This window comes from Helicobacter apodemus (assembly GCF_000765745.2).
In the GTDB taxonomy this organism is placed as follows: domain Bacteria; phylum Campylobacterota; class Campylobacteria; order Campylobacterales; family Helicobacteraceae; genus Helicobacter_D; species Helicobacter_D apodemus.
The window spans coordinates 1-57,671 of sequence record NZ_JRPC02000006.1 but is presented as its reverse complement, the minus strand read 5'-3'; the positions used below and the strand labels follow the sequence as shown (position 1 = coordinate 57,671).

Sequence of the window (57,671 nt, the reverse complement as noted above, 5' to 3'; positions counted from 1 at the left end):
CCTGTTGCTAAAAGTTTCTTACCTAAATTCTTATTTTCCTCAAAAAGATAAATAGGCAATCCTAATTCTAAAAGTAAAATGGCACAAAAAACCACTTACACCACCACCAACAATGATAATCTTAGGGATTATTGAAAACTCCCATAAGACATTATTTTTTTATAACGATTTTGTAAATAATCCTTATCATCTCGTATCTCTTGCAAAGAAGTCAAAAAATACTCTTTAATCTTCTTAGCCGCCATCTCCTTATCCCTATGTGCGCCAATTTTTGGTTCTTCTATAATCGCATCAATCAAGCCTGCTTCTTTAAGGCTTTCTGGAGTAATTTTCATAGATTGTGTCGCACTCTCAATTTTACTAGGATCATTCCACAAAATTGCCGCACAACCCTCAGGCGAAATAACACTAAAGACAGAATATTCCATCATAGCAAGTCTATCCGCAACAGCAATCGCTAACGCTCCACCGCTTCCACCTTCTCCAATAACAATAGAAATTGTTGGTATCTTTAAAACACTAAAATCTTGTAAATTTTTCGCTATAGCTTCACTCTGTCCCCTCTCTTCAGCACCAACACCAGGATAAGCACCTGGAGTATCAATCAACATTAATAGAGGAATATTAAATTTTTCTGCTATTTTTGCAACCCGCAAAGCTTTACGATAACCCTCTGGATTTGGCATACCAAAATTTCTTTGGATTTTATTTTTCGTCCCTCTCCCCTTCTCTTCCCCAATTACCATAACCTTTTGATTATCAATTTTCCCAAGATAACAAACAATAGCATTATCATCACTAAAATGCCTATCGCCGTGAATTTCCATCGAATCTTTTAAAAGCAAATTAATATAATCCATTGTGTAAGGACGATCAGGATGCCGTGCTAGTTGTAACTTCTGGTAATCAGAGAGATTAGAATACACCTTATGTATTTCTTTATCTAAATCCTTTTGTAAAATCTCAATTGCGTGAATATCATTTTTAAGCTGTGCAGTTGTGATACTCTCTTGAAGTGTTTTAATCTTTGTTTCAAATTCCAAATAAGTTGGCAAACTTACACCTTCTTAAAAATAACAACCCCATTAGTTCCGCCAAAACCAAAGGAATTGCTCATAATAGTATTAATATTAGCTTCCCTAGCTATATTAGGTATATAATCCAAATCACATTCTGGATCTTTTTGTAATTGATTAATTGTTGGCGGCAAAATACCCTTTTGCATAGCCATAATGGAAATAACGGCCTCTATACCACCTGCTGCCCCTAAGCAATGCCCTATTTGACCTTTTGTAGAACTTACAAGAGGAACATCACCATTGAAAGCTTTCTTAAGTGCTAAAGTCTCGTATAAGTCATTATATTTTGTGCTAGTTCCATGAGCATTAATATAATCTATCTTAGCATTTGCCATTTTTAGAGCATTACGCATAGCTCGGTAAGCACCCTCTCCCTCTGGAGCTGGAGCTGTGATATGATTAGCATCACCACTCTCACCAAAACCAATTAATTCTGCATAAATCTTAGCTCCTCTTGCCCTTGCCATCTCATATTCTTCTAAAACTAAGGCAGCCGCACCCTCTCCCATAACAAAACCACTTCTTTTAGCATCAAATGGACAAGAAGCAAATTGTGGCTCATCATTCCTATCACAAAGCGCTTTCATAGCAGCAAACCCACCAATGCCAACACCACAAATAGCAGATTCCGCTGCAACTACCAACATTCTATCGGCTTGATTTAGCATAATTGTTTTTGCCGCTTCAATAATGCCGTGTGTCCCGGCTGCACAAGCCGTAACACTTGCCAAGTTTGGACCTTTAAGTGAAAAATCAATAGAAATAAATCCACCCAACATATTTACTAATGCAGAAGGGATAAAAAAAGGGGAAATTCTTTTAGGTCCTTTATCAAAATTAATCACAGAATTTTTTTCAATATTTCCTAAACCACCAATACCCGAAGCAGAAGATATGCCAAAACGTTCTCTATCAATACTACTAGCTAAACCCCCTTGTGAATCAAAAAATTCACTATCTTCCATAGCTTCTTTAGCAGCCTTAATCCCAAGCTGAATAAACCTATCAGCCTTTTTTACTTCTTTAGCATCCATTACACTAACGGGATCAAAATTAGTAATTTCTGCAGCAATTTTCACAGGAAATTCAGAAATATCAAAAGAGGAGATTGTTTTAATTCCACATTTTCCCTCAACAATAGCTTCAAAAGAATCCTCTCTATTTAACCCTAAAGCATTAATCATTCCGATACCTGTAACTACAACGCGTCTCATACCTCTCCCTTAAAAACTTTAATAAAATACTTTTTATAGTATGCCAAAAGACATACTATTTAAATATAATTTAAGATTTTATCTTTTCAATATAAGCCACCACATCGCCTACTGTTGCAATATTCTCCGCATCTTCATCAGGAATTTCAATCTCAAACTTCTCTTCTAATGCCATTACCAATTCAACAACATCTAAAGAATCAGCTCCTAAATCATCAACAAATTTAGATTCTGATTTAACCTCACCTTCATTTACGTTTAATTGTTCTACTACCACAGCTTTTACATCATCAAATATTGCCATATAGCATTCTCCTTAATTTTTTCAATATTTAAAATAAAGAATGTATTGTAGCTAAGTTTTTCTTAAAAAACTTCAAATTTCTACATATACAACCCACCATTAACCTTTAAAACTTCTCCTGTAATATAATTTGCATAATCAGAAAGCAAAAATGCAACCGCTCCTGCTACTTCCTCTCCGCTTCCAAAACATCCCAAGGGAATATTAGCAATATAAGATTGTTGTATCTCTTCTTTAAGTTTATTTGTCATATCACTTTGAATAAATCCCGGAGTAACACAATTAAAGCGAATTTTTTTGCTACCACCTTCTTTGGCAAAAGATTTTGTCATAGCTATCATACCACCCTTACTTGCTGCATAATTACATTGCCCTATATTCCCAATCTCACCGATAATAGAAGCAATATTAACAACACTGCCATAGCCCTGCTTACGCATAATTTTAAGTGCCTCTTTACAACCAATAAAACAAGAGAGTAAATTAGCATCTAATACAGCATTAAATTCCTCTACTTTCATACGCATTGAAAGCTTATCATTAGTAATACCTGCATTATTAACTAAATAACCTAACTCCCCATCACTATTAGCAATAAGTGCTAAAGCCTCTATAAATTGTGCTTCATTAGTAGCATCAAAGCAAATAACAGCTGCTTTGCCACCTTGTTTTTCAATTGAATTTTTTAGACTATCTGCAACTTCGGGTTTAGAGCGATAATTAATCCATACTTTTAATCCCATTTGTGCAAGCAATCTTGCAATATCAGCCCCAATCCCTTTACTAGAACCCGTAATTAAAACATTTTTACCATAAAACTTCATAATAATCCTTAAAAATAAAGGTGTATTATACCTAAATTAAGGGGTTACTTCATAATAAATAAAGACTTTAGAAGTAGTTATATCCCTCTTTATATCAAGAATCTTCAATCCCTCAATTAGCAAATTTTCTAACTCACTTAGGGTTTTTACATTCTTATTTGCACATTCTTTTAACAAAATACCCCGATAATATTTCGCATAATGGCTGACCTTTTTTTGGTTTTTTATAAAAATAGGCTCATAGACTAAAAATTTAGGAGGTATTGGGAGGCATTGTTGATAAAATCCTGCCCTTAAATCTAAAATCTCTTTTTCTTTATCTAAAAATTGGAAATATTTTTCTTTATAACTAGCATAAAACTTTTTACTCTCAAATTCCAAAAATCCGATCCCTTGTTTTACATCATAATAAGGAATACAACAATTAGCCCTCAACAAACCAAAAAGATTAGAAAAGATTAAAACTTGCCTATCAATATATTCTTGAGAGTTTAAAGGCAAATTTTCATAATCAAGGGCTCTAAAAGCTACGCCATCATAACGCAAAATAGCCTTCAACAGCGGAGTTTTAAAGATATTTTGCAATAAAGCTATTTCATCTATATTAAGCTTCTTAACTCCTAAGAGTCTCTTTAATTCTTCATCGCTTGCACTTGTTAAAAAAGCATGATAAGAATCTAAAACTTCTTTTAAATTGGGGGTTAAAAAATCCTTATAAAACCCTTTTTTGCTTTGTATTTCTTGTGAATGGGAAGTTCTTTTCTTTTCACTAGGTGAGAATAAAATCCACATTTTGCACCCTTATGCTATAATTTTGGCAAATTCTATCATTAAAGGCTTAAGTTATGCAACATTTATTTAAACTCCGCCCCTACTTTTTAACCCTCTATTTATTGCTTATTGCTGTCTCTCTAGGAGCAGCTTTAGCAAGTGGAGCTTTTGCAACCTCTTCTATTTTTCGTGCTGCAGAAATTGTTAAAAATTTAGAAATCACAACATTTCAATCAGGAGTCCTAATGACTTCTATTTTCATAAAACTTAACGTTCTCTTGAATATTTTAGCCCTCTATATCCTCATTTATGAAATCTTTACTTTAAGTGTCTGTAGAAAAAAAGTTACCCCTTTATTGGGACTTATTAATGTTATTTTGATTTTTCTTTTTACCCTCTATTACACCCCCTTTATCGTAGAAGCACAAAGTTTAGGGGAAGAATCTTTTTATAGTGAAACTTTTGCCACTATGCATCATCAATCTGTTTTAGTCTTTAAAGTCCTTATGGCAAGTTTATTTATACTCTTTATTTATCGCCTTTTAAGAATTATTAATAGCGGTTGCAAAGATAAATAAACACACAATTTCTACAAACTTCCCTTTTGGAAGTAAGCTCAAAAGAAATGGCTTTTGCCTTAGATTTAATCTCTGCTAAATACTTGGATAAATATTCTTGCTTTTGCACTAATACTTCCTCATAAACAATTTGTGATTGGCAAATACTATAAAAAGCAGCTTCAATAGATTCTCCTAAACCAAACTCTTTGACCGCTAAAGCATAAATAGCAAGTTGAAAATCTTTAGATTTTTCATAATTTTTGAGGGTGTCGCATTGTATTTCTTTTTTATATTTATAATCTAAAATCAAAATTTCTTCACCCCTTTTATCAATCCTATCTATCTTCCCATAAAAAGGAATGCCACAAAATTTCATAGAAAACTCCCTCTCAAGGGCTAAAGGTATCCACCCTTCTTGCAATCTTTTTTCCTCTTTTTTGAAAAAGACTTCTAAATATTTTTTAGCTAATTGGCTTAAAAATTTTTCTTGTTGATTTAAAGAAATTTCTAAACTTTCATAAGTTTTTTGAATAACTTGCTGAAAATCCCTTTTTTCTAAAAACTCACTAAAGCCCTCCTGCAAAGCCTTATGAACTTTGCTTCCTATATTAAAAGTCTCTTTTCTCTCTTTGAATCCTTGTATGTAGCGATAATAATACTTCCTTTTACAAGTTAAGAAACACTCCAGACTAGTTGGACTAAATTCAAGCTCTAAAGGCTCTATAATCTCCACTTCTTGATAATTTAACGCCCTCCCACGCAAAAAATATTGCCCAAATGCTAAAACATTACCCTCTAAGACTTGTTTTTGCGAAAATACCCTCTCATCTAATAAAAACCTTGAGGGCTTATCCTCTTGGTTATCAAGAGTTAAAATCCATACCTCTTTAGATCTTTTAAAAAGCTGCGAATAATAATATTTTTGTAAATTCTCCCTATCTACCCTAGTAGGTAACCCAACTTTTTGCCGTATTGTAGTATTTAAAAAAATATCTTTATGGCTTAAAGCGGGAACATTTTCCTCTATAAATTCTGGAATTAAAACATAATTAAACCTTATTCCCCTTGTCTCTAAAATCCCCATTACACTAATTCTACCTCCCCCCACATCATCCAAACTTTCTTGCTCTAACATAAAAAGAAAAGCCACTATTTGATCTTTTGGGGATAAATGATGGAGATATTTTAGCCCACAATAAAATTTCTCTAAAACTTCGTAAAATCTTGTTTTAACTTTTTTATCTTCTTGGGTTTCTTCTTTAAATTCTGCCAAAAAAGTCTCTAAAGATTCTAAGTCTTTAAATTTTTCTAAAGATTCTAATAAAAGCTTAAACAGGGAAGTTTCTGTTATTTTTTTACCCATTGCAAAATTAAAATTCCTTGCTTTATCAAAAAGCTGAAGATATTTAATAAAATCCTCATTGGGTAAAATCACACAAATTTCCTCTGGTGTAATACCCTTAGCTAACCATTTATCAATTTGCATAAAACTAGCCCCAACTTGGGTAATTCTATCTGGGGTTTGTAAAATATGAATCGCCCCTGCTTTATCATCACTATTTTTTTTAAAAAAAACTTTTTCTATTTTTTGAGATTCTAATTTCACCATAACTTCACCAAAATCTAAAGAGAGATTAAAAAGATTTTCATAATACTTTTGATTAAAAACTTGAATATCAAGCTTAAAAAAAACAGGCTTATAAAAAGAAATCTCCTCAAAAACCAACATTTCAAATCGACTTAAAAACCCATCTAAAGCAATTTCAATTTGATGATAATTTTTTAAAAGATCAAAAGTAATTTTAAAATCCTCTAAAAAATATTTATCAAAAAATCCATTAGAATCTAACTTTTGCTTATAGGTTTTAAAAATAGCTTTTAATACTTTCAAGTGATCATCATAAAAGGCATAAATATCAAGTTTCTCTAGCTGTTCTAATACTATACACTCTGCACATAGCTCATCATAAAACTTCAAAAAAAAACTAGAATTTAAAAGAAATTGTGAAAAATTCTTTGCAAACTCTCCAAAACTCTTAGTTTGATTCTCTCTAATGGCTTCATAGAGATAAATAAGGCGTAAAAAATCTGGAATCTTAACTTTATTTTCAACCCTTAAAATAAATTCCAAAAACTCCCCAATACTCTGGGTGCTAGGCAAAAAACCTTGATGATTTTGATAGAAAAATTTAATAGCCCTTGAAGTAGAAAACAAATAAAGGGTTTGAAGACTCACTTATAAAATCCCTTTAATAATTTTTACAACATTTTCTACACTCAATCCAAAATACGCAAAAAGCTCCTCCCCTTTACCACTAGCCCCAAACCTATCTATGCCAATCATCTCATCGGCAAAAGCCCCCCATTCTAAACCTCGACTAGCTTCAAGCACAACCACTTTACCTTGCAATAAAAAATCTTGATAGCTTTTATCTTGCTCCAAAAACAAATCCAAACAAGGCACACTTACGACTTGAACTCCTATATTTTCTTCCTCTAATCTTAAAGCACATTCTAAGGCTAAGCTTACTTCACTACCACTTGCTAAAAGGGTAACTCTAAGAGGTTTTGTAGATTTTTGTTTTACATACGCACCCTTTTTAACCTCCTCTTTATGGACTTTTTCTAAAGTCCTAAGATTCTGTCGGCTTAGCACAAAAGCACAGGGACCCTCAATTTCAAAAGCACATTGCCAAGCTGCGATATTTTCATTAGCATCTGCAGGACGAAAAACCTTTAAATTTGGCATAGCCCTAAAATGGCTTAATTGCTCGATGGGTTGATGGGTTGCACCATCCTCTCCTACGCCTATGCTATCGTGTGTCCAAATATAAAATACTTTACTATTCATAAGAGCCGCTATCCGCACACTAGGGACTAAATAATCACTAAAAACAAAAAAGGTTGCACTAAAGGGTAAAAAAATCCCATAATTAGCTAAACCATTACAAATAGCCCCCATACAATGCTCCCTAATGCCAAAATGAAAATTACGTCCTTTAGGGAAATCACCCATACCCTTTAATTCTGTATTATTAGAAGGTGCTAAATCCGCACTCCCCCCAATAAACCCTTCTAATGACTTCGCAATAGCATTTAAAATCTCTCCATTGCTAGAACGCGTTGCAATACTTCCCCCTTCTTTAAATGTTGGGTAAATAATAGCGTTAAAATCTGGGTTTAATAGCCTCTGTAACAAATCTTTTTTAGGATGGTTAGCATAAATCTCCTGCCATTGTTTATTAGCTAATTCCCCTAATTCTTGAGTATTTCTAAAGCGAATAGCACAAGAAGGAGGGATAAAAAACTTCTCTTTAGGGTTAAATCCTAAGGCTTTTTTGGATTCTTCTATCTCTGCTTCACCTAAGGGTGCTCCGTGAGCTTTATGAGAGCCACAAAGATTAATGGAACCTTTGGCTATTTGTGTTTTAGCGATAATTAAAGAAGGCTTATCACTTAACTTTGCATTATTTAAGGCTAAATCAATGGCTAAAAAATTATGCCCATCAATTTCAAATACTTCCCAACCTTGAGCGGCAAAACGCATTTTAATATCCTCATTAAAAGCTATCTTGCAATCCCCTTCAATCGTAATATTATTACTATCATAAATAACAATCAAATTATTTAATTGATGCAATCCCGCTAAGGAGGCAGCCTCATACGAAATACCCTCTTGTAAATCCCCATCACCACATAAACAATAAACCTTATGAGAAATAAGCTTATCATCTAATAAAAAACTCGCTAATTTCCCCGCCATAGCAAAGCCCACTGCATTAGCAATACCCTGTCCTAGAGGACCTGTAGTAATGTCAATTCCTTGTGTATGTTTATATTCTGGATGACCGGGGGTTTTAGAGCCTATTTTTCTAAAACTCTTTAAATCCTCTAAACTTACATCAAACCCCCATAAGTGTAATAAACTATAAATTAAAGCACTTATATGCCCTCCACTAAAAACTACTCTATCACGATTAATCCATAAAGGATTCTTAGGGCTTAATCGCAGATGATAACCTAAAGTAACAGCAATATCTGCTAATCCCATAGGAGCACCCGGATGCCCACTATTGGCTTCTTGCACCATATCAGCACAAAGGAATCTTAAAGTATTTGCCATTAACTGATATTCATTAATCTCATTTTTATCTAACATTATCTCCCCTCATCTTGAACCTTTAGTAACAAGTTTTGAAATTTTGCTTTTAAAGTCTCATTTTCGCAAAAATCTTATATCTTTTAAAAACTTTGCAATAACCACCTTATTATTCATTAAAAAACAAGTTTTCTTATAATCTACTTTTATTAAGCACTAAATTTAATTCTCTACTTATGCCCTACTTTAAAGCTAATAAGTCCCTATTACAAAATTTGAAAAAATGGATTTTACAATAACAACACTTAATCTATAAAACCTAACTATCACTTAAAAATTTAAGAAAATTGCTGAATTATCTTCAAGAATTCTTTATAAACTTTGTTTAAATCATTGATTTCTTCTAATGTTTCTTGGCTTAATTGGGAATCTTTTTGTAATATTTCTAAACGTTTATAAATATAGCAAAAAAGCTGATAACTAATATCAGGTATTTTATTTAAATCATCACTATTCCCTTTAATCACTGCCTTAGCTGGAATCCCAACAGCCGTAGAGTTTGGAGCAACAGATCGGATAACGACAGAATTTGCACCAATTTTAGAATTAGCCCCAACAACAATATTCCCAAGCACTTTTGCACCTGCTCCAATAATCACAGAATCTTCAATAGTTGGGTGTCTCTTGACTTTCTCTAAACTCACACCACCCAAACTCACCCCTTGATAAATCGTTACTTCATTACCAATTTCAGCAGTCTCTCCAATCACTACCCCAATACCATGATCAATAAACACTCTATGCCCTATCTTACAAGCTGGATGAATATCAACATTAGTAAGCCATTGTGTAATTCCCATTATAACCCTTGCTAAGACTTTAAAACCTTTATTATAAAGACTATGCGCAAAACGATAATGGACTAAAGCTATTAATCCAGGATAATTAAAAAATAATTCTATTTTAGAATTAATAGCAGGATCTTTTTCTAATATTACTTTAAAGTCCTCTTTAATTGTCCCCCATAAAGTCGTAGCATAATTCATAATATAGCCCCCTCACCCTTAAAAACAGTCCGTAAATATCCATTCTCACTAAGCATTACATAAAGTTGCCCTAAAACTTCTTTTTTGGAATCATCAGGTATCTCTTCACTTTCTTCAAGCTTTTGCTTTAATCGTCTCTCAATTTCTTTGGTATCATAATCTAAATCATCTAATACATCTAAAATCGTTTGTGCTTCTAAGAGATTTTCAATGCTATATTCTCCTTTTTCATCAAAAACCACACTTAATTCTGTTGGGTGCGTAAAAAGATTATGTCGCATTCCAAGCACTTCTTGATAAGCCCCAACTAAGAAAAATCCTAAAAAATATTCCTCTTTATTCACATCAATATCGTGTAAGAACAAAGGAGTGTTTTTATTAAATGCAATCTCTCCATCACTATCACAGGTAATATCCCATAAACTTGCACTTCTTGTAGGTCGCTTATTAAGTTTATCAAGTGGAATAACAGGGAAGTTTTGTCCTAAGCCCCAATAATCTGGTAAGCTCTGAAAAAAACTACAATTTAACAAATACCTCTCTTGTACTTGTTCTTGAATCCTAATAATATCACGATGATTTTTATACTTTAAAATTTTAATCACCTTTTTAATAATTAAATGCACTAAAACCTCTGTATTACTCCTATCTTGCAAATCAATATAACCCAAATCAAAAAGTGTTAAAAGAGATTCCATATGCTCTAAACTATCGTGCAAATATTCAATGGCAGTTTTTTCTACAATACTATTGTATAAATCATAAAGCTCTTCAATTAAGGGAGGATTTTTCTCTTTTAAACGCAAAGCTTTTTCATCATATTCTTGTGAAAAAAGCTCTAAAACAGGACTAATAAGCACTGCGTGATTAGCACAAACATAGCGTCCAGATTCGATGAAAATATCCGGCTCGGGCTCTTTTTTGTTTTTAGCGATTTCTTTAAGTGTGAAAACAACATCACCGCTAAATTCTGCTAAAGTATAGTTGCGGTTTTGGTGATTTTCATATTGTGTATATTCTACAGCTAATCCTCCGCCAATATTCACATATCTTAGATTCTTAGCCCCCATTTTTCGCAATTCTGCATAAATATTCCCAGACTCCCTTAAAGCTTTCTTTAAAGGTGAAATATCGCTAATTTGGCTCCCAATATGGAAATGAATCATCATAAATTGTTCTAAAAGATGATTTTTTTTAAGCAAATCAATAGCTTCTACAAGTTCTGTTGCACTCAAACCAAATTTAGAATGGAATCCTCCGCTTTTCGCCCAAGCTCCAGCCCCTGTGCTATGAAGTCTTATTCTCAATCCAATCTTTGGGTAAGGCTTCCCCATAGTCTTTGCTACTTCAATAATGGTTTCAAGCTCATTTAATCCCTCAATGGTTAAGGTAATATCGTGTCCCATTTTTGCAGCAATAAAACCTAAAGAAATCATTTCTTTATCCTTAAATCCATTAACCGTAATAGGAGCATTAGCATTAGTATATGCCATAGCAATAATAAGCTCTGATTTACTTCCAGCTTCTAACCCATAGCAACGTTTTTGCGTTAATTCCATTAAGGGTAAAATAAAATTAGGATAATGATTAACTTTAATAGGGAATACAGCCTTAAACTCCCCTTTGTAATGATTTTCTTTAATAGAATCTTCAAAACTCTGAAAAATCTTTTCGATTTGTTTTTTTATCAAATGGGGAAAGCGGATAAGCAAAGGACCCCTATATCCATCCTCTCTAGCCTTCTTTACAATTTCAATAAGTGCAGGACTATTTTTATAATTCACTTTAACACGACCATCTTCAATAAAAAAATCATCATTTGCCCAATATTGAATACCATAATCAACCATAACTATACCTCAAATTCAAAATATGGAAATATTGTAACATAATTCCTAAAGGTTATTAATTTCATCTTTAAATATTGTTTAATTGTTGTTTAACTTTATTTTACTATCATCTAAAAACACATTTTTTTGAAACGCAAAAATGCCAAAATATTAATAAAAATTTCTCTCAAGGATACATAAATGAAAACTACTACTTACTTCATTTATTTTGATAGCTACTTTATCTAGCTTTTCTCTAGCACATCCACATAATCATTCCCATTCATCTGTGGAAATGTCCCATAATACACATAATATTGCAACAAATATTATAGCTTCTATGCATAAACCTATTGATGGAAAATGACCCTATAAAGAGCGGAAATGTCAATAAAGACTTTTTAGCTAATATGATACCTCATCATCAAGGTGCAGTTGTAGCCTCAGAGCAGATTTTAAAAATCACTAAAGATGTAGACATTATAAAAATTGCTAGGGATATTATTAAAGAACAAAATAGAGAAATAGCAAAAATGCAAAAACTTTTAAAAGGAATGGAATAAATTCCTATTCCTTATCTAAGCAGTAATATTAAACCCCTCTTGTGTATTAGAATTACGTTCATTATTTCCTACCCCATTTTGAGCATTTTGTGTATCCATTGAACGATTATTTGCATCGTCTCTAGCTTGTCGTGTATTTTCTGATTTCTGCGTATTTAAAGTATTACTATCTTGATTGGTTGAACTATAATCATTATAAGCACCATAAGAACCCACACTACTTACATTCATAATTACTTCCTTATTCTTAAAAATTTTAGAATCTATTTGTATCTCAAAACTCCTTAAAACAATATTATTTTATTAAAGACTATAAGGCATAAAGAATAGCAAGCTTCTAAGGATTAAATCATAAAATTTTAAGGCTTAATTTTTATTTTTTATCAAGCCTTTGCTATACTAAAAAAATTTTACAAATCTAAATACTATTTAAGGAATATTAATGCAAGAAACTATTGATTTAATCGCACAATATGGCTATATCCTCTTATTTTTATACTCCTTAGGGGGTGGTTTTGTTGCCTTAGTAGGTGCAAGCGTATTAAGTTATGCAGACAAGATGGATTTAACATTAACTTTAATCATAGCAAGTATAGCAAACTTTTTAGGAGATATTGCACTTTTTTATCTTGCACGTTATCAAAAACAAAGCATTATGCCCTATTTTGCAAAACACCGCAGAAAACTTGCTTTAGTGCATTTGTTAATGAAAAAATATGGCTCGTGGATTTTAATCATTAAAAAATATATTTATGGACTTAAAACCCTCGTTCCACTAGGAGTAGCTCTAACCAATTATCCTTTAGCGAAATTTATATTTTATAATGCCATAGGTTCCATAATTTGGAGTGTTAGTATCGGAGTTTGTGGATATTTCTTAGGAGAAATTCTCATTAAAACCTTTGATACTCTCTCTAATTATCCTTATATTGCACCTTTATTTATAATCCTCTTATTTGGGGGCTTATGGCTATGGCTTAGTAAAGTAAGTAAAAAATGGGGACAACAATGAATCTAAACGAATGTATGAAAAATCAAGTCCTTATTCTTGATGGAGCAATGGGGACAGAAATACAAAAAAAATCTATATCTACTTGGGGGGTAAATACCAAAGGAGAAAGCCTCAATGGATGCAGCGAAGCCTTAAACCTTTATGCTCCCTCTATTATTCAAGAAATCCATACAAGTTATTTGCAAGCAGGTGCAAATATCCTAAAGACAAACACTTTTGGAGTTATGCCTTGGGTTTTAGCAGAGTATGGACTAGAGGATAGGGCTAAAGAGATAGCAAAATTAGGAGTCCAACTAGCTAAAGAATGTATCTCTACCCATACAACATTACCTCATCAAAAAAATGCACTTTTTATAGCTGCTTCCTTGGGTCCTGGGACTAAACTCCCTAGCTTAGGGCATATTACTTATGATGAGATGTTTTTGGGTTATTGTGAATGTGTGCAAGGATTTAAAGAAGCAAAAGCTGATATTATTCTCCTAGAAACTGCACAAGATCCCCTTCAAATTAAAGCAGCTATCAATGCTTGTCAAAATATCGCAAAAGAGATTCCTATTATGGTTTCAGCCACTATTGAAACCAATGGTGCTATGTTAATAGGAACAGATATTGTAACACTCTTTTCTATTTTAGAACCCTTTGATATATTATCTTTAGGGATTAATTGCGGTTTGGGTCCTGATTTAGCTAAAAAACATTTATTAGCCCTTAGTCAGGTTTCTAAGTTTCCTATTTCTATCCACACCAATGCTGGTTTGCCCCAAAACAGAGGGGGAATTACTTATTATCCAATGGAGGCAGAGGAATTTAGTGAGATTCAAAAAGATTTTTTAAATATTAATGGAGTATCTTTACTAGGGGGATGTTGTGGAACTACTCCTAAACACATAAGACTTTTAGCGGAAAAGACTAGAGGCAAAACCCCTCTTCCACCTAAAGCCAATTACCAACCAAGCATTACCTCACTTTTTAATACCTACCCTCTTAAACAAACTCCATCTCCCCTGCTCATTGGAGAACGTTCCAATGCAACAGGCTCTAAGGCTTTTAGAGAAATTCTTTTAAAAGAGAGCTATGAGATGGCTTTAAGTGTAGGGACAGAGCAAGTAAGAAGTGGGGCTCATTGCCTTGATGTAAGCGTCGCTTTTGCTGGAAGAGATGAGAGTAAAGATATGCAAGAGCTTATTAGCCGATATTGCACCAAAATCCCTCTACCCCTAATGCCAGATTCCACACAGATTAAAGCTTTAGAAACCGCTTTAAAACTCATTGGTGGGAGATGTATTATTAATTCTGCTAACTTAGAAGATGGGATAGAAAAATTTGATACCATCGCACAATTAGCTAAGAAATTTGGCTCTGCATTAGTCTGCTTAACAATTGATGAAAAAGGAATGTGTAAAGATTCTAAAAGCAAGATTGAATGCGCTAAAAGGATGATGGATAGGGCTATTACTATCCACAACTTAAGGGAAGAAGATATTATTTTTGACCCCCTTACTTTCACCATAGGAAGTGGTGATGAGGAATATTTTGATGCGGGCATTCAAACACTCAATGCCATTTTAGAAATTAATAAGCTCTATCCTAAGGCAGGAACTATCCTTGGGCTTTCTAATATTTCTTTTGGTTTAAGTAAAGAGGGGAGAATCTGTTTAAACTCTGTTTTCTTACATCACGCATTAAAAAATGGTTTAAGTGCTGCTATCGTCAATGTTTCTCATCTCATAGCCTATAATCAATTAGAACAAAAAGATAAAGAAATATGTGAAAATTTAATTTTTAATACCCAAAAAACTTCCCAACCCCTTTATGACTTCATTAAACACTTTGAAAATAAGAATAATCTCAATGTAAGGGCAAAAAACAATGATTCCCACCTTAGCACACAAGAAAAAATAGCAAAATATCTTATTAGTGGGGATTTAAAAGCAATGCTAGAACTCTTACCCCAAGCTAAAGAAGAAATTAATCCAGAAATTATTGTCAATGAAATTCTTATTGATGCTATGAAAATTGTTGGGGAAAAGTTTGGTGCAGGAGAGATGCAACTTCCCTTTGTCTTGCAAAGTGCAGAAGTTATGAAAAAAAGCGTGGATTATCTCAATGAATTTTTACCTAAAAAAACAAGCTCTCACAAAACCACCATTGTTATAGGCACGGTTAAAGGTGATGTGCATGATGTAGGAAAGAATCTTGTAGATATTATTTTAAGTAATAATGGTTTTCATGTGATTAATATAGGTATTAAAGCAGAATTAGAAAAATTCTTAGAAGTGCTAAACACGCAAAAGGTAGATTGCATAGGAATGAGTGGGCTACTTGTAAAATCTACACTTGTTATGAAAGAAAACTTAGAGGAGCTTAAAAGACTAGGAATCAAAATCCCCATTATGCTAGGTGGAGCAGCTTTAAATCAAGCTTTTGTCGATGAATATTGTCGCCCTAATTATGAAGGTATTATTTTTTATTGTAAAGACGCCTTTGATAGTGTTGCGGCAATGCAAATTATCCAAAGCAGAAATTTTAGCGATTTAACTCTACCTAGCCAAAAAAATGCTAAAAAAGATTCCAAACTTCAAAAAAGACTCGCTAAAAAGCAAGAAAGTAAAGAAGTAGAAAGGGTTATAAAACCTCTAAAATGTGAATTAACTTTCCAATACCAAACATATTCTCCTCCCTTTTTTGGTGAAAAAAATCTCAAACTCAACCTTCAAGAAATTAATGAAGTCTTTGGATTTTTAAACAAAGATTTATTGTTTAAGCACCGATGGGGATACAACAAACTACCCAAAGAGGAATACCTACACCTTAAGCAAAAAGAATTAGAACCTATGTTACAATCCCTTAAAGAAGAGTTTTTAGAAAAAAAGATTTTTGAACCCATTGTACTTTATGGATATTTTTATACCCGCACCAAAGAGCCTTTACAAAAAGAAGATGGGCTTATTTTAGAATTAAGTCAAGAAAAAGATTTTTCTACTTTTCAATCCTTTCTTTTTCCCCGCTCTTGCAAAAAACCTTATTTATGCCTTGGGGATTATTTCAACCCTCAAGGAGATATTTGTGCCTTACATTTAGTCTCAAGTGGGCTAAATTTCGCTCCCTTTGAAGATCAGCTTTATAAAGATTCCAAATACCACAAATATTATCTCACCCACGCTTTAGGGATGGATTTAGCAGAGGCTTTAGCAGATTTTATTCACGCTAGGGTAAGGAGAGAATTAGGATTAGGCATAAAAGAGGGACAAAGATATTCTTTTGGCTATCCCGCTTGTCCCGATTTAGCTTTAAGTAAAGGGCTTTTTAATCTCTTAAAACCAGAAAAATTAGGCATAACACTTACCCAAACTTACCAAATGACTCCAGAGGCTACAACTTCAGCCCTAATAGTGCCTCACAAAGAGGCAAAATATTTTTCAATTTAAAAGGATAAAAAATGTTTAACAAACTCAATACAGAAGAACAAAGGGTTATTTTACATAAAGGCACAGAAGCACCTTTTAGCGGAAAATACGAAAACTTTTTTGAAAAGGGTATTTATGTCTGCAAACAATGTGGAAATGAGCTTTATTCTTCAGAAAGCAAATTCCATTCAGGCTGTGGCTGGCCTAGTTTTGATGACTGCATACAAAATGCTATCAAAGAACAATTAGATGCCGATGGCAGGAGGGTAGAGATAGTTTGCGCAAAATGTGGCGGACATTTAGGACATATTTTCAAAGGGGAAGGCTTTACGCCAAAAAACACGAGGCATTGTGTAAATTCAATTTCGTTAGATTTCAGAAAAAATTAGTTTTTGTAAGAGAAATTTTGCTAAAATCGGGAATAAGAATTCAGCTTTATTAAACTTTAAGGAAAATATGGAAGAGTTATTCATACAATGGCTACATGAATATGGCTATGTTATCTTATTTATTTGGAGCACATTAGAGGGCGAATTAGGTCTTATAATGGCAGGGATTATGTCTCATACAGGACATATGTCCCTACCTATTGCAATCTTTGTAGCAGGACTTGGCGGATTTGTAGGCGATCAAGTTTATTTCTACATTGGTCGCTATAATAAACCTCTAATCTACAATAAATTAAAAACCCAAAGACGAAAATTTGCACTTGCACACCTGCTTTTGCAACGTTATGGTTGGCCTATTATTTTTATTCAACGCTATTTATATGGTATGAGAACTGTTATTCCTATGAGTATTGGAATTACACGTTATAGTGCAAAAACTTTTGCCCTTATTAATTTTATTAGTGCTATTATTTGGGCAACTATTACGATTTTATTAGCTTATTTCTTTGGAGAGGAGCTATTACAACTGGTAGAATATGGAAAGGAGCATTATTATATTGCTATTCCTTTTGCCATTATGCTAGGTGGAGGAATTTACTATTATCTGCATAGAGTTACACAAAAAGCTGGAAAAAAATATTTAGGAGAAACCAAATGAAAATTTCAAATAGTCATCAAAAAGGCGAAGTAAAAATACTTTTTATTAAAGATAAGAAAATCTCCCAACTTACCAAAACGCAAAAGGATACCCTATCCCTTTTAGGATTTGAAGGAATTGGAAACATCTTTATTCCAGAGAATAAGACTTTTGTTATTGGTATTGACAAATCTCTACAAGACTTCCCAAATACCTTAAGAGATTCCTTAGCACAAGCTATAATGAGCCTTAAAAAACTCAAAATTAAATCCATAAGCTTAGAAGCACAAAGTTTGCAAGAAATCAAAGAAATTTGCGAGGGAATCTTGCTTGGCAATTATACTTTTGACACCTTTAAGAATGAAAAAAACAAAAGCAATCTAAAAGAGGTTTATATCCACGCACCAACATTAGATAAAAAAGCCGTTGATTCACTCATAGCACAAATACAAATCATTGCTAATAGTGTCAATACCACAAGGGAACTTATCAATACTCCACCTATGGAAGCTACCCCTGAATATATAGTCAATTTTGTAAAAAACCTATCTAAAGAAATCGGATTTGAATGCAAAGTGCATAATACACAGTTTTTAGAAAAGGAAAAAATGGGAGCTTTCTTAGCAGTCTCTAAGGCAAGTTGCCATAACCCTTATTTAGTGCATTTAACTTATAAACCCAAAACTTCAAAAAAATCTAATCTCAAGAAATTTGTATTTGTTGGGAAAGGCTTAACCTATGATTGTGGGGGATTAAGCTTAAAACCTAGCGATTATATGACAACAATGAAAGCAGATAAAAGTGGAGCTTGTGCGGTTATTGGCATTGTAGATTCCCTAGCAAGACTTGGGATAGAGGCTGAAATACACGGGATTTTAGGATTAACCGAAAATATGATTGGGGGGAATGCCTATAAACCCGATGATATTTTAATTGCACGAAACGGCAAAAGTATTGAAGTTAGGAATACTGATGCAGAGGGTCGTTTAGTATTAGCCGATTGTCTTAGCTATGCAAGTGATTTAAAGCCTGACTTTTTGATAGATTTAGCTACACTTACGGGAGCTTGCGTTGTAGCTTTGGGTGATTATACAATGGGGATTATGGGATATAACCCAAAACTCAAAGAGGATTTTTTAAAAATAGCCTCTAGTGCTGGAGAATTAGGAGGTATTCTTCCTTTTAATCCTTACTTAAAAAAGCTTTATAAATCTGAAGTAGCGGATCTTTGTAATATCCCATCAAGTCGTTATGGAAGTGCCATAACTGCAGGAATGTTCTTAGGAGAATTTGTCGCAGAATCTTTATTACAAAAATGGTTACACTTAGATATTGCTGGACCTGCTTATGTAGAAAAATCTTGGGGGGTCAATCCCTTTGGTGCAACCGGTGCTGGAGTGAGAGCTTGCATAGAATTTGTTAAACAAAAGGCATAATATGGGCTTATCTATTGGGATTGTGGGCTTACCTAATGTAGGAAAATCCACCACCTTTAACGCATTAACCAAAACCCAAAACGCACAAGCGGCTAATTATCCTTTTTGCACCATTGAACCTAACAAAGCAATTGTTCCTGTTCCCGATGAGAGATTAGCAGAATTAGCAAAGATTGTTAATCCCCAAAAGATTCAACACTCTGTTATTGAATTTGTAGATATTGCTGGGCTTGTTAAAGGTGCAAGCAAAGGGGAGGGATTAGGCAATCAATTTCTTGGCAATATTAAAGAAACTGAAGTCATCTTGCATATTGTGCGTTGCTTTGTAGATTCTAATGTTACACATATTGAAGGCAATATCAACCCTTTACGCGATATAGAAGTTATTGAAACAGAATTACTCTTAGCGGATATGCAAACGCTTGAAAAAAGAATCGAAAAATTAATAAGAAACGCTAAAAGCGGGAATGATAAAAAAGCAAAACTAGATTTACAAATTGCTCAATCTTTACTCAAACATATTCAAGAGGGAAATGCTGTAAGGGATTTTCAAGAAAAGTCTAATGAATCCTTTATAAATTTAGATAAAGAGCTTAGATTCTTAACCAATAAAACCATTATTTATGGAGCAAATGTCGATGAAGAGGGATTAAGAGAAGATAATGAGTTTTTTAATAGCCTTAGAGACTACGCTAAAAAAACAAATTCTGAAGTTATCAAAATCTGCTCTAAAATAGAAGAAGAACTCGTAGGATTAACACAAGAGGAGCAAAAAGAATTTTTGCAAGAATTAGGCATTAAAGAAAGCGGGCTTGATAGCATTATTCGCCTAGGCTTTGAAAAACTAGGTTTAATTAGCTATTTTACCGCAGGGGTAAAAGAAGTGCGTTCTTGGACTATCCATAAAGGCGATAAAGCCCCTATAGCAGCAGGTGTAATACATCAAGACTTTGAAAAGGGCTTTATCAAAGCAGAAGTGATTGCTTATGAGGATTTTATACAATATGGGGGAGAAGCTAAAGCAAAAGAAGCAGGAGCAATGCGGGCAGAGGGAAAAGATTATATTGTAAAAGATGGCGATATTATACATTTTAGGTTTAATGTTTCAAAATAAGCTTCTATAAACAAAACTTATTAAAATCTACTTAGCATAAATTTTCAATACCCAAAAAAGAAATTTTTCACTCTTTTTGTTTATATCTTATAAAGATCATTCCTTAAATCTTTTATTAATTGGATGATTTGCAAGTTTGGTTTCAAGACACTTTCTTAATTTTTAATATTGATGCCTACAAGCTCAAACATTTAAACCCCTACAATTCCTCTTATATGACTTCTTATTCTTTAAAACCAAGTAAAGATTGAATATTTTGTTGGTGCATTTTTATGAATGCACTTTCTTTACAAAGATTTTCAAATTTTTCTTGAAAATCTTTTAAGAAATTATTAGGGATACAAAAATTTCTAATCTCCCTCTCCCCTATTCTCTCATTATTATCTTGATAAATCTCACTTAAAGATTTCCTTCCTTCTTTAGAGATGAAGTATAAATATAAAGCTTTGGCAATAGCATAATCTCTTAATCGTAAAACCAAAATCCCAGCATTAGCAATCACAATTTTATCCTTAATCTCCTCACCTATAATCGCTACCTTTGGATTCACTCCACGAATAGCTAATAAAATATCATAAGGGCATAAACGAATATCTTGTATCTTTTTAGAACTTGTTTTGAGGCTATATTCACCAAAAGTATTGGTAAAACCATAATCTTCAAAATCTTTTATTCCCATATCATAACATTCTATTAAATCTTTATTATCTTTTGTATCAATTCTTTGTCCCCTAAAGCAAGCCTTCAAATACTCTTTAAGTTTTACTCTGTTATCCATCAAAGTATCTTGCATATAAAAAGAGGGTTTTAAATAACTTTCATTGAGCAACTCATAGCTCACTAATTGGGAATAAGTTCCGTTTTGTTTAGAAAAATATAAATCTAAAATCTCCTCTTTATTAATAATTCTATTATACTTACCCTCTTTTAAACAAAAACTTTTAAAATCCATAAAAAGAACTTTTTTATTCTCTTTAGATAATACTAATAAACAAAATTCTCCCATTTGGTGAGGAAAAATATTTTTGGGTAACTCCATAACACACTCTAATAATCGACTGCTTATTAAATATTTACAAAATTTCTTACCTAAATCTTTATATAACAAGACAGAGCGAATAATAAAAATTGCTTTTGTTTTAAAATGTGCTAAAGAATGTGCTAAAAATGGTATTTCAGGAGCTATTTTGGAATAATTGTCTAAGAATATAAATCGTAAATCCTCTTTAAAATTAGGCAGATTTTGCCGAGTTAAAGGAGGGTGGCAAAAGATTTTATCAAAGGTTTTACTATCTTTTGAAAAAGAAATATCTAAAACATCGACAACTTGAAAATGAGATTCCCTAACCCCCGCTAAAGACGCAAGAATCTTTGCAATGCCAATAAGCTCCTCATTAATATCTTCACCATAAATAATACAATCCTTCCCCCACTCTTTTAAGGAAAATATCCAACTCCCCATACCACAACAAGGATTATAAATACTCTCTCCTTTTTTAATCTCTAAAAGTTCTAAAATAAGAGTGTTAATCTCAATAGGGGTAACATAATCATAAAATTTCAAAATAGTTTTTTGTAGAGCAATAGCTTGTATAAATTTCTCAATATTTTCTAAAGAAACTCGGAGATCCCCCAAACTTCGTAAGATTTTTTTCCAATTTAGTTTTTCATCAATTAAAATTGGTTCTATATTTAGAGATTGTAAATATCGATAAAAGGATTTTGGTATTTGCCTCTCTTTTACACTAAGCAGCTTATCTTTAAAACTTATATTTTGATGGACTAATAAAAATTGCAAAATGATTTTTAAAGATTCTAAATTATCTTTAGAATATCTTTGAATATATTGAAAATTTTGCAACAATTCTTTCATTAATCTCCCTCTTTTCATCTCTACTTTTAAGGAATATAAAGTAAAATTATAACAAATTTCTCCTAATGTAAGCAGAATAATGCTCCTTTAAAGATTCTAAAGTTTTTAGAAATTTTCCTTAAATTCAATTTGTATTTATAAAAATTTTTATACAATCTTACATATTCCATCTTAAAACACTAAGAGTTATTCTAACTATGACTAATACTTGCTTGATAGAAGATTTTATTAACAAATTAAAAAATAGCCAAAAATGCTTCACCTATGAATTTTCAACACCTTCTAGCTTCTCATTAGAGAGCTTTTATGATTTTAGCGACTCCTTACTCCAACAACTTGATGCCTTTGTTTGCACAGATTCCCCATTAGCCAAACTTAAACATAGTGCAACCTTAGCAAGTCTTAAATTGCAAAATACTTTCAAAATCCCAAGTATTACAACAATGTCTATGCGAGATAGGAATACGCTCTCTTTACAAAGTGAGCTTATTGGAATGAATAGCTTAGATTTACGCCTTGTTTTAGCCCTTACAGGAGATCCTTTAAGGCTTGGCAACCAAACACAGGCTAAAGGGGTTTTTGAAGGTAATAGCAACTTATTGCTTAAAATCATAAAACAACTCAACCAAGCAAAAGATATTAACAATCAAAACATTAGTGGAAAATGTAAAAGAATCTATCCCTTTAGTGTCTTAAATGCCTATCCCAACAAAAAAGAAACCTCCTATAAAAAAATGAAAGAAAAAATACAAAATGGAGCAGAAGCGATTTTCACACAACCCATTTATGATTTACAAATCGCTAAAGAACTTATAAGCTGGAATAAAGAAATCAACCAAGAGTGCAAAACACAATCTGTTTTAGTGCTTGGCTTTTTCCCTATCACTTCTTATAAAACCGCTTTATTTTTACACAATAAACTACCTGGTGTCTATGTCCCACAAGATTGGCTTGATGCCTTAGAAAAAGCCCATAATAATGAAGCAGCCATTGGGTTAGCAAAAAGTAAAAATTTTTTTGAAAAACTTCGGTGTTTTTACCAAAAAATTCATTTTATGAGTGCTAATAAACCTAAACTCATTGAAAATATTTTATGCTAAAATCCCAAAATAATTTATAAGTAGAATAGTATAAATGGTTGATCGTCCTTTATTTTTCTTTAGTGCAAGTTTAATCACTATTAGCATTTTATTTTCTTATTCGCTCTCTACCTTTGCTACTTTATATTATGAATATAATGAATTTCATTTTATGATTCGTCAATGTATTGCTGGAGTTTTAGGTATTTTGCTAATGTGGGGAATCTCTAAATGTAATCCTGGTTCTTTTATTTTAAAATTTGGATTTTTATTATTTTTTGGTGGAATTTTTTTAATGTTTATTATGCATTTCCTCCCCGAAAGTCTCGCAACAAGTGCTGGAGGAGCAAAAAGATGGATTAGGCTGCCTTTCTTTTCCTTAGCTCCTGTAGAATTTTTTAAAATTGGTTTTGTAGTTTTTTTAGCTTGGAGTTTCTCACGGAGATTTTCTTTAGAGGAGCAAAAAGATTTAAAAGAGGAATTTATTACTTTCTTACCCTACACCTTAGTCTTTTTAATCGCTGTTTATCTCATCGCCATTTTACAAAATGACTTAGGACAAATTGTCTTACTTGGCACAACTCTAGCCTTAATGATGATTTTTGCAGGATCTTCTTTTAAACTTTTCTTGTATCTACTAAGTTTTACTTTCACACTCTTTATCATTGTAATTGTTACAAGTGCTCACCGCATTATGAGAATAAAAGCTTGGTGGGCTGGAGCACAAGATTTAATCCTCTCATTTTTTCCTCCAAGCATTGCTAACTCTTTACGCATTGAAAACCTCCCTGAACCTTATCAAGTGCAACACTCCTTAAATGCCATTGCTAATGGGGGTATTTTAGGAGAAGGCTTAGGCAATGGACTTATTAAACTTGGTTTTTTAAGTGAAGTGCATACCGATGTTATTTTAGCAGGCATCACAGAAGAAATAGGATTTTTAGGATTATTTTGCATAAGTCTGCTTTTTTTAAGCCTTATTTTTAGGATTCTAAAAATCGCTAATCGCTGTGAAAACACTATTTATTACCTTTTTTGTTCAGGAGTTGCCATTATTTTGGGTTTTTCTTTTTTGATTAATGTTTTTGGTATTTCTGGGCTTATCCCCATAAAAGGCATTGCCGTCCCCTTTTTAAGCTATGGAGGAAGTGCTATCTTAAGCTCTAGCATTATGATTGGTATGGTTTTATCTATTAGCAAAAAGGCAAAAATATCCTAATTTTAGGAGAGTTTGATTATAATACCAAATCCCATACAACAAAGAGAGAGAATGAAAGATACGAAAGCCCTAAATATTCCTACATTAAGCGGAAATCTTTGCAACCAAAACCTACTCCAAGCAGCACAACAATTCCAAACCCCGCTTTTTGTTTATGATTTTAACCAAATAGCACAAAAATACGAACAACTAAAACTAGCCTTTGGGGGGAGAAAAATGCTTATTTGCTATGCTCTAAAGGCAAATTCTAACTTGAGCGTTATTAAAAAACTCGCTACTTTAGAAAGTGGTGCAGATTGTGTTTCTTTAGGAGAAATTAAACGTTCCATTATTGCTGGAATCCCTGCTTATAAGATTATTTATAGTGGCGTTGGAAAGCAAGATTATGAAATACAAGAAGCTTTAAAAATTGGCATTTTATTTATTAATATCGAAAGCAAAGAGGAACTTTTAAGGATTGAAAAAATCGCTAAAACTATGAATATAAATGCTAGAATTTCCATCCGTGTTAATCCAGATATTAACGCCCAAACACACCCCTATATCTCCACGGGCTTAAAAGAAAATAAATTTGGCGTTAGCATTGAGGAGGCAAAATCACTCTATTTATACGCACATAATTCTAAAGTCCTAGAACCCATTGGGATTCACTTCCATATAGGTAGTCAATTAACCAAACTTACCCCCATTGAAGAATCAGCACAAAAAATCGCCTCTTTAGCACATAGCTTATTAGCTTTAAAAATCAATCTAAAGTTTTTTGATATTGGAGGCGGTATTGGAATTACTTATAATGATGAAACCGCTATTAACCCTTATGATTACGCACAAGCTATTTTAGAAACCCTAAGAGGGCTTGATATGACTATTATTTGTGAGCCAGGCAGATTTATTGTAGGTAATAGTGGAGTATTTTTAACCAAAGTTTTATTAGAAAAAGAAAATCAAGACAAACGTTTTATTATCGTTGATGGAGCTATGAATGATTTAATTCGCCCAAGCCTTTATAATGCTTACCATCAAATTATCCCACTAAAAGATACAAAAGCTCATCAAAGTCTTGCAGATGTTGTAGGACCTATTTGCGAAAGCGGTGATTACTTAGGAAAAAACATTGCTCTACCCAAGCTAGAAAGAGGAGATATTTTAGCAATTCTTAGCGTGGGAGCTTATGGATTTAGTATGTCAAGTAATTATAATACACGTACAAAATGTGCAGAAGTTGCTATTGAAGATGGAAAATTACGACTTATCCGCAAAAGAGAAAGTTTTGAAGATTTAATTGCTTTAGAGAAGGATTATTTATAGGAGTTTTAATGAAATTAGAAGCTTTTAGAAAAGAAATTGATACCATTGATGATAATATTTTAGAGCTTTTAGAAAGACGCATGGAAATTGTAAAACATATTGGAAAGTTAAAAGCCCAAAGCAATACTCCTATTTATCGCCCAGAAAGGGAACAAAAAATTATCCAACGATTACTTGCAAAAAACCCCCATTATTTAAACAAAAATGCCATTGAATCCATTTATTTAGAAATTTTTGCGGTAAGTAGGAATCTTGAACTTCCAGAGAGAATAGCTTATCTTGGTCCCCTTGGAAGTTATACACACCAAGCTGCTGAAAGCCGCTTTGGAGGAGTGTGTGAGTATCTCCCTTATAACACCATACAAACAACCCTTAAAAGCGTTGAACAAGGTTGCGCAAACTATGCCGTAATCCCGATTGAAAATAACCAAAATGGCATAGTTGGGGAAACTCTTGATTTGCTAAAAAGCACTCCTTTAAAAATTGTCGCTGAAGTCTATATGCCAATCCATCATTGTTTTGCTACTTCTTCTCAAAACATTCAAGAGATTAAAAGAATCTACTCTAAAGATATTGCCTTTGGGCAATGCTCCCATTTCTTAAGCGAAAGAAGCTTAGATCACATCCAAAAAATACCTGTAGATTCTACAGCTAGAGCTGCTCAACTTACTGCAGAGGACTCTCAATCGGCTTGTATATGCTCACATATTGGGGCTAAACTCTATAAAGTGCCAATTTTATTTGAAAACATAGAAAATAATGCTAACAACCAAACCCGCTTTATTATCATTAGTAATTTTAAAAATCAATCCTGTGGTAGAGATAAAACTTCTATTTTTGCAAATCTAGTAAATACCAATAAACCCGGGGTATTATATCACTTACTACGAGATATTAAAAAGCTTAATATTAATATAACTTCCATACAATCGCGCCCTGCACATTCCAATGGCAATTTTAGCTATTGTTTTTTTATTGATGTTGATGGACATATTGATGATGATAATATTCACCAACTCTTTGAAATTTATCCCCAAGAATTAAAATGGCTTGGAAGTTATTTGAAAAACTAAATTTGCTTGAAAATTCTATTAAAAAAATACTATAATTGCTTCTTTAAACTCAAAAGGAGAACCTAAATGGCAGAAGAAGAAAAAGAATCTAAATTAGCAGCCTTAAAACAAAATAAAATGATTCTCTTTGCTATTATTGGTGTTGCAGTATTACTCTTAGTTATTTTAATTGTAGTAGCCATCTTAATCTTTAGCGGTGATGATGAGCCACAAGCCAATGAACCTATCCAACCAACACAACAAAGTGCAGCAAGTAAAGGAAGTATGGCAAACCCAAATAGCAGTCTTTTAAGTGTAGGTCCTATGTATCCCCTCAAGCAATTTATTATCAATTTAATGTCTACAGGAAGTGGCAAACGTTACTTAAAAACCTCTATTGTTTTAGAATTAAGTGTGGCTCCCTTACAACAAGAAGTTGATACAAAAAATGATGTTATACGTGATGTAATTATTACGATTTTAAGCTCTAAAACCCTCGAAGAAGTTCAAACGACAAGAGGCAAACAAAAACTTAAAGAAGAAATTATCGAAAGAATCAACGAATTTTTAGTGGATGGTAGAATCTCTAATTTATTCTTTACTGAATTTGTGGTGCAATAATATTTGGTAGAAATTGGCATTGATTTAATTGCTATTAAAAGGATTGAGTTATTCCTCCAAAGGTTTGGGGAGAGGGGCTTACTAAAATTCCTCACTCCAGAAGAAATAGCAATTGCCAAAACCACCCAAAGTATTGCAGGGTTTTGGGCAGCAAAAGAAGCGTGTTCAAAAGCTTTAAAATGTGGTATCTCAAAAGATTTAGCTTTTTATGATATTCTAATCTCAAAATCCCCCAAAGGAGCACCCCTTCTAACACTCACGCAAGATAAACTCCTTGCTTTTAATCTCTATTCTCTAAGCCTTTCTATAACCCACGATAATGGTTTAGCCATCGCAATTGTTGCTGCAAATTTTAAATAAAATAAGCTTTAACAAAAAAATGCTATAATGCCGACCTTATCTCATTTTGAAAGGAATTTTGTGATTCGATTATGCTCTTCTTCACTTAGTAGAAAACTAATCTTATCAGCCTATCAGATTCCTTTTATACAATGTGATAATAATTTTAATGAAGAAAGTCTGTCTTTAACGACACCTAAAAGCTTCGTCTATCAAGCCACACTTGGGAAACATAAGGCTGCACTCCAAACTTATGGGCTAGAAATTCCACTTTTAGTAGTCGATAGCGTAGTGGAATGCAAGAAGAAACTCCAACGAAAAGCTAAAACTCAAGAAGAGGCAAGAAGTTTTTTATCAGCACAAAGTAACGCTTCTATTAATATTTTAACTTGTATGATTTTACATTCCCAAGATCTCTATTTTCTAAATCTTAGTCAAACTTATTACGAATTTTTTAATTTCAATAAAGAAGATATGGAATCATATCTTATTAGTAAAGAATGGGAAAATAAAGCAGGAGCTGTTATGGTAGAGGGATTCCATCAAAAATATATTAAAAAACAAATTGGGGAAACTTCTAATGCTATGGGATTAAACTTTCAAGCACTACACCCTTTTTTAAAAGAAACACTATGAATACTGGGATGGTTGCTATAATGCTTGCTACTTCAATTATTATTGGGCTACTTGGTCTTATTTCTTTCATATGGGGGCTAAAGAATGGGCAATTTGATGATGAAAAAAAAATGATGCAAGGTGTCTTATTTGATAGTGAAGAAGACTTACGACATATGGCAAATAACCAATCAATAAAAAAGGAAAAAAAATGAATAAAATTTATAATATTGCAATTATTGGAGGAGGTCCAGGAGGTATTGCTTCTGCCGTTGAATCCGCTATTTTAGGAATTAAAGAAGTAATTTTATTTGAAAAGGGTGAGGGACACTCTACAACCATCCGTAAATTTTATAAAGACAAAAAACGTGTAGATAAAGACTATAAAGGACAAAAAGTAGAACTTAATGGGAATATCTATTTCTGTGATGGGACAAAAGAAAGCACCTTAGATTTATTTGATAAAATTATTAAAGAAAATGGCTTAGAAGTTCATTTTAACACAGAAGTAGAATCTATTAAAAAAGAAGGAGATTTATTTACCATTCAAACAACGAATAATGAAATTACAAAAGCTAAATTTATCGTAATTTCTATTGGAAAAATGGGGCAACCTAACAAGCCTACCTATCCGCTTCCATTCTCTCTTAAAAAAGTCATTAACTTTAATGCAAATACCACTACAGATGGAGAGAAAATCTTAGTGGTAGGGGGTGGAAATTCCGCTGTTGAATATGCTTGTGTGCTTAGCCAAACTAATCCTATCACGCTCAATTATAGACGCACAGAATTTTCAAGAATCAACGAAACTAACCAAGAAAGTCTAAATGCCTGCCTAACATCCCAAAAGGTCACCCCAAAATTTGGTATAGATATACAAAAAATAGAAGATGAAAATGGCAAACCCAAAGTTTATTTTACAGATGGTAGTGAGGAGGTCTTTGATAGAATCATTTATGCCATTGGTGGAATAGCACCTATTGATTTCTTAAAAAAATGTAATTTAGATCTTAATGAAGATGGCACCCCCATAGTGGATGATAAACATCAAAGCTCTGTAGATGGAATTTATATTGCTGGTGATATTCTTTTTAAAAATGGAGGTTCTATTGCAACAGCATTAAATCACGGCTTTCATTCTATTCAAAGTATCCAAGAAAAGCTTACAAGATTTTAAAGCTTTGTATTATATAAATTTTAGTAGAATAGCCATTTATTTTACAATCTTATTAACAAGGATAAGAAATGGCAAGAAGATGTTTTTTTAGTGGAAAAGGTCCTATGGTTGGCAACAATGTAAGCCACGCAAACAATAAAACCAAAAAGAGATCTCTCCCAAACTTAAGAACTATTAGAATCAAACTAGAAGATGGAACAACTGCCAAAATTAAAGTCGCTGCTTCTACTCTAAGAACTATGAAAAAGCGCTCTTAATCCTTTATTTTGGATTAAGCAGTGCTTAATAATTTTAAAAAATTCCTCCATTGGGAAGGTGTTCAAAAGCCCGATATTGATTTATCAGGAGCACTTTATGAACAATTAAAACCTTTTAGAATTCCTTTTATACTCTTATTTTTAGGATTGCTTCTTAGCACATTAGGATATGTAGTTATCACAGACTACACTTTAATTGAAGCCTTTTTTCAAGCTTCTTATACTTTTACAACAACAGGCTTTGGGGCACTAAAAGAAAATGAATTTGATGCTTTAGACATTATCTATACCGCAATTGTAATGCTTGCTGGTTCAGCTGTTTTAAGCTTCTTTGTTATTAGTATTATTGATGTATTAAATCGTGGAAAACTTATCTCTATCATCAAGGAACGCAATATGATTTACAAAATCGCCCGCCTTAAAAATCACTTCATCATCTGCTATCACAATGAATACACCATCCAACTCTCTCAACAATTCAGAGAAGCACATATACCTTTTGTTGTCGTAGATAACAATAATGCATTAGAGGATATTGCGGCAAAATACCATTATCCTTTTTATGTTAATGAAAATCCGCATACAGAAATTGCTATGTTAAAATCCCATCTCTCTAGTGCTAGAGGTGTTATTACGCTCTCTAATAATATTGCCGATAATATTGCACAAATTGCTTCGGTGCGTCTTTATGAAAGAGAATTAGGACGTAAGCCTTATTTTATCATTGGCAATGCTAATACCAATGAGGATGAAGAAAAACTCAAAAAACTTGGAGCAGATTATGTCGTCTCCCCTTCTAGACTCTTTGCCCAAAGAGTGAATGCTATGGCAACGCGTCCGGATATGGAAAACTTGCTTGAACGTTTCGCTTATCAAAAAAACACACCACTTGATTTAGAAGAAATTGTTGTCCCGCGCTATTCTTGGTTAATCTTAAAAAAACTCAAAGAAACACATTTACAAGAAATTACACAAACCTTCATTGTAGGAATCACACAAAAAGAGGGTAAATTTATCTCTATGCCAGATGGGGATACACTCATTACTAATGAATGCAAATTGCTTGTTATTGGGACTTCTAATGGAGTGCGTTTAACTAAACAATTAATCGCCAAAAAAGATAAACCCGAAGAGTTAAAATATGTTTAGTCTCTTTCCTATTGATAATGGGGTATGTGCGTCAGAGGGATTTTTCTGTGATGGCATAAGTGCAGGATTAAAACAAGATTCAATGCCTGATATTGCTTTTATCTACTCTGATATCCCTTGTGAAGTAGAAGCACTTTTCACACAAAACAAGTTTCAAGCCGCACCTATTTTGCATTACAAAAATTACAACACTCCTTTTAAGACAAACTTTGTTTTAATAAATTCTAAAAACGCTAATGCGCTAACAGGCATACAAGGTTTAAAAAATATTGAAGAAATTCTTCAAGAATTACAAAAATTGCACCCACAAATTCACAATCCTATTATGAGCTCTACAGGAGTTATTGGCGTTCAGCTCCCAAAAGAAAAGATTATTCAATCTCTCCAAAAAATACATTTACGCCACAAAAACAACAAACAAGCCTCCCTTGCTATTATGACAACAGATAAATTTAATAAAACCCTTGCTTTTGAAGTTCTTTTAAAAGATAAAAGCCGTTTTAGAATCGGTGCCATTTGCAAAGGAGCGGGTATGATAAATCCCTCACTTGCCACAATGCTATGCTTCATTACAACCGATGCAGCAATTCCTAAAGAAGATATGAAGCCCTTATTAGAGGAAGCTTCTAAAACAACCTTTAATGCCATTAGTGTAGATGGGGATACTTCAACCAATGATACGATTTTGCTTTTAAGTAATGGTAAAAGTAAAGCTTATAATAAAGAAGCTTTCCTCTTTGCCCTTACACAACTTATGCAACACCTAGCATTAGAGATACTAAGAGATGGAGAAGGCTCTACAAAGCTTGTCGCCTTTGAAGTTAAAGGAGCTAAAAGCAAAAAAGAGGCAATCAAAGCGGCTAAAGCCCTTAGTCAATCCTTATTAGTTAAAACTGCACTTTTTGGTTGCGACCCTAATTGGGGCAGAATAGCATCGACTATTGGAGCAAGTGGCATAGAATGCGACCCTAATACTTTAGAAATTTACTTTGGCGAAGTCTGTGTTTATGCTAAAGGACAGATTTTTTTTGATGATGATAATGAAAAAAAAGCTGCAAAAATCCTCCAACAAGATTCTTATAAAATCACTTGCAATATTGGCTTAGGTAAGGAATCTTTTATTGCTTATGGTTGTGATTTAGGTTATGAGTATGTTAAAATCAATGCGGATTATAGAAGTTAGCAGAAATTGTTTTTACCAAATCTTTAAAATCAATAGCCTTTAGCTTAAAAGCCTCTAAACATCTCCCTCCTTGTAATTCAAACACTATCATTTGAAAAATACTCGGAACACCTTTTTTATCTAATACACTAAGCTTATTAGGGATTCCTGTTAAAAATCTCTCAATAGGTTCTTGTGGATTCATACCAATAACACTTTCTCTAGCCCCACTCATCCCTACATCACTAACTCCAAAAGTTCCTTCAAAAATCTCCAAATCATCCGTGCCTATATGCGTATGTGTGCCTAAAATTGCTCCAATTTGTCCTTTAAGCATCATAAACATTGCCCTTTTCTCACTGGTAGCTTCAGCGTGAAAATCTATAATAATATTCTTTATCTCCTCAAGCCTTAAGTTCTGCACTATTTCCTTAGCACAAATAAAGGCGTTATCACATTGTGGCATTCCAAAATGCCCCATAAGGTTAAGCACAGCAAAAGATTCTTGATGAATCTCTCCACAATATAATCCCGTGCCAATCACTCCTTTAGGGTAATTATGTGGACGCAAAACTTTAGAATCTTTTTGTGCTAAAAGCGGAAAAATATCCTTTTTATCCCAAGTGTGATTCCCTCCTGTAAAAATATCCACTCCGTAAGATTTTAACTCTTCATAAGCAGAAATTCCAAGCCCAAAGCCGTGACTTGCGTTTTCACCATTAGCAATCACACAATCTAAATGATACTCCTCTCTAGCTATTTGTAAGTATCTTTTCACTCCCTCTCTGCCAATCTTTCCTACAATATCTCCAATAAATCCAAAACGCATTAAAATCTCATCCCAAAAGAACCTGATAACTTCATATTATTTTCCTTTCTTGCTAACTCATCAACAAAAGATACACTCAAAAAATAATCCTTAAAGCTAAGATAATAAGAAACTCCTAGAGAAATGAGATATTTATTAAGTTCATTTTGTTGGGTAAAGGTTTGGGTTATAAAATCATTAAATCGTGCTTCATTTTTAAGTGTTTTTCCATTTAATCGATATTCATAGATTCCAAAGCCTGATACAATATGCTTTAAAGAGGTATCTCCAAAGTTATAAGAAATATTTAAGCCGCTAGCTAAGGAAGTAGTATGATGATTAATAGGCTGGTATTCTTTAGACCACATTCCGCTTTCTTTAAAAGATTCTTGGTGATAATAGGCATAATTAAGATAGGCTAAAGGCGTTAAAGTGAAGTCTTGTAATTCCCAGTCTTTTGCCATACCCATTTGCAAAGAAAGGCTTAAGTTATTATAATTTGCGTTAATAGAGTCAGGAGAACCTAAAACCTTCCTATCCATTTTATTAAAACCATAATTTACAAAAGCTCCGCTAAGAAGCTTGAAGGCTTCAACATCATAAATTGCATTAATACCCAAATTAACATTCTTTGAATCAAAATCACTTCCATTAAAATCTAAATTAGTGTTAGAATATTTTAGATTTAAAGTTGTTCTTAAATCCTCATTAAAATCTTTCCCAATAGCTAAATCTACACCACTTGAATAACCCTTATTACCATCCCCATTATTTTTTTTATAATTAGGACTAAGATACCAAAAGAAGCTTTTATCATTCATTTCTAAAAAATTCCAAGTATTAGTTAGACTATCACTATTAACAGAAGCTACATATTGAGGCTTTTGCTTAAGATTAAAGGTTAAAGAAGTAACAGCAGTAGGATTAAGGGCAAAGAGCATATTTTGTTGTGTAGTAGATAAAGCATTATTGGCATCTGATGCAGCATTATCTAAATAACTCTTTCCCTCAATGCTTTCTAAAATTTCTACAAAATTTGGGCTATTATCTAGAAATGCAAAATAATTTCTATAATTTTCTGATAAATCTTGGTTATTCCTTATTTCTCTTAAGACACTTCCTATGTTGCTATTTGCGGTATTATAGGCATTACTTTTAAGGGCAGAAGCTGCATTAATTGTTCTTTTATCTGCATCAAGCACAGCTTCAAAACGCATTGCATTATTTTCAGAAACCTTAACCTCTGTGAATTTATCAATAGAATCGCTAAGTCCTCCTAAATCAATCTTGACATATTCTCCGCTATAAAAAAATTGTTGAAGTGGAATATATTCTAATATCCCGCTTTGAATATCGTAATTACTTGCAAGAAGCTTAGAATTTTTATGGCGTCCAAAATCAAGCTGCAAACGACTATCTTCTCCCTTTTGTGTATAAATCCCTTTTACCTCTAAATCACTTAAATCCTCATTACCAACCCTTACAATACCCTCATTAGTCAAATTTTTATGGATAATCCCATTACCGCTTAATTTTCCACCTTTTTCAACAAAAACACTGCTATTAACTAATTCCCCCTTTTTTTTAGCACTTCTCCTTAATCGCAATGTCCCATTTTCAATAATCGTAAGACCCGCATAAGTATTTTTCCCACTAAAAGTTAATTCTCCTGTGCCTTTTTTGATAAATCCAACATTAAGATTATCCATATTTGTTGGTAGGTTTTTAGCATTACTTAAATGCAAACTAGAATCCCATTGTTTTTGGGTAATATCATTGCTAAATTCTGCATTGTTTCCTTGTGTATCCACTATATAATAGAGTTCTTGAGTATTATTTTTTAAGGTTTGCTTATCTTTATCATTAAGCCGATTAGCATCTAAGGTAGCTACGCCCCCTAAAGCCTTTTTTATATCTAAAATACCTTGTCCGAAGATGGATTCTTTAGATAATCGAATAACTGCATCATAATTTGTAGAAATTTTTTTTGTAATAAGATTTTCTACAATCTTTGTTGCTTCCTCCTGTGTATAACCCTCTTGTTGTAAATCTTTCTTGATTTGCTCTGTATTGTTATTATTGCCATTTTTTGGTGGATCATTGTCAATATAAATAATCGTGTAATACTCTGCATTAGCCTCATCACTTTTTTTCACTACCAACTTAGGGGCTTGGTAATCTTTATTAGCAGTGCTTAATAAAACATCCGCAATTTGCTTACCATTCAAAAAAGGAAATTTCTGTGCTATTAGTGCTGCTGCACCACTTACCATAGGCGCTGCCATAGAAGTTCCACTTCTTTTGAAATAACTATTGACATCCGCAGCATTAGCACTATTAATTTCTCCTCCAAAAGCCATTAAAGAATAATTTTCACTTTTTAAAAAACCATTACCAAAATCACTGACCCCCTTAGCCTTTATTATTAATTTATCTCCACTCCTAGAAACATCATCAGCATTTAAAGATCCAACATTAATAAAAGTGCGTAAATTCTCATCAAAGCTTGGCAGAGTAGAATATAATCCTGAAGCAATAATCCCCTCATTCCCACTAGCAAACACAAGGAGGATTTGATTGTTTTGTGCTAAGTCTGTTATTTCTTTAGCATAAATAGCTTGATAAGCATTTTGCAAAAAAAACTCTGGTTGTTTGCCCTCATAAAAAACTGCATTATTAAAGATTAAATCTTGAATCCCGACAAAGGGATAAAGCGTAGTATTCCAACTATTATTAATAATTTTTACATTATTTTTTGTAAAAAAGTCTGTGAAGCTAGGAATATTACCACCCCCAAAGATTTGCCCAGAATAAAGCATAGAATCATAAGCCACACCAAAGGGCTTGTTATCATCAATCTTCTCTCCAGCTATAATACCCCCTACATGGCTCCCATGATCATTACTAGAAGCATCAGATATTAATTCTTCGCCTATTTTATTCTTTAAACTAATGTGGTTTTTATTCATAGCCGTATCTAAAACACCGACATTCACACCCTTACCGGTAATGCCCTGCTTATAGGCATCAGAAGTATTAACTAAATCCAAAGATTGAGAATTAACAAAATTATCTGCTAATATTTCCACCAATGAAAAAGTCCATAAAATAATAAAAAATCGCATTTTCCCTACTTTGAAAGAATATTTAATTTTTTTAAAACTGCTTGCAACACTTTCTCTTCATCTTTAGTCTCTGCATAAAAAGTTTCTTGTTGTTTATCTAAAAAAACAAGGGTAATTTTTTCTGCATAATTAAAAATTTTAGAGATTCTAGCATTTCTTGCTAAAATTTTAATTATAATAAGATCTAAGAATTGTTTAGAATAAATATCTAATTGTCCAAATCTCTCTTCAATCTCTTTAGCAATAGTATAAACATTTTTAGTATCCTCACAATGTGAAAGTCTCCTATAAAGCTCTAAACGCAATGCTTCAGAGGCAATAAGTTCAGGGCTTAAAAATGCCCTAACGCTTAATTTCACATCTACATTATTTTCTTCTCTCATATTCCCACTTAGGGTATAAATCGCCTCCTCAAGCATTCTTAAATAAAGCGAATAGCCAATGTTTTTAATATGCCCGCTTTGTGCCTCACCTAAAAGATTCCCTCCTCCTCTAATCTCTAAATCGTGATAAGCTAAGGCACCTCCACTCCCTAAATAAGAATTTTTCTCTAAAGCCAAAAGCCGCTTTTTAGCCTCTTGTGTAATGGATATAGAATCTTCTAATAAAAAATAACAAAACCCCTCTTTATTGCCCCTACCAACTCTCCCTCTTAATTGGTGTAAATCTGCAATCCCAAACCTATCACTTTTATCAATTAAAATAGTATTAGCATTAGGTAAATGTAACCCAGATTCTACAATAGAAGTGCAAAGCAGCATATCAAATTCCCCTTTAGCAAAGCCTAATAATATATCCTCCCCCTCTTGCTTAGGGATTTGTGAATGCAAAATAGCGATTTTCAAAGTAGGCAGTATCCTTAAAATCTCCTCTTTTTTATGCTTTATAGAGGCGATATTATTATAAATATAAAAAATTTGCCCCCCTCTCCTTAGCTCCCTTAAAACACTCTCTTTGATTAAAGAATCACCATACACTTTCACAAAACTTCTAACCGCTAATTTCTCTTTAGGGGGTTCTTTTAATTCACTCAATCCCTTAATATGGGAGAGTGCCATATTAAGCGTTCTTGGGATAGGGGTAGCAGACATTGTAAGCAGGTGAATATTTGTGCTTAAATCTTTAATTTTTTCTTTTTGCTTTACACCAAACTTATGCTCCTCATCTACAACAATTAAAGCAAGATTTTTAAAAGTTACATTTAAAAGTATATGCGTCCCTACAACTATATGTATCTCTCCACTTTGCAAACCCTTCAAAATCTCCTTTTTTTCTTTAGCAGATACATACCTATCAAGCCTTGCTATCTTTACCCCAAAATCACTTAATCTTTGAGAGAGCGTTTGAAAATGTTGATAAGCTAGGAGTGTAGTAGGGACGATAATGGCAGATTGATAACCACTTAAAAAACAAGCAAACATAGCATTCATAGCCACCTCTGTTTTGCCAAACCCAACATCTCCACTTAATAATCTATCCATAACCCTATGGCTAGATAGTTCTTTAAATATTTCCTCTATAGCCCTCTTTTGACTTTGCGTATAAACAAAACCACTTTGCGATTGAAAAAGTAAAATCTCCTCTTTATTAATATCAATAACTATCCCATCAATGAGTTCGCGTTTTGCAGCAAGAGCTACAATGCCCTCTGCAATCACAAGCAGTTTTTCACGCACCTTTTCTTTTAATTTAGCAAAAGAACCTTTGCCTAATTTATCTAAAAGAGGCACACCTCCATCTGCGATATACCTATCCACTCTATCAAGATTTTCTACGGGTAAAAGCAGCTTATCATCACCTAAATATTTTAATTCAATAAAATCCCTAGTTGCCCCAAAAATATTTGCCTGGATAATGCCATTAAAAAGAGCGATTCCATAATCAATATGCACCACATAATCGCCTTTTTTTAACTCATCAATTAAAATCTTGCTTTGAATCTTGCGTTTTTGCCTAGTAGGAGTATTTAGAGATAAGATTAAAAGCTCTTTACCTAAAATCCAAATCCCATAATCTTTATCTAAGCAAAATTCATATTCCTTATGCTCACTAGGAATAATCCCTGCTTGACGAAGCTGGGATTGTGTTTTAGAGATAATAATGATTTTTTTATCTTTATGCAATGTTAAAAGGGTTGAAAGCTGGTTAAACTTGCAATCAAAATCTTGATAGTTTGTAGATTCTTCTAAAACATCAAAAGTTGAAATCTCCTCTAAAACCTGTGGATTTTGCTCTTTAAACTCTATAATTTCTGGAATTAACCTTAAAGCTTGTGGTAATAATTTGCAAGGGTATTTTTGGAATAAATACTGGGTATCCTCTAAATACCATAGCCCAAAAGAAGCCACCAAAGAATTATGCCTATCTTGCACTTCCTCTTTAGCAAGATTTTCCTCTATGCTCTCTAAAAGTCTCTCATAACCCAAACTATCAAGATTAAAAAAAGCTGGAGGAATCTCTAAAGTCTCCATTTCCTCTTTAAAAGAAATTTGTGTTTGCACATCAAAACTTCTTATACTTTCAATTTCATCACCAAATAAAGAAATCCGCACAGGATTTTCTAAATGAGGAAGAAAAATATCTATAATATCCCCACGAATAGAAACTTCTCTACTTACTTCTACTAACTCTACAAACTCATACCCAAAATACAATAACCGCTCTTTAAATGCTTGCAAATTAACTTGCATACCAAATTCCATTTTAAAACCTTGCAAAGATCCTAATTTTGGCATTTTATGCAAAATAGTATGCAAAGGAGCAAATAATAATTTCTTATCTTTACATTGATAAAATTCTTTAAGGGTATTAAAAATCCCTAAAAGCTCCTCTTGATAGCTTCTTAAGTCCTCACCAAAAACTACTGCAAAATCAGGCAAAACAAAAGATTCAAAGCCAAGAAATTTTGCTACATCATTAAGTTTATAGGCTTGAATGTTATCTTCAACAACAAAGATTAAACCCTCTTTATAAGTTTTTTGAAAATGGGTTTTGTTAGTATTTAAAAACTCATAAATACTACTTTGACTCAATAGTTTCCTTATTTTGAAGAGTTATAGGTTTAATTGGGGCACCAAAAGATTGCTTATATTCCGCATCATAGACATTTTTATATTCATTACCTTTATGCACGATACTTTGACCAACAAGCTCACCGGTTTTTTCTATAATAAGCTCTTTAGCGATAATCTCTCCCTCAATTCTACCTTGAGGTAAAATCTCTATAATATTACAAGTGCAACTTCCCATAACCTTACCACTTACCACTAAATGCTCGGTGTTAATATTCCCATTGACATTACCATTTTTACCAATTATTACATTATTCTTAGCAATAATTCCGCCCTCTAAATTCCCATCAATGTGTAAATTGCACTCACTAAGAATATCGCCTTTTATTCTAGTGCCTTGAGCGATAATGCTTGTGTTTCCTGAATTTCCGACAGACTGTTTATCACCGTTAGTAAAGATTGCCATTTTATGCTTTTCTCCTTTTCAAAAATTTCTGTATAATCCCTCATAGTCCATTCTATAAAGGCTCTAGGATTTAAATCCTTTCCCAAATAACGAATCTCATAATGCAAATGGGGTCCTGTGCTTCTTCCCGTATTTCCAGAATACGCAATTAATTGCCCACGTCTTACAAAATCCCCTTTTTGCACCACCACTTGATTTAAATGTGCATAAAAGGTTTTAAATCCAAAAGCGTGTTCTAATTTTACCATAATTCCATATCCACCATTATAACTGCCTCCCACAAAATCCGCTACACCATCAGCTGGAGCATAAATAGGAGTTCCAATGGGGACACCAAAGTCCATCCCTGTATGAGAATGGGTTCGCTTTAAAATAGGATGCATTCTTATTCCCCATTCTGCTGTAACACGATGAGTGCCTCGCAAAGGTGAGCCATTAGGGATTAACTGCATAACCAATGCCTTTTGCGTGCCTGTAATCTTTGCTAAATCCACCCTCTCTACGAGACTTAAATTTGTTTCAATAATCCTATCGCTTAATCCAACAATCCCCTCTAAATCCTCTATTCTATCAGAAACTATCATAAGTTCTTGGGTTTTTTCATTAATTAAATCCTGAAGTTCTTGGTTTTTTTCATTAATTTTTGAATACTCTCTTTGCATTAAATTCCGCTTATCTTCAATCTGTTTCACTTCCTTTAAAAGCAATTGAATGGAAATAAAACTAAAGAAAAAAATCACCACAACCAGCAACACAATATACAAAACAATTTGTTTCATATATTGATGAATATTATACTGTTTAGATCCATTAATATCTGTAATAGTTACAATAAACCGATTTTTCATATTCTAAACCTCCTCAAAAACTCTCCCCCTACACTAAAAGAACCACAGACTAGATATTTTTCTTTTTCCTTTAAAAACGAAAATTCTCTATAAGGTATTTCTAAAATCTTTAAAATCTGTTCTAAATCCTCTTTAGGTATTATTCTTGGGTGATTCAAAACAAAAATTTCTACACTTTGAATAATAGGCTTTAAAACTTCCAAAATTGCCTTTGGGTCTTTATCTTTATAAGAATTATAAACTAAAATATATTTGTCTTTACTAAAATTCTCCAAAATTGCCTTTGCACCCCCTACATTATGTGCTACATCTACCCATACATTAGAAAATACTTGTTGCATTCTCCCTTGCAAATCTAATCTTGGAAGATTTGGAATATCCCCTCTATACCCTAAATCCTCAAAAGCATAGTAGGCTAAAGCTAGATTCTCCTGCTGATATTTAGGATAAGCATTTTTAAAGCAATATTGTTTGATCGCCTCTGAAATATCCTTAGAGTCTAACACTGATAATTGTGTTTTTTTACTCTCTGCAACCTCTTTAGCGATTTTCACTACACAAGAAAAACTTTGAATCCCCAAAATCGCTCTTTTACTCATTGCATTAAGTTTAGTCCTAGCAATAGCCTCTAAGCTTTCTCCTAAAAACTCTTGATGATCTAAACTTATAGAGGTAAAAAGCGTTAAAATAGGCTTAATGCAAGTTGTAGTTGAATCAAACTCCCCTCCAAGTCCTGCTTCACAAACAAAATAATCACATTCCCTAAAAACTTCCAAAGCTAAAAAAGTTAAAACTTCAAAATAACTAGCTTCTTGAAGAATCTTTGGGTTTAAACTTAAAAAAGCCCTATCTAGCTCCTCTAAAGAAACATTTCTACCATTTAGCCAAAAACGTTCATTAAAATAGAGCAAATGTGGGGAAGAAAAATGCCCTACATTCAAACCTCTTTGCCTTAGTAAAAGGCTTAAAAATCGCCCCACACTGCCCTTTCCATTAGTGCCAACAATATGGATAATCTTACATCTTAGATGAGATAAATGTGGCAAAAAGTGTAAGATAGCTGGTGCTCTTTTAGGGTCAAAATGGGCATATTCACTCCCTTTTTGTTCTAAAAAATCTTCAAGCCTCATCAATAATACCTTGTGTATCTTCATATTTGGCAAATTCCTCTAAAACTACTTTTAGCATTTTTTCCAAACTTTCCTCCTCAATTCGGTGTGCGACTTGAGCACTAAGTTTTATAGGAATACGCGTTTGTTGATACACAAAAATACTTTTCCTTACTTCTGCATCTAATTTACGAATAAAGGTAATAGCCTGTTCCTTTTGTCTGTCTAACAAACAAGCTAAAAACTTCTCTTCCCCATAATAAGCAATCAAATCACTAGTATTACTATACTTCTTTAAAAACTTTCCAAGTATAGTCAATACGCGTTTTAATGCTTCACTTCCATAAAGTTCAAGGGCTTGATGATAACTCACAATACCAAAAATAACAACAGAATAATTTTTCTTATTTTCCCTATATTCCTCTTCAGCAAAATTCAAAATATCTTGCATACCTTCTTTGCTTATCAGAGTTGTAATAGAATTAATAGGCAAAGAATCCATATCAGCATATTCTAAAACACCGGCTTCTTTAGTGTTTAACTCTTGCTCTAGTTTTAAATCTTGCTCTTCTTTTCGTTGGGGGAAAGGAACGGCAAATTCTTGAAAAAAAGTTTCTATTTTTTTTAAAAGATTCTTTCCAATTTCTTTATCCCTGCTACCCTCTAAATACCTTTTTATTTTCTCTTGCAAATTCTTAAATTCATCATTTTCTATTTTAAAATCACCAACAAATTCTAAAACTTTATCAAAATCATTCCATTTAACCTCTAAATTTTTTTGCGTTTGTTCCACCCAACGTTTTTTATAAACCTCTTTAGCTTGAAAATTAATTTTATCAATTTCTATAAGATACCCTTTAGCAAGAGTATTAATCTCTTTATCAGGATGCGTAGATAATAACCTTAAAAAAATCCTCTCCATCTCTAAGAGCGTATTAAAGTTCGTCCTATAATGATAGATAAGATTAAGCACTTTGATTAAGAAAATTGTGAATTCATCTTTATTTTTAAAAGATTTATTAGCAATCTCTTTAGCATCTCCTTTTAACATTGCTAATAACCGATTAAGACCTATAGGCTCTTCTTTTTTTATCCCCATTTTTTTCATCTGGTGATAAAATTCTTTTTCATAAGCCTCTGGTGTTGGTTCAATTTTATTTTCTATGAGTTGCCGTAAAGTTTCTCTAGCTATTAATTTTATATTTGGCATTATGAAATATCAATCCCAATTTGTGAAATAAAACTATCTAAAGTATTTAAAACCGCCTTATTAATCGCTTCCATTCTTATGGAATCAGTAATAACTGAAATATCCCCTAAAGCAAAATTATAATATCCCTCCTTAGTGAAAATTCTTGTTTTTTGGGTAGCTTTATTAGTGTATTTAAATTCAATCTCTGTTTTGCACTGATAAAAAGTCGAAAAACCTATGGTATTTTCTGCCAAAGGAGAGAAACTAATATTTTTTAAAATAATTTCAATCACCGCATTTGAATCCTCTTTATCTGAAATAGTAGTATGAAGCTTCTTAAAAATAGCCTTTGATACCTCATCTTTTAAAGTTACGCTATTTTTAGGATCCCTTACATCAATTTTTACTTCCACAAAAATCCTATCCCCAAAAACTTCTTTAGTATGATGAGCTATAGGTGTATAACCACAACCTGCTAAAAAAACTATAAGGAGAAAGAATACATATCTACTCATACAACCACCAAATTTACTAATTTATTAGGCACGACAATTTCTTTAAGAATCTTCTTATCAACAAGCCATTTTGCAACTAATACCTTTGCTTTATCTATAATAACCTCCTTAGGAGTATCAAGAGCTACTTCAAGCTCCGCTCTACGCTTTCCATTAATGGTAATTGCCATAATAATAACATCATCTTGCAAAGCTTTTTCATCTATGGATAATTCTTTAAAGTTTTCTAAATGAAAATATTGCTGACTAAGCTCCCAACAAATATGCGGGATAATAGGTTCTAAAACATTTAATAAAACAAAATACCCCTCACTCCATATTTGTGGATTATCTTGCTCACTTAGTGCGTTAAGTGCTTCCATACAAGCAGCAATTAAAGTATTAAAAGCATAACCGCTCTCATAACTAAAAATTTCATTAGATTTTTTTAAAGCTTCATAGACTTTTTTTCTAGCAAACTTTTCTACTTTAGTAAGTGCATTAGAATCAATAATTGGCAGTGCATTTACCTTTTGTGCTTTCTCTATCCTCGCACATAGACGTTTAATGAATTTAAAAGCCCCCTCTAAGGCAGAATCATTCCATTCTAGCTCTTTAGTAGGAGGTGCGGCAAAGAGGATAAAAAGCCTTGCAGTATCCGCACCATATTCTTGAATAATCTCTTCAGGATTGACGACATTTCCTTTAGATTTACTCATTTTAGCACCCTCTTTTATCACCATGCCTTGCGTAAGCAAATGCAAAAAAGGCTCACTTTGTTGGGTATATCCTAAATCCCTTAAGACTTTAGTAAAAAACCGCGAATAAAGCAAATGCAAAATAGCGTGTTCGATACCCCCAATATACTCATCAACGCCCATCCAATACTTCTCATCCTCTAAACTTAAAATTGTTTCCTCTCGCTTTTTAGGTGGAGTGGTATAACGCAAAAAATACCAACTTGATTCCACAAAAGTATCTAAGGTATCACTCTCTCTTTGGGCTTCTACTCCACATTTTGGGCAAATACACTTCCTCCAAAGAATATGTTTTTCTAAAGGATTCCCTTCCCCATTAATAACTACATCCTCTGGCAATTTAACCGGTAATTTTTCTTTATTTTCAGGCACAATTCCACAATTCTTACAATGGATAAGCGGTATAGGAGTCCCCCAATATCTCTGCCTTGAAACCCCCCAATCGCGTAATTTATAATTAACAACAGCCAAGCCTAAATTTTCCCTTTGAAAATAATCTATAATTTTTTGCTTAGCAGTTTTTGAATCTAATCCATCATATTCTTGAGAATTGATTAATTTCCCCGCTTCACAATAAGGCAATTGCCTATTACCCTCACTAGCAATCACTTCTTTAAGGGGGAGATGATATTTCTTAGCAAAATCAAAATCCCTCTCATCGTGTGCTGGGACACCCATTACAGCACCGCTACCATATCCCATTAAAACAAAATTTGCCACCCAAAGGGGTATTTTTTCTTTGCTTAGAGGATGAATTACATTAATTCCTAGAGCAAAACCCTCTTTTTTTTGTAAGGAACGTTCTTTAATAGAAACATTTTGCATCCTTTGAATTTGTTTTTGAATCTCCTCTTTTAATAATCCTTGCTGGATTAAAGCCATCACCAAAGGATGCTCTGGTGCTAAGGCGCAATAACTCACCCCAAAAATCGTATCAGGACGCGTGGTAAAAACTTCTACTGCTTCTAAAGTCTCTCCCTTAACCTCCAAAGGTCTTTCTAATAAAAACTTAAAACTTAAGCCCTCTGACCTACCAATCCAATTTTTCTGCATTGTTAAAACCGCATTTGGCCATTTACCCTCTAAAAGACTTAAATCCTCCAAAAGGCTTTGGGCATAATCGGTGATTTTAATAAAATACTGATACATCTCCTTTTGAACAACTTGCGTATCACAACGCCAACACCTCCCTTCAATAACTTGCTCATTAGCAAGGACTGTTTTATCATTTGGACACCAATTTAAAAAACCTTTTTTACGATAAATAAGTCCCCTCTCCCACATATCAATAAATAAACTCTGCTCCCATTTAGAATAAAGAGTATCACAAGTCGCTAATTCTCTAGTTTTAGAAAAGGAAAAACCAAGCGAGTAAAGTTGTTTTCGCATATTATCAATATTACTATAAGTCCAATCTTTAGGATGCGTTTTATGCTTTATAGCCGCATTTTCTGCAGGCATTCCAAAAGCATCCCAACCAATAGGATGCAACACATTAAAACCCTTTTTACGAAATCTTCTTGCAATAGCATCACTAATACAATAATTACGGACATGCCCCATATGGATATTCCCACTAGGATAAGGAAACATACTTAAAATATATTTTTTGGGGAGATTCTTATCCTCTTTAGGCTCATAGGCATTATTCTCCTCCCAAAAACTTTGCCATTTTGTTTCGATAGCTTTTGCATTATACTCCATCACCACTCCTAACTATAATTATTATAGTTCTTAACACTCTCAACAACTACAAAAACAATAGAAACTATATTAGCCGCTAAGGCTCCTAAAGCAAGTGCAACCGCAACTGCAATATCATTAAAAGCCTGCATATAAATAAAAGCAGGAATTAAATGTAAGTCTGCAACTAAAGAAGCTGCCATAATTTCTGAAGACATATAGTTCCTAACCCCCACTTTTAAAATGGTTGAAAGCATATTAACCCCAGCAGCAATAAAGAGCATAATAACATTTTGTTCATATAAAAAACCAATCGTTGAAGTTAAACTCATTAAAATAAAAAAAATAAAAATAACTTTTCCCCAGTCCATCAATACTCCTTAAATCCTGCCTCTTTCATACATTTCTCTTAACTTCTTCTTCTCTAAGGCTCTTTTATTTTTCTCCGCTAACATTTGGTGGTATTTTTTTAAATCAAATTTCAATAAAACCACAAGCTTGCTCGCTACAAAAATAGAGCTATAACTACCGACAATAGAACCTACAAGCATAGGCAAACTAAAGCCTTTAATAATTTCACCGCCAAATAAATACAAGGTTAAAACCACAAAAAATACCGTCAAAGAAGTGAGTATCGTTCTTGAAAGCGTCGCAGAAATAGCCTCATTAATAACACTCTCTAAATTATGATTCACCCGCAAATTAATAGTTTCTCTAATCCTATCAAAAATAATAATCGTATCATTAATAGAATAACCAATCAAAGTTAAAAGTGCCGCAACTACTTCTAAGTTCAAATCAATCTTAAACAAAACAACAGCACCTGCAGTAATAACTACATCGTGGATTAAAGCAAGAATACTTGTTAGGGCAAAACGCCATTCATAACGATAAGAAACATACACCATAATAGAAACAAGGGCTAAAATTAAGGCTAAAGTCCCCTTCTCTTTAAGCTCATTCCCAACTTTTGGTCCCACAATATCCACACGACGAATACTTAACTCTCCAGTATCACTAAGTAATTTAGCAATTTCCTCCCCAATATTTTGCTCCACAGAAGAATTTGCTGTAGGTAATTTAATTAAAATCTCCTCAGGAGAGCCAAACTCACTAACTTGAACCCCCTTAAAAGATTCTACACTTTCTAATCTTTTACGAATCTCGGCTAAAGGAGCAACTTTAGTATATTGAATCTGCACGATAGTCCCACCGGCAAAATCTACCCCTAGTGAAAATCCAGGTCTAATAAACAAAATAATAGAAGCAGTAAAAAAAATCGCAGAAATTGTAATACCATAATTAGACATTTTTATAAAGTCATAGATTTTATTATATTTAAAAAAATCCATTATAGCTTCCTTTTATAAACTTGTTGTTTATAACCAAACCAAAGGGCATAGTTTCCAGACTTCATAATGCTATTTTGCAAAAACCTAAAAATGCCGTGAGTTCCTACAATAGCGGTAATTACAGAAGCTATAATACCTATACTCATAGTAATAGCAAATCCCTTAATAGCCCCTGTTCCAAACACATAGAGCAAAACAGCAGCAATTAAAGAAGTAAGGTTAGAATCAAAAATAGCCCTTGAAGCATTCATATAGCCATTTTCCATAGATTTTATAAAATTCTCTCCTGCTCTAAATCCCTCCCTAATCCTCTCATTAATAATAACATTAGCATCAACTGCCATCCCCACCGTTAAAATAATGCCCGCCATACCCGGCAAAGTAAGAGTAGCTCCAAAAAGTGCCATAACAGCAACTACAAGCAAAATATTAACAACCATAGCCAAATTAGCAATCACTCCAGCAATACCATAATAAAATACCATAAAGAGTATTACAAGCACTGCTCCACTAATAAGGGCTATCAAAGAAGCCCTAATACTATCCGCACCTAAACTTGGTCCAACACTTCTTTTCTCTAGCAAAAAAATAGGAGCTGGCAAAGCTCCACTGCGTAAAGCAATGGCAATATCACTAGCTTCAGATACACTAAATCCACCACTAATTTGTCCGCTACCCCCTCCAATTCTCTCACGAATAACCGGTGCAGAATACACTTTGCCATCTAAGACAACTGCCATACGATTCCCGACATTTTTACCCGAAAAATCCGCAAAAATTTTTCCTCCTTGAGAATTAAGCGTAAAATTAATAATGGGTTGTCCATTATTATCATAAGCAGCCCTCGCATCTGTTAGCATACTACCATCTAAAATGGGAATGGCTTTAAGCAAGATTGTTTGTTGGGGATTATTAATAAAGGGCAATATCACATCCCCATAACTTTGTGCTTCCCTCTCACTCATCGTAGCTACTCTAGCATTCCTAGCCTCATCAACAGCCATCATTTGCAAATGACCACCCTTTGAAATGAGATCTAAAGCCCTCTGCTCCTCTTCTTGAGTTTTAATACCGGGTAGCTGCACCAAAATGGTATCACTACCCTGTTTAATCACGCTAGGCTCTGATAAACCAAATTGATCAAGACGATTGCGGATATTACCAATAGCCTGTTCAATAGCGAAATTTTCTAAATTAATTTTCTCATTAGCACTTAGAGCAAGGGTATATTGTAAATCCTTTTCTACAATCTCCAAACCCTCTTGCTGACTTAGGTATTTATCAATCTTTGATTTTTCATTAGAATCTAAGAGCTCAAAACTTAAATTATCCTCACCCACAACTAATTTATCAAGCAAGATTTGCTCCTCTATACTATAATGATTAAGAGCAGAAGCTAAAGTCGCATAACGCACTTTTATCGCCTCCTCACTCTTAACACCTAATAAAAGATTTAATCCACCTTGTAAATCAAGCCCTAAAATAATCTTAGGACCTTGCGTTTGTAAAAAAGTAGGCAAAGATAAAATAACGCCAAAAAGTGTAGCTAAGATAAAAAAAAACAACTTACTATTAAAAGGCTTTTTCATTTAGAATGATTATCCAACTTTTTTAGCAACATAATCTTTTGCTAACTTCACAATCGTATCATCATTTAAACGCACCATAAAATGATCCTCTTCGCGTTTAACGACTTCTACAATAAACCCTCCGCTGGTAATAACCTTATCCCCTTTATCTAAAGCAGTAATCATTTCTTTGTGATTCTTTGCCTGTTTTTGTTGGGGACGAATGATTAGAAAATAAAAAATTGCGATTAAAACAATTAAAGGAAGAAGTTGCATAAAAATATTTTCAGCATTTTCCATAAAATAACCTTTTAAACTTGAAAAATAATGGCTTAATTCTAGCAAAGTTTTACTAATTAAATCTTTAAGTTAAATTTTGGATTAAAAAATCCTTAACCCTTTGCAAAAAAATCTTAGCAAATTCCCCCTCTTTTTCCTGCCAACCTTTAGGCAAAACAACACATTCACAAACTCCACCCCAACCACCACCTTGCCACCTTCTCTTTGCACTCTCTCTTATAATCTCTAAAGTTGGTATTCTTAGATAATCCGCAATATGAACATTACCCGTATCTGGGCTTAATAAACAATCTAGGCGACTAATGAACTCCACGAGATTGAGTAAATCCTCATTGTTTTTGAAAATCTTAATATTACCCTGTGAAAATCCCAAAAATTTAGCCCCACTTTTAGGATAATCCATTACTATAAAAAGATAATTAGGAAACGCTTTAGCTAAATTTTCTGTAATACCTAGCCAAGTTGGAAAAGAAAAATTACTAAGGGTTTTTAGAGTAATGCAAAAAGGATTAATCCCAATAATTTTTAGATATTTCTTAGCCCCCAAACCCTCTAACACCTCATCAACAAATACAATATTTTTCTCCCCCCTTTTTAACAAAACTTGTGAATAATCAATCCTTAAAATCTCTTTATCAAAATGCTTTTTATGGATAGAACGCACAAGATTTAATCCCCCCTCCATAAACGCACGATTTTGTTTCCAATAAGGATTAATCACCCGCTTAATCCCTGATATAAACAAAATTCCCTTTTTCAAAAGTCCTTGCGAAAAAGTGGTTAAATGATATTTAGCAGAAATAGCCTTAACTTCTTGAATAGCTCTTAAATTATCGTGTTGCATAACAAGCAACACTACATCAAAAACCCTTATTTGATTCTGCAAAGCTTCTACATAATCAATAATTTCATCGATAAAATCCACATTCCTAAACAAATTTTTTGCGGTATCAAACTTCACAACCAAACTTAAAATTGCTTGAGGATAAAGAAATTTTAGGGCATAGAGACTTTTTAAATTTACCATCGCATCCCCCACTCCAGCACAGGGTAAATAAACGGCTATTTTAAGAGGAATCTCCCTCCTTTGAACTAAATTCCTTAAAAACATATTAAATCTCCTTTAAGGCATTGCCCCCTTTATCTCATCCTACTTTATCGTATTATGCTACTTGTATTTTAAAATTTTCCTAAAACATTTTAATATCCTAAAAACAGGCTATATACTCCTATGCTCCTAGTATAAAAAGATTCTTATATTTTTGACATTTTTTGCTAATCTTAAAACAAGTGTATTGTTGCACTATTTCCCCATAAGCTACATTTACAACCAATCTTTAAATGATTTTAAAGCACCATTTTGCCCCTTATATTTTTTATTATCTTGAATATAAGCAATAAATGCTCTAGCTTTTTGCAAAAAAGATTCCAAATGCTTTGACTTTTCTTCATGCCAATTAGACGGCATAATATATTGCTGAAAATACCCTCCATAAAATCCCCCGCCCCACTGCTTAGATACCTTTTTTGCAATCACTTCTAAAGTTGAAATACAAGCATTATCGGCGATATGAATATGCCCACTATCTACACCTAATACACCATCAAGGGAATGAATAAACGCAGCTAATCCCTCCAATCCTTGCTGATTATAAAAGACTTGAATATTTTTTTCTATAAAAGGTGCAAAATCATATTGTGTGCTAGGATAATTAACAAATACAAATAAAACTTCGGAAAACTCCTGACTTAAACTTTGGACTAAAAACTTCCACTCATTTATTGTAAAATTAACTTTCGTTGTAACATTTTTAGCAAAAGGAAAGATACCTACGACCAAAGAATATCGACCCTTTTCATTTAAACTTGCTAATAAAGACCTATTTTTTTCAAAAGTCGCTTCTAAAACCGGTAATTTTGCTAATGAGAAATCAAGAGTAGAGTATCGTTTATCAAAAACTTCACGATTAATTTGCCTAACTAAATTTAAATTCCTTTCTATCTCACTATGCCCTTGCAACCAATAAGGATTAATAAAAGTCTTAATCCCTCTCAAATAGCGAGTAAAATATAAAAAAACCTGCCTAGAAAACAAAAGCGATTGACTTAAAGTAACAATTTTAGATTTTGCTTGAATGACTTGAGCGATTTTTAAAACTTCAAAATCATTATGCTCCACAATCAAAAGAAAATCAAAACAAAGATTCTGCCATTTTTGCTTTTCTTGAAGCAGTAAAACTTCATCAACATAAAGCTTCCTTTGTTTTTCATCTTTTAACAACTCTAAGAATATTTGACTTTTAATTAAAAGGGAGATTTTTGCATAAGGATAAAGAGATTTGATCGCATAATACATAGGAATACAAACCATTTCATCGCCAATCCTTTCGCGTATGATATTCCCTAAAATAAGGATATTTAAAGGATACATAAAATGCTTTGTAAGGGAAAGACAAGCTTACCCATTAATGATGGCAAACCTTATCCCTAATAAAGAAAAAGATACTCCCTAAAATACCCGCTGTAAAGGAAGCAATTAAAATAGAAATTTTCGCTACATCTGTGGCAACTAAAGCGTGATCACCACTAAAAGCAAGATTAGTTACAAAAATAGACATAGTAAAGCCAATCCCGCCTAATGCACCCGCTCCAAAAATCTCCACCCACGATACACATTGAGGACGAGCTGCAATACCTAATTTTTCGGCTAAAAAAGTAAAGGTAAAAATACCAATTGGCTTACCCAATACTAATCCGCACAAAATCCCTAAAAAGACATAATCAATGCCAAAATCAATATTTGCACCAATAGTTACCCCCGCATTAGCAAAAGCAAAAATTGGCATAATCAAAAAACTACTATAAGGAGCCAAAGCGTGTTCTAAACGCACCAAAGGATTTTGCACCGCATTTTTATGTTGAGCTAAATGATGCAACGCCTCTACTTGCTCACTTTGAAGCAAAACACTATCTTTTCGTTTTTCCGATTCTTGAAAATGCGATACAACAACTTTCATTTTCTCCATAAAAGAGAGCGTATCTATTTTTGGGGATACCGGTATAGTGAAAGCTAAAGCAACCGCAGCAATGGTAGCGTGAATCCCAGAATTATGGACAGCAATCCATAAAAACACACCCAAAATCATATAAAGGCTAAGGGCTTTTACCCCCATTTTATTTAAAACCATTAAAACAACAATAATACCCGCTGCAACAACCAACCAAGAAAGACTAAGCCCATTAGAATAAAAAACCGCAATAACAATAATAGCCCCTAAATCATCCGCTACAGCCAAAGAAACTAAAAATACCTTAACAGAAATTGACACCCTCTTACCCAATACCGATAAAACACCCAAAGCAAAGGCAATATCTGTTGCCATAGGTATCCCAAATCCGTGTGCTGATTGTGTTCCAGCATTTAGTGCATAATAAATAAGCCCTGGTCCAACCATACCCCCAAGTGCAGCAATTACAGGTAAAGCAGCTCTTTTAAACCCCGCAAGCTCTCCAAATAAAACCTCCCTTTTAATCTCTAAACCAACAACTAAAAAGAAAAAAGCCATTAAAGCATCATTAATCCAAGCCCCCAAACTCATACCTATAAAAGAGCCATTAATATCAAGCCCTATTTTGCTCTTCCAAAGTGCTGCATACATCTCACTTAATGGAGAATTTGCAGCAATCATTGCTAGAACTGCACAACAAAGTAACAGCACGCCCGCAAAAGACTCACTTTTTGTTAGTTTTTTAAAAGTTTCTAAGATTCCACTATTATTTTGTAATTCCATATTTTCCCCTATACAATCTCAACTAATTTTCCACTATCTTCGGTATAAAAAATGTAGCCATACACTTGCTTTTTAAGAATCACCTTAATACTCTGCATATACTCACGCATTTGAATCTCATAAGCAGACTTTGGCTGACCGCTTTTATAATCAACAATAAAAGCTTCTTTTTCGTTTTCAACCAAAAGGTCTAAACGTTTTTGTCTTCCATTAGATAAAAAAGGAAGTTCGCATTTTACACTACCTTTTTGTAGAATTTCATTAAATTGATGATTTTTAAGCAATAAATTACATTTATTAAGAATTTCTTGCAAGGTTTTTTGGGATAAATAAAACCCCTCTTTATTACGCAAAATCTCTAAAAGCAAAGAATCTTCCAAATGATTTTTTAACTTCTGCTCCATCACAAAATGCAAAGCAACCCCAAAGGACAAAGACTGAATATCCCCTTGTAACGCCTCTTTTTGTGCCACTTGCATTTGCTCTTGTCTGCCAAGATTCTCTAACATCGCTGGATGAGGATACTCAAAAGAAGTCTCTGGAATAACAGCTTTAAAATCGCTAATCTCTAAAGATCGCATAAGCTCCCCCCTCTCCTCATCCCTTAAACCTATCTCCCCAAAAGCACTTTGAGCGTTTTTTAATCCATAAAAAATCTGCATCGTCCCTTTTGCTCGCGTTAAAGCCACATAAAGTTGATTCTTTAAATCTTTCTTTGTTAATTCTTTCTCTTTTAAAAGAGCCTCCTTATAAAGTGGCTCTAAAGACATTCTTATAGCACTCCTTTTATGATTATCGTATTTAAAGATTCTCTTTATACTTACCCCATCCGCTCCAAAATCAAAAAAAAGCCTTTTAGAAACTACATTCTTTAAACTCTTTCTATCCACAACCAATACATTTTCAAACTCTAAGCCCTTAGATTTGTGAATAGTCATAATCCGAATACCAAAAAAATCACTAGAAACAATCTCCTCTTGTAAAGTCTCAATCCCATCTAATAGTTCTTTAACACTAGAAAATTTCAAAGCCACTTCCAAAAACCGCTTAGCACTTAAACTAGCAATCCCAAACTTTTGCATAATAGGCAACAAAATTGCAGCAGGACTCTTTGTGGGCTTCAAAAACTCCTCTAAACTCTGCTCCCTTAAACCCAAAAGCATAAAAAATTCTTTTTCAAACAGAGGATTTTTTGCCTCTAAAAACTTTAAAAACTCAATCAAAGCCCGCACTTCATTATGAAAAATGAGCTTTGCACTAGTATCCATAACCACCCTTAAACCCCTCTCTTGTAAAAATATTGCTAACTCAACAACAGATTTATTATCAAAGACTAAAAGCGTAATATCAGAGGGATTAACCCCATATTCAAGCATTTTAACAATGCTCAAATACACCCTCTCTTCTAAATCCTCACAACCGCAAACCCTTACATAACCCTCTTTTTCAATCATAGGCACTTGCGGGATAAAGCCCTCAATTTTGCCTAAAAAAGTATCATTGACAAACTCCACAATATGCCTAGCACTACGATAATTATTAGTCATATTTTCTTGCTGCATTTGCTTAGATGCGATTTTAAAAAGCTCTGGATTACCTCCGCGGAAGCGATAAATAGACTGCTTAATATCTCCTACATAAAAAAAGCTCCGCAAAAACTGCCTTGAACCTATCCCCGCCTTAATCTCCTCAATAAGAGGCTTTAAAATCTCATATTGCAAAATACTCGTATCTTGAAATTCATCAATTAAAAGATGGCTAATCACGCTATCTAAGCGAAAATACAAAAAATCCTTAGAAAAATTCTCTTTGCAAAGGAGTTTATAGACTTTAGAAGAGACCGCATTGAAACTTAAAAGATTATTTTCTTGATAAAATTGTGCTTTTGCCTGTAAATAAACCTTAAAAACCCTATAAAACTTTTGTAGATATAAAGCCTCATCCTCCAAAAAAAACCTAGAAATCGCCTTTTTTAACCCTATAAAATCCGCATCATTAAAAAGTATCTTAGAAAACCCCCTATATTCCCTCAAATCCTCTTTTAAAATCCAAGTTTCACACTTACTAAGCAAAGTGCTAAAATCCTCAAATTGTAATTGCGGATGAATCTCCCCTTTTTGCGTATAATAAGACTCTTTAATCCCCCTAGCATAAGCTAATGCTTGCTGCTTACAATCACTCTTTAAAAGAGAGCTTATAAACAAAGACTCATCAAGCATTTCCTTAAAAAAATCCAAAAACTCGCAAAGGCTTAAAAGACTTTGCAATCTCTGCTCTCTCCTCTCATAGCAAAGCTCCAAAACATCCTCAAAAGTCTCATTACCCAAAAGTTTTAAAAAAATCTCCGTAATAGCATCTATATCATCCTGCCCAATCTTAAAATCATATTCCACCCCCACATACCAGCACAACCCCCGAAGTATCTTTTGAAAAAAGGCATCAATGGTCGTAATTTTCAAATCTTCTGTTAAAAAACTCTGATAAATAAAAGGGATTCTCTCTTGAATCCTCTCACTCTTAATTCTACCAATATTAGACTCAACTTTTTTTATAAATTCATTATCATTCCTATGACAGTAAATACTTTGAATCTCCTTAATAATCCGTTCTTGCATTTCTTTAGCAGCCTTTTTTGTAAAGGTAAGCGTTAGGATACTAGAGGGTTTAGCTCCCAAAAAAAGCAATTCTATATACCTCCACACTAATTTATAAGTTTTTCCGCTACCAGCACTTGCACTCACACATAACAAAGCCTTATCCACTTGCTTTCCCTTATAATTTAAAGTTTTTACATTATAGCAAAATCCTCAATTTTCTAAAAGTTGATTGACATAAACTAAAGTTTTATACTATAATACACTAAGAGTATAAAATATTTTAATAATTTTTAAGGAACAAACAATGTCAAAAAGTCTCTATGATACTTTAGAAGTATCCCCCAATGCAAGCAGTGAAGAAATCAAAAAGTCCTACCGCAGACTTGCTAGAAAATACCACCCTGATATAAACAAAGAAAAAGAAGCTGAAGAGAAATTCAAAGAAATCAATGCAGCCTATGAAATCCTAAGTGATGAAAAAAAGCGTAAACAATACGACCAATTTGGGGATTCAATGTTTGGCGGACAAAACTTTCATGATTTTGCAAGAGGACAAGGAAATGTCAATTTAGATGATATTTTAAGCCAAATTTTCGGTGCTAGTGGAGGATTTTCACAAGGAAGTTTTGGGGGAGGCTTTAATGGCTTTGGAAGTTTTGATAGCTTCGGAGGAGGTTTTAAAACTGCTAACCTTGATATTAACGCACAAATTACGATTCCTTTCATTACAGCTGTATTAGGGGGCAAACATAATGTAAGTTTGCAAAATCAAAATTTTGACATTAAAATCCCCGCAGGAATCAAAAATGGAGAAACCATTCGCCTAAGAGGTAAAGGCAAGAGCATGGGCAACCAAAATGGAGATTTATTACTAAAAGTAACAGTCGCCCCACATCCACAATACATTCAAGAAGGAGACAATCTTACTAAGCCCTTTGATTTACCCTTAAAAACAGCTCTCTTTGGCGGAAATATAGAGATTGAAACACTTTACAAAAACATCACTTTAAAAATCCCCAAAAACACAAAAAACCACCAAAGATTCAGGGTAAAAGAATTAGGGGCTTATAACCGCAAAACTAAAAGTAATGGGGATTTATACCTAGAAGCCAATATTATTTTACCAGATATTGATTCACTACCTAAAGAATTAGTAGAATCTCTACAAAAATATTTATAAGGAGCTAAAATGTATAGCTATGACGAACCCGTTTATCTTATCAGTGTTGTTGCAAAAATTCTCTCCATTCACCCACAAACTTTACGCCAATACGAACGCGAAGGCTTAGTAGAACCTGGACGCACAGATGGAAAAATGCGTCTTTACTCCCAAAGGGATATTGACAAAATCAAAACAATTTTACGCCTAACAAGGGATTTAGGGGTTAATCTAGCAGGTGTTGATATCATTTTAAGACTAAAAGACAAGCTAGATGAACAAGACAAAGAATTAGAAGAATTACGTATAAATTTAGAAAAATTCAAAAGCAACCAAGCTCATAAACATGTTTTAAAGAAAGAAAGCTCTTATGAAGTCATTATTTTTCAAAAATAAGCCTTTCTTTAAAGAAAGTTCTTAAACGGCTTTTAATACTCCTTGAAAAATATGATATTTTTTAAATATTAAATTAACTTATGTTATTTTATTTAAAAAGTCCAAAGAAATACAATCAAACCTAATCAACTAACAAATTAAAAAATAAAATAGCCATACTCTATACTTTAATAAATAAATTGCATTCATAATATCTACACACTTAAAATATTTAACAATCAATAATAACACAGCAAAGAATATTAACTTAAGATTCACAGAACTTTATTATATTAAAGCCATATTATAATCATATTCTTAAAATCTAGTAATTTAAGCTAAAAAAATAATTTTAACAAACTTTAATATTCTTTTAAGTAAAATGGACTATTTCTTATTAAACCACATATCACAATATCACACAAAGGAATCTTAAATGAATCCAAATAAGTAGAAAATCAACTAATACTATAATCAATATTAATAATACTCCTCTAAGAAGCCAAGTCTTACATTCTAAAACAAATTCTAAAGTCAATGCTAAAACTGCAAATACTATAACTTTACAATCCCATACAAAAGATTCTACTTTAGAATCTAAGAGTAATGTTAAAGTTTATATTCCTAATTCCTTAACTTTTAATGCCCATAAACCCTTTACTCCCTCTTTTCTCTCTTTAATCTGTGCAAGTGTTTTATTAACTATTCCTCATAGTATTAGTGCTAAAGATAATTGGGTAGCAATAGGTCCTGATACTTTAGATACAACAACAGATACTAATGCCAATAAAGTAATAAAAGCACTTACTAATAAACAAATCTCTGCTTCCCAAAATAAAGAATATAAAAACTTAGAGATTACTAATAGTGGGAGTATTACTAATACCAATGCTAACTATG

General features: G+C 33.1%; 51 protein-coding genes (1 of these 51 running past the window's edge). 22 read left to right on the top strand and 29 right to left on the bottom strand.

Translation table 11 applies throughout. From position 1 onward, the window contains the following. The 6 genes from LS72_RS11535 to LS72_RS03155 form a co-directional block, all read right to left on the bottom strand. Positions 1-95, bottom strand: the 5' portion of a protein-coding gene (locus LS72_RS11535) for an NAD(P)/FAD-dependent oxidoreductase (protein ID WP_138155005.1). 73 nt of this gene lie to the left of the window's left edge; the window shows 95 of its 168 coding nt (coding positions 1-95); its start codon is at positions 93-95; its stop codon lies off the left edge, out of view. Positions 96-128: 33 nt separating this feature from the next. Continuing rightward, a complete protein-coding gene (accA, locus tag LS72_RS03175; RefSeq protein WP_034553618.1) occupies positions 129-1,055 on the bottom strand; it encodes an acetyl-CoA carboxylase carboxyl transferase subunit alpha in 927 nt (308 codons plus the stop codon). Positions 1,056-1,057: 2 nt separating this feature from the next. After that, positions 1,058-2,293, bottom strand: coding sequence for a beta-ketoacyl-ACP synthase II (locus LS72_RS03170; RefSeq protein ID WP_138155003.1), 1,236 nt, complete (start codon positions 2,291-2,293; stop codon positions 1,058-1,060). A gap of 70 nt (positions 2,294-2,363) precedes the next feature. Further along, entirely contained in the window at positions 2,364-2,597 is a 234-nt protein-coding gene (acpP, locus tag LS72_RS03165; protein WP_034554778.1) for an acyl carrier protein, read from the bottom strand. An 80-nt stretch (positions 2,598-2,677) separates the two neighbouring features. Further along, positions 2,678-3,421 carry a 3-oxoacyl-ACP reductase FabG gene (gene fabG / locus LS72_RS03160; protein ID WP_034554779.1) on the bottom strand — a complete coding sequence of 248 codons (744 nt, stop codon included), beginning with the start codon at positions 3,419-3,421 and terminating at the stop codon, positions 2,678-2,680. A gap of 36 nt (positions 3,422-3,457) precedes the next feature. Continuing rightward, positions 3,458-4,213, bottom strand: coding sequence for a YaaA family protein (locus LS72_RS03155; RefSeq protein WP_034554780.1), 756 nt, complete (start codon positions 4,211-4,213; stop codon positions 3,458-3,460). 53 nt (positions 4,214-4,266) lie between these two features. Between LS72_RS03155 and LS72_RS03150 the strand changes: the two genes are divergently transcribed. Beyond that, positions 4,267-4,770: a DUF4149 domain-containing protein gene (locus LS72_RS03150; RefSeq protein ID WP_034554781.1), complete on the top strand. Its 504-nt coding sequence runs from the start codon at positions 4,267-4,269 to the stop codon at positions 4,768-4,770. Here the strand turns inward: LS72_RS03150 and LS72_RS03145 are convergent. The 4 genes from LS72_RS03145 to speA all read right to left on the bottom strand — a co-directional run bounded on the left by LS72_RS03145 (position 4,745) and on the right by speA (position 11,747). Beyond that, the gene (locus LS72_RS03145; RefSeq protein WP_034554782.1) at positions 4,745-6,988 is read right to left on the bottom strand and encodes a PD-(D/E)XK nuclease family protein; all 2,244 of its coding nucleotides are present in this window, start codon (positions 6,986-6,988) and stop codon (positions 4,745-4,747) included. The two genes, LS72_RS03150 and LS72_RS03145, sit on opposite strands and share 26 nt — an antisense overlap. Continuing rightward, complete coding sequence (gene tkt / locus LS72_RS03140; protein WP_414458058.1) at positions 6,989-8,914, bottom strand: transketolase; 1,926 nt, start codon at positions 8,912-8,914, stop codon at positions 6,989-6,991. It abuts the gene before it with no gap. Positions 8,915-9,189: 275 nt separating this feature from the next. Continuing rightward, positions 9,190-9,897 (bottom strand): serine O-acetyltransferase, encoded by a 708-nt coding sequence (gene cysE / locus LS72_RS03135; RefSeq protein ID WP_034555252.1) that lies wholly within the window; start codon positions 9,895-9,897, stop codon positions 9,190-9,192. Next, entirely contained in the window at positions 9,894-11,747 is a 1,854-nt protein-coding gene (gene speA / locus LS72_RS03130; RefSeq protein WP_138154999.1) for an arginine decarboxylase, read from the bottom strand. The genes cysE and speA overlap by 4 nt, the downstream gene beginning before the upstream one ends. A gap of 335 nt (positions 11,748-12,082) precedes the next feature. On the opposite strand from speA, the gene LS72_RS03125 reads away from it, so the two are divergent. Next, complete coding sequence (locus LS72_RS03125) at positions 12,083-12,289, top strand: DUF305 domain-containing protein (protein ID WP_052087409.1); 207 nt, start codon at positions 12,083-12,085, stop codon at positions 12,287-12,289. Positions 12,290-12,304: 15 nt separating this feature from the next. Here LS72_RS03125 and LS72_RS03120 read toward each other — a convergent pair whose 3' ends face one another. Further along, on the bottom strand, positions 12,305-12,520 hold the full coding sequence (locus LS72_RS03120) for a hypothetical protein (RefSeq protein WP_034554882.1): 216 nt from the start codon (positions 12,518-12,520) through the stop codon (positions 12,305-12,307). Positions 12,521-12,731: 211 nt separating this feature from the next. Between LS72_RS03120 and LS72_RS03115 the strand changes: the two genes are divergently transcribed. The 6 genes from LS72_RS03115 (at position 12,732) to ychF (ending at position 20,284) form a co-directional block, all read left to right on the top strand. Then, positions 12,732-13,301 (top strand): DedA family protein, encoded by a 570-nt coding sequence (locus LS72_RS03115; protein ID WP_034554881.1) that lies wholly within the window; start codon positions 12,732-12,734, stop codon positions 13,299-13,301. Next, positions 13,298-16,729 (top strand): methionine synthase, encoded by a 3,432-nt coding sequence (locus tag LS72_RS03110; protein WP_034554880.1) that lies wholly within the window; start codon positions 13,298-13,300, stop codon positions 16,727-16,729. Before LS72_RS03115 ends, LS72_RS03110 begins: the two co-directional genes overlap by 4 nt. 11 nt (positions 16,730-16,740) lie before the next feature. Continuing rightward, on the top strand, positions 16,741-17,097 hold the full coding sequence (locus tag LS72_RS03105) for a methionine-R-sulfoxide reductase (protein ID WP_034554879.1): 357 nt from the start codon (positions 16,741-16,743) through the stop codon (positions 17,095-17,097). 67 nt (positions 17,098-17,164) lie between these two features. Continuing rightward, positions 17,165-17,755 carry a DedA family protein gene (locus tag LS72_RS03100; protein WP_034554878.1) on the top strand — a complete coding sequence of 197 codons (591 nt, stop codon included), beginning with the start codon at positions 17,165-17,167 and terminating at the stop codon, positions 17,753-17,755. After that, positions 17,734-19,170 carry a leucyl aminopeptidase gene (locus LS72_RS03095; RefSeq protein ID WP_414458057.1) on the top strand — a complete coding sequence of 479 codons (1,437 nt, stop codon included), beginning with the start codon at positions 17,734-17,736 and terminating at the stop codon, positions 19,168-19,170. Before LS72_RS03100 ends, LS72_RS03095 begins: the two co-directional genes overlap by 22 nt. Position 19,171: 1 nt before the next feature. Continuing rightward, a complete protein-coding gene (gene ychF, locus LS72_RS03090) occupies positions 19,172-20,284 on the top strand; it encodes a redox-regulated ATPase YchF (RefSeq protein WP_034554700.1) in 1,113 nt (370 codons plus the stop codon). Positions 20,285-20,507: 223 nt separating this feature from the next. Here the strand turns inward: ychF and LS72_RS03085 are convergent, their stop codons facing one another. Beyond that, positions 20,508-22,157: an N-6 DNA methylase gene (locus tag LS72_RS03085; RefSeq protein ID WP_238700678.1), complete on the bottom strand. Its 1,650-nt coding sequence runs from the start codon at positions 22,155-22,157 to the stop codon at positions 20,508-20,510. A gap of 197 nt (positions 22,158-22,354) precedes the next feature. On the opposite strand from LS72_RS03085, the gene LS72_RS03080 reads away from it, so the two are divergent. The 12 genes from LS72_RS03080 (at position 22,355) to argJ (ending at position 32,156) form a co-directional block, all read left to right on the top strand. Further along, on the top strand, positions 22,355-23,257 hold the full coding sequence (locus LS72_RS03080; protein ID WP_052087350.1) for a methylenetetrahydrofolate reductase: 903 nt from the start codon (positions 22,355-22,357) through the stop codon (positions 23,255-23,257). A 34-nt stretch (positions 23,258-23,291) separates the two neighbouring features. After that, entirely contained in the window at positions 23,292-24,455 is a 1,164-nt protein-coding gene (locus LS72_RS03075) for an FtsW/RodA/SpoVE family cell cycle protein (protein WP_034554702.1), read from the top strand. A 51-nt stretch (positions 24,456-24,506) separates the two neighbouring features. After that, positions 24,507-25,763 (top strand): diaminopimelate decarboxylase, encoded by a 1,257-nt coding sequence (gene lysA / locus LS72_RS03070; RefSeq protein ID WP_138154997.1) that lies wholly within the window; start codon positions 24,507-24,509, stop codon positions 25,761-25,763. An 8-nt stretch (positions 25,764-25,771) separates the two neighbouring features. After that, positions 25,772-26,836 (top strand): chorismate mutase, encoded by a 1,065-nt coding sequence (pheA, locus tag LS72_RS03065; RefSeq protein ID WP_138154995.1) that lies wholly within the window; start codon positions 25,772-25,774, stop codon positions 26,834-26,836. 66 nt (positions 26,837-26,902) lie between these two features. Next, a complete protein-coding gene (fliL, locus tag LS72_RS03060) occupies positions 26,903-27,436 on the top strand; it encodes a flagellar basal body-associated protein FliL (RefSeq protein ID WP_138154993.1) in 534 nt (177 codons plus the stop codon). A gap of 3 nt (positions 27,437-27,439) precedes the next feature. Further along, positions 27,440-27,796, top strand: coding sequence for a holo-ACP synthase (acpS, locus tag LS72_RS03055; RefSeq protein ID WP_034555430.1), 357 nt, complete (start codon positions 27,440-27,442; stop codon positions 27,794-27,796). Between the two features lie 60 nt (positions 27,797-27,856). Then, on the top strand, positions 27,857-28,411 hold the full coding sequence (gene maf / locus LS72_RS03050; protein ID WP_034555429.1) for a septum formation inhibitor Maf: 555 nt from the start codon (positions 27,857-27,859) through the stop codon (positions 28,409-28,411). Beyond that, positions 28,408-28,605: a cbb3-type cytochrome oxidase assembly protein CcoS gene (ccoS, locus tag LS72_RS03045; protein ID WP_034555428.1), complete on the top strand. Its 198-nt coding sequence runs from the start codon at positions 28,408-28,410 to the stop codon at positions 28,603-28,605. Before maf ends, ccoS begins: the two co-directional genes overlap by 4 nt. Further along, positions 28,602-29,567 (top strand): NAD(P)-binding domain-containing protein, encoded by a 966-nt coding sequence (locus tag LS72_RS03040; RefSeq protein ID WP_138154991.1) that lies wholly within the window; start codon positions 28,602-28,604, stop codon positions 29,565-29,567. Before ccoS ends, LS72_RS03040 begins: the two co-directional genes overlap by 4 nt. Before the next feature lie 68 nt (positions 29,568-29,635). Further along, positions 29,636-29,824: a 50S ribosomal protein L28 gene (gene rpmB / locus LS72_RS03035; RefSeq protein WP_034555082.1), complete on the top strand. Its 189-nt coding sequence runs from the start codon at positions 29,636-29,638 to the stop codon at positions 29,822-29,824. A 21-nt stretch (positions 29,825-29,845) separates the two neighbouring features. After that, a complete protein-coding gene (locus LS72_RS03030) occupies positions 29,846-30,973 on the top strand; it encodes a potassium channel family protein (RefSeq protein ID WP_034555081.1) in 1,128 nt (375 codons plus the stop codon). Next, positions 30,966-32,156 carry a bifunctional glutamate N-acetyltransferase/amino-acid acetyltransferase ArgJ gene (argJ, locus tag LS72_RS03025; protein ID WP_034555079.1) on the top strand — a complete coding sequence of 397 codons (1,191 nt, stop codon included), beginning with the start codon at positions 30,966-30,968 and terminating at the stop codon, positions 32,154-32,156. Before LS72_RS03030 ends, argJ begins: the two co-directional genes overlap by 8 nt. Here the strand turns inward: argJ and LS72_RS03020 are convergent. From LS72_RS03020 to LS72_RS02940, 17 genes are all read right to left on the bottom strand, one after another. Next, positions 32,134-32,964 carry a TIGR00282 family metallophosphoesterase gene (locus LS72_RS03020; RefSeq protein ID WP_138154989.1) on the bottom strand — a complete coding sequence of 277 codons (831 nt, stop codon included), beginning with the start codon at positions 32,962-32,964 and terminating at the stop codon, positions 32,134-32,136. The genes argJ and LS72_RS03020 overlap by 23 nt on opposite strands. Beyond that, on the bottom strand, positions 32,964-36,068 hold the full coding sequence (locus tag LS72_RS03015) for a S8 family serine peptidase (protein ID WP_052087223.1): 3,105 nt from the start codon (positions 36,066-36,068) through the stop codon (positions 32,964-32,966). Before LS72_RS03015 ends, LS72_RS03020 begins: the two co-directional genes overlap by 1 nt. Positions 36,069-36,073: 5 nt before the next feature. Further along, the gene (gene mfd / locus LS72_RS03010; protein ID WP_034552804.1) at positions 36,074-39,100 is read right to left on the bottom strand and encodes a transcription-repair coupling factor; all 3,027 of its coding nucleotides are present in this window, start codon (positions 39,098-39,100) and stop codon (positions 36,074-36,076) included. Beyond that, positions 39,087-39,545 carry a bactofilin family protein gene (locus LS72_RS03005; protein ID WP_034552806.1) on the bottom strand — a complete coding sequence of 153 codons (459 nt, stop codon included), beginning with the start codon at positions 39,543-39,545 and terminating at the stop codon, positions 39,087-39,089. The genes mfd and LS72_RS03005 overlap by 14 nt, the downstream gene beginning before the upstream one ends. Then, positions 39,464-40,393 carry a M23 family metallopeptidase gene (locus tag LS72_RS03000; protein WP_034552809.1) on the bottom strand — a complete coding sequence of 310 codons (930 nt, stop codon included), beginning with the start codon at positions 40,391-40,393 and terminating at the stop codon, positions 39,464-39,466. The genes LS72_RS03005 and LS72_RS03000 overlap by 82 nt, the downstream gene beginning before the upstream one ends. Further along, complete coding sequence (locus tag LS72_RS02995) at positions 40,390-41,523, bottom strand: bifunctional folylpolyglutamate synthase/dihydrofolate synthase (RefSeq protein ID WP_034552812.1); 1,134 nt, start codon at positions 41,521-41,523, stop codon at positions 40,390-40,392. Before LS72_RS02995 ends, LS72_RS03000 begins: the two co-directional genes overlap by 4 nt. Next, a complete protein-coding gene (locus tag LS72_RS02990) occupies positions 41,513-42,712 on the bottom strand; it encodes a diguanylate cyclase domain-containing protein (protein ID WP_034552814.1) in 1,200 nt (399 codons plus the stop codon). The genes LS72_RS02995 and LS72_RS02990 overlap by 11 nt, the downstream gene beginning before the upstream one ends. Then, positions 42,712-43,209, bottom strand: a complete 498-nt coding sequence (locus LS72_RS02985; protein ID WP_034552816.1) for a hypothetical protein — start codon at positions 43,207-43,209, stop codon at positions 42,712-42,714. Before LS72_RS02985 ends, LS72_RS02990 begins: the two co-directional genes overlap by 1 nt. After that, positions 43,206-45,650, bottom strand: a complete 2,445-nt coding sequence (leuS, locus tag LS72_RS02980) for a leucine--tRNA ligase (protein WP_034552818.1) — start codon at positions 45,648-45,650, stop codon at positions 43,206-43,208. Before leuS ends, LS72_RS02985 begins: the two co-directional genes overlap by 4 nt. Before the next feature lie 8 nt (positions 45,651-45,658). After that, complete coding sequence (locus LS72_RS02975) at positions 45,659-46,000, bottom strand: DUF6394 family protein (RefSeq protein WP_034552821.1); 342 nt, start codon at positions 45,998-46,000, stop codon at positions 45,659-45,661. 9 nt (positions 46,001-46,009) lie between these two features. After that, positions 46,010-46,981, bottom strand: a complete 972-nt coding sequence (gene secF, locus LS72_RS02970; protein ID WP_034552823.1) for a protein translocase subunit SecF — start codon at positions 46,979-46,981, stop codon at positions 46,010-46,012. Next, positions 46,981-48,570: a protein translocase subunit SecD gene (gene secD, locus LS72_RS02965; RefSeq protein ID WP_034552825.1), complete on the bottom strand. Its 1,590-nt coding sequence runs from the start codon at positions 48,568-48,570 to the stop codon at positions 46,981-46,983. The genes secF and secD overlap by 1 nt, the downstream gene beginning before the upstream one ends. A gap of 9 nt (positions 48,571-48,579) precedes the next feature. Further along, a complete protein-coding gene (yajC, locus tag LS72_RS02960) occupies positions 48,580-48,849 on the bottom strand; it encodes a preprotein translocase subunit YajC (RefSeq protein WP_034552828.1) in 270 nt (89 codons plus the stop codon). A gap of 64 nt (positions 48,850-48,913) precedes the next feature. Then, positions 48,914-49,960, bottom strand: coding sequence for a glycosyltransferase family 9 protein (locus tag LS72_RS02955; protein ID WP_034552829.1), 1,047 nt, complete (start codon positions 49,958-49,960; stop codon positions 48,914-48,916). A gap of 213 nt (positions 49,961-50,173) precedes the next feature. Then, complete coding sequence (locus tag LS72_RS02950) at positions 50,174-51,280, bottom strand: glycosyltransferase family 9 protein (protein WP_034552832.1); 1,107 nt, start codon at positions 51,278-51,280, stop codon at positions 50,174-50,176. Positions 51,281-51,314: 34 nt separating this feature from the next. After that, positions 51,315-52,640, bottom strand: a complete 1,326-nt coding sequence (gene nhaA, locus LS72_RS02945; RefSeq protein WP_034552835.1) for a Na+/H+ antiporter NhaA — start codon at positions 52,638-52,640, stop codon at positions 51,315-51,317. Between the two features lie 8 nt (positions 52,641-52,648). Continuing rightward, complete coding sequence (locus LS72_RS02940) at positions 52,649-55,402, bottom strand: RecB-like helicase (protein ID WP_034552837.1); 2,754 nt, start codon at positions 55,400-55,402, stop codon at positions 52,649-52,651. A 139-nt stretch (positions 55,403-55,541) separates the two neighbouring features. On the opposite strand from LS72_RS02940, the gene LS72_RS02935 reads away from it, so the two are divergent. Both LS72_RS02935 and LS72_RS02930 read left to right on the top strand, forming a co-directional pair. Then, positions 55,542-56,417 carry a DnaJ family protein gene (locus LS72_RS02935; protein WP_034552839.1) on the top strand — a complete coding sequence of 292 codons (876 nt, stop codon included), beginning with the start codon at positions 55,542-55,544 and terminating at the stop codon, positions 56,415-56,417. A 9-nt stretch (positions 56,418-56,426) separates the two neighbouring features. Beyond that, on the top strand, positions 56,427-56,792 hold the full coding sequence (locus LS72_RS02930) for a heat shock protein transcriptional repressor HspR (protein WP_034552841.1): 366 nt from the start codon (positions 56,427-56,429) through the stop codon (positions 56,790-56,792). Positions 56,793-57,671 lie beyond the last annotated feature (879 nt).

Coding starts and splice junctions, on each gene's coding strand:
- LS72_RS03170 (WP_138155003.1), bottom strand. CDS start 2,293: ATGAGACGCGTTGTAGTTACAGGTATCGGAATGATTAATGCTTTAGGG.
- acpP (WP_034554778.1), bottom strand. CDS start 2,597: ATGGCAATATTTGATGATGTAAAAGCTGTGGTAGTAGAACAATTAAAC.
- fabG (WP_034554779.1), bottom strand. CDS start 3,421: ATGAAGTTTTATGGTAAAAATGTTTTAATTACGGGTTCTAGTAAAGGG.
- LS72_RS03155 (WP_034554780.1), bottom strand. CDS start 4,213: ATGTGGATTTTATTCTCACCTAGTGAAAAGAAAAGAACTTCCCATTCA.
- LS72_RS03150 (WP_034554781.1), top strand. CDS start 4,267: ATGCAACATTTATTTAAACTCCGCCCCTACTTTTTAACCCTCTATTTA.
- cysE (WP_034555252.1), bottom strand. CDS start 9,897: ATGAATTATGCTACGACTTTATGGGGGACAATTAAAGAGGACTTTAAA.
- speA (WP_138154999.1), bottom strand. CDS start 11,747: ATGGTTGATTATGGTATTCAATATTGGGCAAATGATGATTTTTTTATT.
- LS72_RS03125 (WP_052087409.1), top strand. CDS start 12,083: ATGGAAAATGACCCTATAAAGAGCGGAAATGTCAATAAAGACTTTTTA.
- LS72_RS03120 (WP_034554882.1), bottom strand. CDS start 12,520: ATGAATGTAAGTAGTGTGGGTTCTTATGGTGCTTATAATGATTATAGT.
- LS72_RS03115 (WP_034554881.1), top strand. CDS start 12,732: ATGCAAGAAACTATTGATTTAATCGCACAATATGGCTATATCCTCTTA.
- LS72_RS03110 (WP_034554880.1), top strand. CDS start 13,298: ATGAATCTAAACGAATGTATGAAAAATCAAGTCCTTATTCTTGATGGA.
- LS72_RS03105 (WP_034554879.1), top strand. CDS start 16,741: ATGTTTAACAAACTCAATACAGAAGAACAAAGGGTTATTTTACATAAA.
- LS72_RS03100 (WP_034554878.1), top strand. CDS start 17,165: ATGGAAGAGTTATTCATACAATGGCTACATGAATATGGCTATGTTATC.
- ychF (WP_034554700.1), top strand. CDS start 19,172: ATGGGCTTATCTATTGGGATTGTGGGCTTACCTAATGTAGGAAAATCC.
- LS72_RS03085 (WP_238700678.1), bottom strand. CDS start 22,157: ATGAAAGAATTGTTGCAAAATTTTCAATATATTCAAAGATATTCTAAA.
- LS72_RS03080 (WP_052087350.1), top strand. CDS start 22,355: ATGACTAATACTTGCTTGATAGAAGATTTTATTAACAAATTAAAAAAT.
- LS72_RS03075 (WP_034554702.1), top strand. CDS start 23,292: ATGGTTGATCGTCCTTTATTTTTCTTTAGTGCAAGTTTAATCACTATT.
- lysA (WP_138154997.1), top strand. CDS start 24,507: ATGAAAGATACGAAAGCCCTAAATATTCCTACATTAAGCGGAAATCTT.
- pheA (WP_138154995.1), top strand. CDS start 25,772: ATGAAATTAGAAGCTTTTAGAAAAGAAATTGATACCATTGATGATAAT.
- fliL (WP_138154993.1), top strand. CDS start 26,903: ATGGCAGAAGAAGAAAAAGAATCTAAATTAGCAGCCTTAAAACAAAAT.
- ccoS (WP_034555428.1), top strand. CDS start 28,408: ATGAATACTGGGATGGTTGCTATAATGCTTGCTACTTCAATTATTATT.
- LS72_RS03040 (WP_138154991.1), top strand. CDS start 28,602: ATGAATAAAATTTATAATATTGCAATTATTGGAGGAGGTCCAGGAGGT.
- rpmB (WP_034555082.1), top strand. CDS start 29,636: ATGGCAAGAAGATGTTTTTTTAGTGGAAAAGGTCCTATGGTTGGCAAC.
- argJ (WP_034555079.1), top strand. CDS start 30,966: ATGTTTAGTCTCTTTCCTATTGATAATGGGGTATGTGCGTCAGAGGGA.
- LS72_RS03020 (WP_138154989.1), bottom strand. CDS start 32,964: ATGCGTTTTGGATTTATTGGAGATATTGTAGGAAAGATTGGCAGAGAG.
- LS72_RS03015 (WP_052087223.1), bottom strand. CDS start 36,068: ATGCGATTTTTTATTATTTTATGGACTTTTTCATTGGTGGAAATATTA.
- LS72_RS03005 (WP_034552806.1), bottom strand. CDS start 39,545: ATGGCAATCTTTACTAACGGTGATAAACAGTCTGTCGGAAATTCAGGA.
- LS72_RS03000 (WP_034552809.1), bottom strand. CDS start 40,393: ATGAAAAATCGGTTTATTGTAACTATTACAGATATTAATGGATCTAAA.
- LS72_RS02995 (WP_034552812.1), bottom strand. CDS start 41,523: ATGAGGCTTGAAGATTTTTTAGAACAAAAAGGGAGTGAATATGCCCAT.
- LS72_RS02990 (WP_034552814.1), bottom strand. CDS start 42,712: ATGCCAAATATAAAATTAATAGCTAGAGAAACTTTACGGCAACTCATA.
- LS72_RS02985 (WP_034552816.1), bottom strand. CDS start 43,209: ATGAGTAGATATGTATTCTTTCTCCTTATAGTTTTTTTAGCAGGTTGT.
- leuS (WP_034552818.1), bottom strand. CDS start 45,650: ATGGAGTATAATGCAAAAGCTATCGAAACAAAATGGCAAAGTTTTTGG.
- LS72_RS02975 (WP_034552821.1), bottom strand. CDS start 46,000: ATGGACTGGGGAAAAGTTATTTTTATTTTTTTTATTTTAATGAGTTTA.
- secF (WP_034552823.1), bottom strand. CDS start 46,981: ATGGATTTTTTTAAATATAATAAAATCTATGACTTTATAAAAATGTCT.
- secD (WP_034552825.1), bottom strand. CDS start 48,570: ATGAAAAAGCCTTTTAATAGTAAGTTGTTTTTTTTTATCTTAGCTACA.
- yajC (WP_034552828.1), bottom strand. CDS start 48,849: ATGGAAAATGCTGAAAATATTTTTATGCAACTTCTTCCTTTAATTGTT.
- LS72_RS02955 (WP_034552829.1), bottom strand. CDS start 49,960: ATGTTTTTAAGGAATTTAGTTCAAAGGAGGGAGATTCCTCTTAAAATA.
- LS72_RS02950 (WP_034552832.1), bottom strand. CDS start 51,280: ATGTATCCTTTAAATATCCTTATTTTAGGGAATATCATACGCGAAAGG.
- nhaA (WP_034552835.1), bottom strand. CDS start 52,640: ATGGAATTACAAAATAATAGTGGAATCTTAGAAACTTTTAAAAAACTA.
- LS72_RS02935 (WP_034552839.1), top strand. CDS start 55,542: ATGTCAAAAAGTCTCTATGATACTTTAGAAGTATCCCCCAATGCAAGC.
- LS72_RS02930 (WP_034552841.1), top strand. CDS start 56,427: ATGTATAGCTATGACGAACCCGTTTATCTTATCAGTGTTGTTGCAAAA.